This is a genomic window from Pseudomonas onubensis (assembly GCF_965653655.1).
Taxonomy (GTDB): Bacteria; Pseudomonadota; Gammaproteobacteria; order Pseudomonadales; family Pseudomonadaceae; genus Aquipseudomonas.
Window position 1 is genome coordinate 1 of record NZ_CBFHAZ010000053.1, and the last position, 41,301, is coordinate 41,301.

General features: G+C 60.6%; 34 protein-coding genes. 13 read left to right on the forward strand and 21 right to left on the reverse strand.

The window, feature by feature from the left end:
- Window positions 1-333: 333 nt before the first annotated feature.
- The gene (locus ACTD9P_RS17620) at window positions 334-1,644 is read left to right on the forward strand and encodes an MFS transporter (RefSeq protein ID WP_065930390.1); all 1,311 of its coding nucleotides are present in this window, start codon (window positions 334-336) and stop codon (window positions 1,642-1,644) included.
- An 87-nt stretch (window positions 1,645-1,731) separates the two neighbouring features.
- Here ACTD9P_RS17620 and purT read toward each other — a convergent pair whose 3' ends face one another.
- The 5 genes from purT to ACTD9P_RS17645 form a co-directional block, all read right to left on the reverse strand.
- Window positions 1,732-2,913: a formate-dependent phosphoribosylglycinamide formyltransferase gene (purT, locus tag ACTD9P_RS17625; RefSeq protein ID WP_138813972.1), complete on the reverse strand. Its 1,182-nt coding sequence runs from the start codon at window positions 2,911-2,913 to the stop codon at window positions 1,732-1,734.
- 69 nt (window positions 2,914-2,982) lie between these two features.
- Window positions 2,983-3,450 (reverse strand): preQ0 transporter, encoded by a 468-nt coding sequence (locus ACTD9P_RS17630; protein WP_438868696.1) that lies wholly within the window; start codon window positions 3,448-3,450, stop codon window positions 2,983-2,985.
- 204 nt (window positions 3,451-3,654) lie between these two features.
- Window positions 3,655-3,870 carry a DUF1289 domain-containing protein gene (locus ACTD9P_RS17635; RefSeq protein WP_138449462.1) on the reverse strand — a complete coding sequence of 72 codons (216 nt, stop codon included), beginning with the start codon at window positions 3,868-3,870 and terminating at the stop codon, window positions 3,655-3,657.
- On the reverse strand, window positions 3,867-4,391 hold the full coding sequence (locus ACTD9P_RS17640) for a gamma carbonic anhydrase family protein (protein ID WP_438868697.1): 525 nt from the start codon (window positions 4,389-4,391) through the stop codon (window positions 3,867-3,869). The genes ACTD9P_RS17635 and ACTD9P_RS17640 overlap by 4 nt, the downstream gene beginning before the upstream one ends.
- Window positions 4,392-4,426: 35 nt before the next feature.
- Window positions 4,427-5,029 (reverse strand): CoA pyrophosphatase, encoded by a 603-nt coding sequence (locus ACTD9P_RS17645; RefSeq protein ID WP_438868698.1) that lies wholly within the window; start codon window positions 5,027-5,029, stop codon window positions 4,427-4,429.
- A 146-nt stretch (window positions 5,030-5,175) separates the two neighbouring features.
- Here ACTD9P_RS17645 and ACTD9P_RS17650 point away from each other — a divergent pair, with 146 nt between their 5' ends.
- The 7 genes from ACTD9P_RS17650 to nagE all read left to right on the forward strand — a co-directional run bounded on the left by ACTD9P_RS17650 (window position 5,176) and on the right by nagE (window position 13,671).
- Entirely contained in the window at window positions 5,176-5,724 is a 549-nt protein-coding gene (locus tag ACTD9P_RS17650; RefSeq protein ID WP_438868699.1) for an NUDIX hydrolase, read from the forward strand.
- A gap of 39 nt (window positions 5,725-5,763) precedes the next feature.
- A complete protein-coding gene (locus ACTD9P_RS17655; RefSeq protein ID WP_438868700.1) occupies window positions 5,764-6,267 on the forward strand; it encodes a L,D-transpeptidase family protein in 504 nt (167 codons plus the stop codon).
- A 261-nt stretch (window positions 6,268-6,528) separates the two neighbouring features.
- Complete coding sequence (locus ACTD9P_RS17660) at window positions 6,529-7,287, forward strand: GntR family transcriptional regulator (RefSeq protein WP_138813967.1); 759 nt, start codon at window positions 6,529-6,531, stop codon at window positions 7,285-7,287.
- Window positions 7,288-7,297: 10 nt separating this feature from the next.
- Entirely contained in the window at window positions 7,298-8,404 is a 1,107-nt protein-coding gene (gene nagA, locus ACTD9P_RS17665; protein ID WP_438868701.1) for an N-acetylglucosamine-6-phosphate deacetylase, read from the forward strand.
- Window positions 8,397-9,407: an SIS domain-containing protein gene (locus tag ACTD9P_RS17670; protein ID WP_438868721.1), complete on the forward strand. Its 1,011-nt coding sequence runs from the start codon at window positions 8,397-8,399 to the stop codon at window positions 9,405-9,407. Before nagA ends, ACTD9P_RS17670 begins: the two co-directional genes overlap by 8 nt.
- Window positions 9,408-9,436: 29 nt before the next feature.
- Window positions 9,437-11,947 carry a phosphoenolpyruvate--protein phosphotransferase gene (ptsP, locus tag ACTD9P_RS17675; protein WP_438868702.1) on the forward strand — a complete coding sequence of 837 codons (2,511 nt, stop codon included), beginning with the start codon at window positions 9,437-9,439 and terminating at the stop codon, window positions 11,945-11,947.
- Window positions 11,948-11,973: 26 nt separating this feature from the next.
- Window positions 11,974-13,671: an N-acetylglucosamine-specific PTS transporter subunit IIBC gene (gene nagE, locus ACTD9P_RS17680; RefSeq protein ID WP_438868703.1), complete on the forward strand. Its 1,698-nt coding sequence runs from the start codon at window positions 11,974-11,976 to the stop codon at window positions 13,669-13,671.
- 152 nt (window positions 13,672-13,823) lie between these two features.
- Here the strand turns inward: nagE and ACTD9P_RS17685 are convergent, their stop codons facing one another.
- From ACTD9P_RS17685 to purL, 5 genes are all read right to left on the reverse strand, one after another.
- Window positions 13,824-14,084 (reverse strand): DUF6124 family protein, encoded by a 261-nt coding sequence (locus ACTD9P_RS17685; RefSeq protein ID WP_438868722.1) that lies wholly within the window; start codon window positions 14,082-14,084, stop codon window positions 13,824-13,826.
- A gap of 236 nt (window positions 14,085-14,320) precedes the next feature.
- On the reverse strand, window positions 14,321-14,773 hold the full coding sequence (locus ACTD9P_RS17690) for a hypothetical protein (RefSeq protein ID WP_069551691.1): 453 nt from the start codon (window positions 14,771-14,773) through the stop codon (window positions 14,321-14,323).
- Complete coding sequence (locus ACTD9P_RS17695) at window positions 14,757-15,395, reverse strand: DUF6036 family nucleotidyltransferase (RefSeq protein ID WP_438868704.1); 639 nt, start codon at window positions 15,393-15,395, stop codon at window positions 14,757-14,759. Before ACTD9P_RS17695 ends, ACTD9P_RS17690 begins: the two co-directional genes overlap by 17 nt.
- A gap of 300 nt (window positions 15,396-15,695) precedes the next feature.
- Window positions 15,696-16,007, reverse strand: a complete 312-nt coding sequence (locus ACTD9P_RS17700; RefSeq protein WP_438868705.1) for a YqfO family protein — start codon at window positions 16,005-16,007, stop codon at window positions 15,696-15,698.
- A gap of 4 nt (window positions 16,008-16,011) precedes the next feature.
- Window positions 16,012-19,908: a phosphoribosylformylglycinamidine synthase gene (purL, locus tag ACTD9P_RS17705; RefSeq protein ID WP_438868706.1), complete on the reverse strand. Its 3,897-nt coding sequence runs from the start codon at window positions 19,906-19,908 to the stop codon at window positions 16,012-16,014.
- A 287-nt stretch (window positions 19,909-20,195) separates the two neighbouring features.
- On the opposite strand from purL, the gene mltF reads away from it, so the two are divergent.
- Entirely contained in the window at window positions 20,196-21,656 is a 1,461-nt protein-coding gene (gene mltF / locus ACTD9P_RS17710) for a membrane-bound lytic murein transglycosylase MltF (RefSeq protein ID WP_017139703.1), read from the forward strand.
- A gap of 151 nt (window positions 21,657-21,807) precedes the next feature.
- Here the strand turns inward: mltF and ACTD9P_RS17715 are convergent, their stop codons facing one another.
- The 5 genes from ACTD9P_RS17715 to treP all read right to left on the reverse strand — a co-directional run bounded on the left by ACTD9P_RS17715 (window position 21,808) and on the right by treP (window position 29,278).
- Window positions 21,808-22,086 carry a PTS sugar transporter subunit IIB gene (locus ACTD9P_RS17715; RefSeq protein WP_438868707.1) on the reverse strand — a complete coding sequence of 93 codons (279 nt, stop codon included), beginning with the start codon at window positions 22,084-22,086 and terminating at the stop codon, window positions 21,808-21,810.
- A gap of 2 nt (window positions 22,087-22,088) precedes the next feature.
- Entirely contained in the window at window positions 22,089-24,620 is a 2,532-nt protein-coding gene (ptsP, locus tag ACTD9P_RS17720) for a phosphoenolpyruvate--protein phosphotransferase (protein WP_438868708.1), read from the reverse strand.
- A gap of 203 nt (window positions 24,621-24,823) precedes the next feature.
- Window positions 24,824-26,044, reverse strand: coding sequence for a maltoporin (locus ACTD9P_RS17725; protein WP_438868709.1), 1,221 nt, complete (start codon window positions 26,042-26,044; stop codon window positions 24,824-24,826).
- Between the two features lie 74 nt (window positions 26,045-26,118).
- Entirely contained in the window at window positions 26,119-27,765 is a 1,647-nt protein-coding gene (treC, locus tag ACTD9P_RS17730; RefSeq protein WP_438868710.1) for an alpha,alpha-phosphotrehalase, read from the reverse strand.
- Between the two features lie 70 nt (window positions 27,766-27,835).
- Window positions 27,836-29,278 carry a PTS system trehalose-specific EIIBC component gene (treP, locus tag ACTD9P_RS17735; RefSeq protein ID WP_438868711.1) on the reverse strand — a complete coding sequence of 481 codons (1,443 nt, stop codon included), beginning with the start codon at window positions 29,276-29,278 and terminating at the stop codon, window positions 27,836-27,838.
- Between the two features lie 252 nt (window positions 29,279-29,530).
- Here treP and treR point away from each other — a divergent pair, with 252 nt between their 5' ends.
- Complete coding sequence (treR, locus tag ACTD9P_RS17740) at window positions 29,531-30,235, forward strand: trehalose operon repressor (RefSeq protein ID WP_438868713.1); 705 nt, start codon at window positions 29,531-29,533, stop codon at window positions 30,233-30,235.
- Window positions 30,236-30,367: 132 nt separating this feature from the next.
- Here treR and ACTD9P_RS17745 read toward each other — a convergent pair whose 3' ends face one another.
- From ACTD9P_RS17745 to ACTD9P_RS17770, 6 genes are all read right to left on the reverse strand, one after another.
- Window positions 30,368-31,807 carry an RNA/DNA-binding domain-containing protein gene (locus ACTD9P_RS17745; protein ID WP_438868714.1) on the reverse strand — a complete coding sequence of 480 codons (1,440 nt, stop codon included), beginning with the start codon at window positions 31,805-31,807 and terminating at the stop codon, window positions 30,368-30,370.
- A complete protein-coding gene (locus tag ACTD9P_RS17750) occupies window positions 31,804-32,448 on the reverse strand; it encodes a DUF4062 domain-containing protein (protein WP_438868715.1) in 645 nt (214 codons plus the stop codon). Before ACTD9P_RS17750 ends, ACTD9P_RS17745 begins: the two co-directional genes overlap by 4 nt.
- 223 nt (window positions 32,449-32,671) lie before the next feature.
- Window positions 32,672-34,249: a glutamine-hydrolyzing GMP synthase gene (gene guaA, locus ACTD9P_RS17755; protein ID WP_438868716.1), complete on the reverse strand. Its 1,578-nt coding sequence runs from the start codon at window positions 34,247-34,249 to the stop codon at window positions 32,672-32,674.
- An 81-nt stretch (window positions 34,250-34,330) separates the two neighbouring features.
- Complete coding sequence (gene guaB / locus ACTD9P_RS17760) at window positions 34,331-35,800, reverse strand: IMP dehydrogenase (RefSeq protein ID WP_016977684.1); 1,470 nt, start codon at window positions 35,798-35,800, stop codon at window positions 34,331-34,333.
- 258 nt (window positions 35,801-36,058) lie between these two features.
- Window positions 36,059-36,607 carry a hypothetical protein gene (locus ACTD9P_RS17765; protein ID WP_058422675.1) on the reverse strand — a complete coding sequence of 183 codons (549 nt, stop codon included), beginning with the start codon at window positions 36,605-36,607 and terminating at the stop codon, window positions 36,059-36,061.
- A gap of 144 nt (window positions 36,608-36,751) precedes the next feature.
- Window positions 36,752-37,519, reverse strand: coding sequence for a sulfite exporter TauE/SafE family protein (locus ACTD9P_RS17770; RefSeq protein ID WP_438868717.1), 768 nt, complete (start codon window positions 37,517-37,519; stop codon window positions 36,752-36,754).
- 99 nt (window positions 37,520-37,618) lie between these two features.
- Here ACTD9P_RS17770 and ACTD9P_RS17775 point away from each other — a divergent pair, with 99 nt between their 5' ends.
- The 3 genes from ACTD9P_RS17775 to ACTD9P_RS17785 are packed head-to-tail and all read left to right on the forward strand — an operon-like array spanning window position 37,619 to window position 40,744.
- Window positions 37,619-38,509 (forward strand): LysR family transcriptional regulator, encoded by an 891-nt coding sequence (locus ACTD9P_RS17775; RefSeq protein WP_438868718.1) that lies wholly within the window; start codon window positions 37,619-37,621, stop codon window positions 38,507-38,509.
- A 30-nt stretch (window positions 38,510-38,539) separates the two neighbouring features.
- Complete coding sequence (gene xseA, locus ACTD9P_RS17780; protein WP_438868719.1) at window positions 38,540-39,919, forward strand: exodeoxyribonuclease VII large subunit; 1,380 nt, start codon at window positions 38,540-38,542, stop codon at window positions 39,917-39,919.
- 3 nt (window positions 39,920-39,922) lie between these two features.
- A complete protein-coding gene (locus tag ACTD9P_RS17785) occupies window positions 39,923-40,744 on the forward strand; it encodes a peptidoglycan DD-metalloendopeptidase family protein (protein ID WP_438868720.1) in 822 nt (273 codons plus the stop codon).
- Window positions 40,745-41,301 lie beyond the last annotated feature (557 nt).

The following is a 41,301-nucleotide window of genomic DNA, read 5'->3' on the forward strand; positions in this document are numbered from 1 at the left end:
GGCTTGCTCGCGAATGCGGTGTCTCAGTGCCCCATCTTTAACTGACCCACCGCTTTCGCGAGCAAGCCCGCTCCCACAGTTGATCTGCAGCGTTTGATAGATCGTGAGTGAGCCCCTTGTTGGATCCGCAAACCCCTTCCTATAATCGGCTCGGCTTACCCAAGCCCCGCCCGACCGCGTGCTACCCGCACTCAGCGCGTCCTGGCAGCGCTTTACCGTGTCTGACCGGAGTTTGCTCCCATCCCGAGCCGCCCCGCTTACAACCCTGATCCATGGGTGTTCGACCAATAAAAATCCGCGTAAAAACGCGCAATGACCGCCAGGGATACCTCAATGAGCACCACCTACAACGAGGCCGCCACCGCCGCCCCGCTCAACTCGACCGCACGGGTCGCCACGGCGAGCATCGTCGGCACCGCCATCGAGTTCTACGATTTCTATATCTACGCCACCGCTGCGGCACTGGTGATTGGCCCGGTGTTCTTCCCGCAGACCTCCGGCACCGCGCAGATGCTGGCGTCGTTCCTGACCTTCGGTATCGCCTTTATTGCCCGCCCGCTGGGTTCGGCACTGTTCGGCCACTTTGGCGACCGCATCGGGCGCAAATCCACGCTGGTGGCCTCGCTGCTGCTGATGGGCGTGTGTACCACGCTGATCGGCTTGCTGCCGGGCTATGACAGCATCGGTGCCTGGGCGCCGATCCTGCTGTGTGTGCTGCGCTTCGGCCAGGGCCTGGGCCTTGGCGGCGAATGGGGCGGCGCGGCGTTGCTGGCCACCGAAAACGCACCCAAGGGCAAGCGCGCCTGGTTTGGCATGTTCCCGCAACTGGGCCCATCGATCGGCTTTTTGGCGGCCAACGGCCTGTTCCTGATCCTGGCCATGAGCCTCAACGACGAGCAGTTCCGCAGCTGGGGCTGGCGCATCCCGTTCATCCTCAGCGCAGCGCTGGTGATGGTCGGCCTGTATGCGCGGCTTAAGCTGCATGAAACCCCGGTATTCGCCAACGCCGTGGCCAAAGAGGCGCCGGTGAAAGTGCCGTTGGTAGAGCTGTTCAGCCAGCATTGGCTGCCGGTACTGCTGGGCGCCGCCTCAATGGTGGTGTGCTATGCGCTGTTTTACATCACTACCGCATTTTCACTGAGCTACGGGGTTTCGACCCTGGGCTACAGCCGTGAGATGTTCCTCGGCTTGCTGTGCTTTGCGGTGCTGTTCATGGGCCTGGCCACGCCGCTGGCCGCCTTGGCCAGCGATCGTTACGGGCGCAAGCCGGTGCTGATCGTCGGCGCGGTGCTGGCGATTTTGTCGGGTTTCACCATGGAGCCCTTGCTGACCCACGGTTCAACCTGGGCCGTGGCGCTGTTCCTGGCGCTGGAGCTGTTCCTGATGGGCATCACGTTTGCCCCGATGGGCGCCATGCTGCCGGAGCTGTTCCCAACCCGCGTGCGTTATACCGGTGCTTCGGCGGCGTATAACCTCGGTGGGATTGTCGGCGCATCGGCCGCACCGTTTTTCGCAACCAAGCTGGTGGCGATGGGTGGGCTGAGTTATGTCGGCGGGTATGTGTCGGCGGCAGCGTTGCTCAGCTTGATTGCTGTGCTGTGCCTGAAAGAGACGCGGGATAATGATTTGAACAAGGTCGCCTGAAAGACCGCTTTCGCGAGCAAGCCCGCTCCCACATGGAAATGCATTCCAAATGTGGGAGCGGGCTTGCTCGCGAAGGGCGCGACTCGGTTACAGCTCTACAACAACAGCCTTGGAAGCACGGGTCGCTTTAGCCCGAGCCGCTTCAATCGACTCATCCCGCGCCAACGCCACGCCCATGCGGCGCTGGCCATTCACTTGCGGCTTGCCAAACAAACGCAGCGCCGTGTCCGGCTCGCTCAAGGCCGCGCCAAGATTGGCGAACGCCGTCTGAGTCGACTGCCCTTCCACCAGAATTACCGCTGAAGCCGAAGGCCCGAACTGGCGAATCAACGGAATCGGCAGGCCCAGGATGGCGCGCGCGTGCAGCGCGAACTGCGACAGGTCCTGAGAAATCAGGGTCACCAGACCGGTGTCATGCGGGCGCGGCGACACTTCGCTGAACCACACCTGATCGCCCTTGATGAACAACTCCACGCCAAACAGGCCACGGCCACCCAACGCCTCAGTCACGGCTTTGGCAACGCGCTCGGATTCGGCCAGGGCAATCGGGCTCATGGCTTGCGGCTGCCAGGATTCCTGATAGTCGCCCTTCTCCTGACGGTGGCCGACTGGCGCGCAGAAGGTGGTGCCGCCGATGTGGCGCACGGTCAGCAGGGTGATTTCGTAGTCGAAGTCGATAAAACCTTCGATGATCACGCGGCCTTTGCCGGCACGCCCGCCTTCCTGGGCGTAATCCCAGGCTTTTTGAACATCGTCGGTGCTGCGCAGCAGGCTCTGGCCCTTGCCCGACGAACTCATCACCGGCTTGACCACACACGGGAAGCCCAGGTCTTGCACGGCCTTGCTGTAGTCTTCGAAGGTGTCGGCGAAGTGGTACGGAGAGGTCGGCAGGTCCAGCTCTTCGGCGGCCAGGCGACGGATGCCTTCGCGGTTCATGGTCAGCGAGGTAGCACGCGCGGTCGGGATCACGGTGAAGCCTTCGGCTTCCAGTTCCACCAGCGTTGCAGTGGCGATGGCTTCGATTTCCGGCACGATGAAGTGCGGCTTTTCGGCCTCGATCACGGCACGCAGGGCGGCGCCGTCGAGCATGTTGATCACGTGGCTACGGTGCGCCACCTGCATGGCCGGCGCGTTGGCGTAGCGATCCACGGCAATCACTTCAACGCCCAGGCGTTGCAGTTCGATTACCACTTCCTTGCCCAGCTCACCGCAGCCACACAGCAAAACGCGGGTCGCGGTTGGCGACAATGGAGTTCCGATTCGGGTCATCTCAGGTCCTCAGGGGAGCGGATCATGGGGAGAAAGGCCGGCATTTTACATGAACTGTAAAAATTGGCCTCAGTTGACGACAGCTCGTTTGCGCATGCGCCAGGCCATGATCAGCCACACCACCGTGACCCCGGCAAATTTCGACACCAGCGCGGTGCCGGCCACTGCCGGGGTGAGCGCGCCGATCAAACCGAAGAAGATAAAGGTATCGAGGGGAATGCTCAGCGCCGAACTTATCCACAGGCGGTCATGCAGCGGGCGCTTGGTGATGCTGAACACCAGCCAGTCGATGCACTCGGACACCACAAACGCCGTGGCGCTGGCCAGGGCGATGGAGGGGTCGGAAGTGATATACGACAGCACCAGCGCCGCCAGCATGGCGATGATCGCGCCATGGCCGAAACGGGTTTGCACCATGTCGCGCAGGATAAAAACCAGGCCACCCCAGGCGGACCAGATCACATCCAGGTGCGGGGCGGTGGAGAAAGCGAAGTTGATCAGCACGACGCTGCTGATGTAGGCGATCAGGAAGAGCATGGGGGATGGACCTATGGGTAATGCCGCACAGGTTAATGCACAAACAATCACTGTGGCGAGGGAGCTTGCTCCCGCTGGGGCGCGAAGCGGCCCTTATACAGGTGATTGCGGCGTACCTGAAGAAATGCAGTCGCCTGATGTGGGGCTGCTTCGCAGCCCAGCGGGAGCAAGCTCCCTCGCCACAAAAAGAAGCATTCCAACGGTTCAGGCGCCAGATTTGCCGGGCATCATCCACACCAACCCACTCGCCATCGCCCGTTCATGGCACAACCCCAACACCACCCGGCGTTCGGCGTTATCCATGCGGCTCCAGCGCGTAATTTCATCCACCGTACGCTGGCAGCCGGTACAAATGTCGTCATCGTCCAGCGCACAAATGCTCACGCAGGGCGAGGCGACGGGGCGTTCAACCGGGTTCATTGTTCCTGCTCAAACAGGTCACGCGCATAGCGCTGCGCGTTATGCACATAGTGCGCGGCGCTGGCTTCGAGCATGCGCTTCTGCGACTCGGTCAGCTCACGTACCACCTTGCCTGGCGAACCCATCACCAGCGAGCCATCGGGGATTTCCTTGCCTTCGCCAATCAGCGAATTGGCGCCGATGATGCAATGTTTACCGATCCTGGCGCCGTTGAGGATCACCGCGTTGATGCCGATCAGGCTGAAGTCGTCGACGGTGCAGCCGTGCAACATGGCGTTATGGCCAATAGTCACGCCGGTGCCCAGGGTCAGCGGGTAGCCCATGTCGGTGTGCATCACGCTGCCGTCCTGCACATTGCTGTTCTTGCCGATCAGGATCAGTTCGTTGTCGCCACGCAACACCGCGTTGAACCAGACGTTGGCGCCCTCTTCCAGCTTGACCTTGCCGACCAGCGTGGCATTCGGTGCCACCCAGCTTTGTGGATGCGTCTCGACGCGGGCGTCGCCCAGGCGGTATTTCATGGTTTGTCCTCACGGCTGGCCATTCAAGCGATGGCTTAGATATTGATAAAGCTTTTAGGCGGCTGGTGCAGGCTGATCCTGGCGTCGTCATAGAGCAGGTTAATCAGCTCCACGATCATGATTGCCGTCAGCCCCCAGATCTTGTATTCGCCAAATCGGTAGCTGGGCACATACCAACTGCGGCCCTGGTAATCAATGCGGTGGGTGTGTTCGCGTGGGTCCTGGCGGAAAAACTCCAGCGGTACGCTGAACACGGCGGCGATCTCGGCATCGTTGGCCAGGTATTCGACGTAATCGGGGATCACACCGACATAGGGCGTTACACGAATACCATGCAGGGAAATCAGCGGGCTTAACGGGCCGATCACTTCCACCAGACCGGGCGGCAGGCCGATTTCTTCTTGGGCTTCGCGCAGCGCAGTGAAGATCAGGTCCGGGTCTTCGGGGTCACGTCGCCCGCCGGGAAACGCCACTTCGCCGCCGTGGGTCGACAGGCCGCTGGCGCGCAGGGTCAGGATCAGCTCGGGTTCGTCGCTGCGGGTAATCGGCACCAACACCGCGGCCTCGGGGAAACGCCCGTCAGTTTCCAAGGTGTGGGGTGTGTGATTGCTTACCCGGCGAAGTAGCTCGTCCAGCATGAGTCATCTCGATCTGTTGGCTACCTTGCATCATGCACCAAAGCTGGCAGGCGCCCAACCCCAAAACCACCGGCGTGTCGCTAAACGACAACTTGCAGCGCCCTGCCCGCCACGCCAAGATAGACGTACTTTCCAGGAACCCCAGCATGAATTTCTGCAGCCAGTGCGGTAAACCGGTTACCCAACGTATTCCCGAAGGCGACGGCCGCCTGCGCTACGTGTGTGATCACTGCTCAACCATTCACTACCAGAACCCCAATATCGTTGCCGGCACCGTGCCGGTGTGGGGCGACAAAGTGCTGCTGTGCCGCCGCGCCATCGAACCGCGCCTGGGTTACTGGACCCTGCCCGCAGGCTTTATGGAAAACGGCGAAACCGTGGAGCAGGCCGCTGCCCGCGAAACCCTCGAAGAAGCCTGCGCCCGCGTGCGCAACTTGAACATCTACACCCTGATCGATGTGCCGCACATCAGCCAGGTGCATATCTTCTACCGCGCCGAGCTGGTCGACCTGGACTTCGCCGCAGGCCCCGAAAGCCTTGAAGTGAAGCTGTTTGATGAAGCCGACATCCCTTGGTCCGAGCTGGCTTTCCGCACGGTCGGGCGTACCTTAGAATGCTTCTTCGCTGACCGCAGGCAACAGCTGTTCCCGGTGCGCAGCGAGTCGGTGCCGCCGATGACGCGGCCAGCCAAATAACAATTCCAGGCAGCACCTTCTACAAGGGAAACCGTTTTAATGCGTTGGTTGCTCGCTCTGATCTGCCTGTCGTTCGCTAGCCTTTCCTGGGCCTCCACTCTGGAAACCCTCGGTGGCAAACCGGTCGAGAAAATCCTGGTGCTCAAGTCCGCCCATCAGTTGCAACTGATCAACGACGGCAAACCGCTGAAAACCTATCGCATCTCGCTCGGTAAAAACCCCAAGGGTACCAAAGTGATGGAAGGCGACCGTCGCACGCCAGAGGGCTTCTACTGGATCGACTGGCGCAAGACCAGCGACCGCTTCAACCTGGCCATGCACATCTCCTACCCCAATATCAGTGACTCGGCCCGCGCGCGCCGCGAAGGCGTGAAACCCGGCAGCATGATCATGATCCACGGCACCCCCGACACCGAGGAATACCCGGAACAGTGGTTTCACACCCTGGACTGGACCGACGGTTGCATCGGCATGCGCAACGTGGACATGCGCGAAGTCTGGAACCTGGTCAAAGACGGCACCATGATCGAGATTCGTCCGTAATCGCGTACCGCTTGTAAAATAATTCAAAAATAATTCCAGCCCAAGACAGCGCCTGCCGGTGAATACCAGTTCACTGCGCGGGCTGCGCAATTCTGCGCGCACTAAAGACCTCTCTAATACCACTTGATACCAGGCACCATTACTGCGCGTTAAAACAGGCGCCGGCACTGTTTTGGCTGCATTGACATGGTATTTAAGTGGTATTAATTTCCGCTCAATACCGGGCGACAACATTCCAATAACGCATCGGAAACCTGACAGATGAATCCCATACTGGCGCTGCGCCCCGACGACAAACAGTCCACGCCGCTGTACCTGCAATTGGCCCGCAAGCTCGAAGCGGCGATCCATGCTGGCGAGTGGAAATCCGAGCAGGCCTTGCCGTCGGAACGGGTCCTTAGTGAGCAACTGAGTATTTCCCGGGTCACCGCGCGTAAAGCCCTGGAAGTGCTGTTTGCCCAAGGCTTGATTCGCCGCAGCCAGGGTTCCGGGACCTTTATCACCCCGCGTCTGGAACAGCCGCTGTCGCGCCTGTCGGGGTTCAGCGAGATGTTGCGCCTCAAGGGCTTTGTGCCCACGTCCCAGTGGCTGGAGCGCGACATCACCCCGCCGACCCACGAAGAACTGATCCGCCTGGCGCTGTCGCCGACCGACAAAGTGGCGCGGCTCAAACGCCTGCGTAAAGCCGATGACACCGTAATGGCGATTGAAATGACCGCCATGCCCGCCTCGGTGCTGCCAAACCCGCAAGCCATCGGCAATTCGCTGTACGAATACCTGGAGAGCATCGGCAAACCGGTGGTACGCGCGCTGCAACATATCCAGGCGATCAATGCCTCCGATGAGTTTGCCAAGTTGGTGGGCATCGCCCCCGGCACCGCCATGCTGCTGATGACCCGAGTCGGCTACACCGCCGACAACACCCCGATTGAAATCACCGACACCTACTGCCGCAACGACTACTACGACTTCGTCGCAGAGCTGCGCCGCAATGACTACTCCGCTGAACTGCGAGTTTAGAGAACTGCCCATGTCCGAAGACAACATCCTCACGCCCCACGGCTGGATTCGCGGTCGCCTGGTGCACGAACACGGCAAGGTGGTCGCTATCGACGGCACGCCGTGCGACCCGGCTGACAATGACCTGCCCTACCTGCTGCCGGGCTTTATCGACCTGCATGTGCACGGCGGTGGCGGCAAAGACATCATGGAAGGCACCGACGCTTTCGAAACGATTACCCGCACCCACGTGCGCTTTGGCACGACCTCGCTGCTGGCCACCACCATGACGGCACCGGTGGATGAAATCTCCCGCGTGCTCGGCGAGCTCGGCACGTTCTGCGAACAGCGTCCTACAGGCAGCGCCCGGGTTCTCGGCGTGCACCTGGAAGGCCCCTACATCAATCCGGGAAAACTCGGTGCGCAGCCCAATTTCGCCCACACCGCGTTGATGGCAGAAGTGGAAGCCTACCTGCGCCTGGCGCCGATCCGGGTGATCACCATTGCCCCGGAAATCGCCGGCCACGATGCCTTGATTCGCGCCCTCAGCGAACGCGGCGTGCGCATGCAGATCGGCCACACCCTGGGCAGCTACGAAGAAGGCGTCGCCGCCCTCGCCGCCGGGGCCACCAGCTTCACGCATTTGTATAACGCCATGAGCCCGCTGCATCACCGCGAGCCGGGCATTGTTGGCGCCGCGTTGGCCCACGCCCAGTACGCCGAATTGATCCCGGATTTGCTGCACGTGCACCCCGGCGCCATGCGCGTGGCGCTGCGCTCGATCCCGTGCCTGTATTGCGTCACCGATTCCACCGCCGCCGCCGGCATGCCCGACGGCGAGTACAAGCTGGGCAGCCACACCGTGACCAAATGCCTGGGCGGCGTGCGCCTGGCCGACGGCACCCTGGCCGGCAGCACCCTGACCATGGATCAGGCGCTGCGCAACCTGGTGAAAATCGGCCTGCCGATCAGCGAAGCCTCACAACGCCTGTCGCAATTTCCTGCGGACTACCTGGGCCTGGAAGAACGCGGGCGCCTGCAACCCGGCAGCTTTGCCGACTGCGTGCGCCTGGACCGCTCCCTGACACTCACCGACGTAATGGTCGAAGGAGAAACCATTGACTTCAAAAATGCTTGAAGAGGCCCTGGCCTCCTGTGACGCCGTCGAGGCCCAACTGCAGCGCCTCAACCCGATGCTGGAGGAAGTGGCCGGGCGCCTGCGCCGTCAACCGCCGCAAGTGGCAATGACCATCGCCCGTGGCAGTTCGGACCACGCCGCCAGCTACTTCGCCTACCTGGCCATGCAGCATGTGGGCATACCGGTGGCGTCGTTGCCGATGTCGGTGGTGACCTTGCTGCAAGCACCGTTGAAGGTCAGCGGCCAAGTGGCGTTCGGTTTCTCCCAGTCTGGGCAAAGCCCGGATTTGGTCAACAGCCTGCGCCTGCTGCGTAAACGCGGGGCCTTGAGCATTTCGATGGTCAACGCCGAAGACTCACCGCTGGAAGCCGCGTGTGAATTCCATGTGCCACTGTGCGCAGGGCCGGAGCAGAGTGTCGCCGCGACCAAAAGCTTTATCGCCACCTTAAGCGCCAGCGCGCAGTTGATCGGCCACTGGAACCAGGACCTGTTGCTGCTGCAAGCCTGCCAGGCCTTGCCCGACGGTTTGCGCGAAGCCGCCACCCAGGATTGGACGCCCGCCATCGAAGCCCTGCGCAGCAGCCAACGCCTGATTGTGATAGGCCGTGGCGCCGGTTTTGCCATCGCCCAGGAAGCTGCGCTCAAGCTCAAGGAAACCTCGGCGATCCAGGCCGAAGCCTTCAGCAGCGCCGAAGTGCGCCACGGGCCGATGGCCTTGATCGATGAGAACTACCCATTGCTGGTGTTCGCCCCACGCGGCGCCGAGCAGGCCGGCCTGCTGAGCCTGGCCGCCGATATGCGTCAACGCGGCGCCCGCGTCTTGCTGGCCGCGCCGGACGATATCGTTGAGCGCGACCTGACCCTGAGCCGCGCCGAACACCCGAGCCTGGACCCGATCCTGGCGATCCAAAGCTTCTACGTGATGGCCGCAGGCCTGGCGGAGGCCCGCGGCATGGACCCGGACCAGCCGCGCCACCTGAGCAAAGTTACCCGCACTCACTGAGTCGCGTTTTCCTGATGAGTACCGTGCCCATGTCCTACAACAATAATGAATTGACCCTAAGCGCCCCACTCAGTGGCCCGGTGCTGAGCCTGGGCAACGTTCCCGATGAAGTGTTCGCCAGTGGCGCCATGGGCGACGGTATTGCCATCGACCCGTTGAATGACTGCCTGCACGCGCCGTGTGATGGCGTGATCATCCACGTCGCACGCACTGGGCATGCACTGACGATTCGTGCCGACAACGGCGCCGAAGTGTTGATGCACGTAGGCATCGACACCGTGGAATTGAACGGCGAAGGCTTTGCCCTGCTGGTCAAGGATGGCGCACGGGTGAGTCAGGGCCAGGCGCTGGTGCAGTTTGATCTGGACCGCATTGCGCGCCAGTGCAAAAGCCTGGTCAGCCTGATCATCCTGACCAATGGCGAGGGTTTTGAGCTACGGCCGGTGGCAGGAAAAACCGTCAAGGTGGGTGAGCCGTTGCTGCACATTGCTGCGCGTTCGGCAGCGCCGTTGCAGACGGCTGTGGATAACTCGGTCACCGAAGTGCGCGCCAGCGTGCGCATTACCCACCGTGGCGGTTTGCATGCCCGCCCCGCCGCACTGGTGCGCAAGACCGCGCAAGGGTTCAGCAGCCATGCGGAGCTGCACTTCGCCGGTAAGTCGGCGCCGTGCGACAGCCTGATTGGCTTGATGGGGTTGGGCATTGGTGAAGGTGATGAAGTGCGCATCACCTGTCGCGGCAAGGATTGCGAGGCGGCGTTGCAGGCACTGGTGGCCGCACTCTCGATTGCTGTGAATGAAGAACACCACGCGCCGGTAGCCGTGACACCGCGTCGGGCGAATACCGAGGCCGGTGTGTTGCAAGGCGTGTGCGCCGCGCCCGGTCTGGTCTGTGGGCCGCTGTTTCGCCTCACCGGCATCGAACTGCCGCAGGACACGGGCAAGCATGTCGCCGACGAACAACTGCAGCGCCTGGACACCGCGTTGGAGCAAGTGCGCGGCGAAATCCGCAGTACTTTGGAACATGCACGCCAACGCAAAAACATCGAAGAAGAAGACATCTTCGCCGCCCACCTTGCGCTGTTGGAAGACCCCACGCTGCTGGACGCCGCCACCGGTGCCATCGAGCAAGGCAGCGCCGCCACCCACGCCTGGCGCGATGCGATCCAGGCGCAATGCGCGGTGTTGCTGGCCTTGGGCAAACCGCTATTTGCCGAGCGTGCCAACGACCTGCGCGACCTGCAACAACGGGTGCTGCGTGCGCTGTTGGGCGAAACCTGGCACTTCGAATTGCCCGCCGGTTCGATTGTCAGCGCCCATGAACTGACCCCCTCCGACCTGCTGCAACTGAGCGCACAAAATGCCGTGGGCATTTGCATGGCCGAAGGCGGCGCTACCTCCCACGTCGCGATTCTGGCCCGCGGTAAAGGCTTGCCCTGTGTGGTCGCGCTGGGCGCCGAAGTGCTCGACGTGCCCCAAGGCCAACGCGTGGTGCTGGACGCGGCCAACGGTCGCCTGGAACTGGCGCCCAGCGACGCGCGCCACGCCGAAGTGCACCAGATTCGCGATGCGCAGAAACTGCGCCGTCAACAACAACAGGCCCAAGCCCAGCAAGCGGCGCACACCCGCGATGGCGTGAGCATTGAAGTGGCGGCCAACGTTGCCTCCAGTGCCGAGGCCCAAGTGGCGTTTGAAAACGGCGCCGATGGCGTGGGCTTGCTGCGTACCGAATTCCTGTTTGTCGACCGTCGCACCGCGCCGGATGAGCAAGAGCAGCGCCAGGCCTACCAGGCCGTGCTGGATGCCATGGGCGACAAGTCGGTGATCATCCGCACCATCGACGTAGGCGGCGACAAACAACTCGACTACCTGCCGTTGCCGGTTGAGGCCAACCCGGTGCTGGGCCTGCGCGGCATTCGCCTGGCCCAGGTGCGCCCGGACGTGCTCGACCAGCAACTGCGCGCGCTGCTGCAAGTGTCGCCGCTGGCGCGTTGCCGTATCCTGCTGCCGATGGTCAGCGAGGTGGATGAATTGCTGCAGATCCGCCAGCGCCTGGATGAACTGTGTGCCGAGCTGGAACTGACCCAGCGCCCGGAACTGGGCGTGATGATCGAAGTGCCCGCCGCTGCGCTGATGGCCGAGCAACTTGCGCGGCATGCAGACTTTTTATCCATCGGCACCAATGACCTGTCCCAGTACACCCTGGCCATGGACCGCGACCACGCGGGCCTCGCCGCACGGGTGGATGCCTTGCACCCGGCGCTGCTGCGCTTGATCGCGCAAACCTGCGCCGGCGCCGCCAAGCATGGGCGTTGGGTGGGTGTGTGCGGCGCCCTGGCGTCCGACCCGCTGGCCACGCCGGTGCTGGTGGGCCTGGGTGTGAGTGAGCTGTCGGTCAGCCCGCCGCAAATCGGAGAAATCAAGGACCGCGTCCGCCACCTGGACGCGGCGCAATGCCGGCAATTGAGCCAAGGCCTGCTCGACCTGAGCAGCGCCAAGGCCGTTCGCCAAGCCTGTCAACACCACTGGCCGCTGAGCTGAAAACAACAAGAATAGGGAGACACGCCATGTACCAACATTTTATCGAAGGCTTGCAACGCCTTGGCCGCGCACTGATGCTGCCGATCGCGATTCTGCCGATCGCCGGCCTGTTGCTGCGCCTGGGCGACACCGACCTTTTGAACATTGCGGTGATGCACGATGCCGGGCAGGCAATCTTCGCCAACTTGGCGCTGATCTTCGCCATCGGTATCGCCGTGGGTTTTGCCCGCGACAATAACGGCACGGCGGGTTTGGCCGGGGCGATTGGTTACCTGGTGATGATCTCCACGCTCAAGGTGATGGACACCACCATCAACATGGGCATGCTCGCCGGTATCGCCAGCGGCTTGATGGCCGGTGGGCTGTATAACCGCTTCAAGGACATCAAGCTGCCGGAGTATTTGGCCTTCTTCGGTGGGCGACGGTTTGTGCCGATTGTCACCGGGTTTTCGGCGGTCGCTCTAGGGGTGATCTTTGGCTTGATCTGGCCGCCGATCCAGCACGGCATCAACAGTTTTGGCGTGCTGCTGATGGAAAGCGGTAGCTTTGGCGCATTCGTGTTTGGCGTGTTCAACCGCCTGCTGATCGTCACCGGCCTGCACCATATCCTCAACAACATGGCGTGGTTTGTATTCGGCAGTTTTACCGACCCGACCACCGGCGCCATCGTCACCGGCGACCTGACCCGTTATTTTGCCGGCGACCCGAAAGGCGGCCAGTTCATGACCGGCATGTTCCCGGTGATGCTGTTCGGCCTGCCCGCCGCGTGCCTGGCGATGTACCGCAATGCACTGCCGGAACGGCGCAAGGTCATGGGCGGGATTTTCCTGTCGATGGCGCTGACTTCGTTTTTGACCGGTGTGACTGAGCCGATTGAATTTGCGTTCATGTTCCTCGCGCCATTTTTATACCTGATCCACGCGGTGCTCACCGGCCTGTCGATGGCCGTGACCAACATGTTGAATATCCACCTGGGCTTTACCTTCTCCGGTGGCTTTATCGACATGGTGCTCGGTTGGGGCAAGTCCACCAACGGCTGGCTGGTGTTCCCGGTGGGGTTGGCTTACGCGGTGATCTACTACAGCGTGTTCAACTACTGCATTCGCCGGTTCAATCTGAAAACGCCGGGGCGCGAAGATATTCAAGTGGTGCAGGCTGAGGTGATGACCGATAACCAGCGGGCCACGGCTTATATCCAGGCGCTGGGTGGTGCGGCGAATCTGTTGAGCGTGGGTGCGTGCACTACACGTCTGCGCCTGGACATGGTTGATCGCAACAAAGCGGTGGATGCCGAGTTGAAAGCGCTGGGCGCCATGGCCGTGGTTCGGCCGGGTAACGGCGGGAGTTTGCAGGTGGTGGTGGGGCCGATGGCCGACAGCATTGCCGATGAGATTCGCCTGGCGATGCCATCGTTTGTTGCCGGTGCGCCAGTGGCCGCCCAGCCTGTGGATAAACCGATTGCAGTGAATGTGCAGGAAGCCGAGAAGTGGCTGAGTGCCTTGGGTGGCCGCGCGAATGTGCGCCAGCTGGAAGCCGTGGCGATGACCCGGTTGCGGGTGGAGTTGGGCGATGATTCGGTGCTGTCTGAAGCGGACCTGACTGCGCTGGGTTGCCAGGGTGTGAGCCAGCTGGACAGCGGGGTTTGGCATTTGTTGATCGGTGACAAGGCCACTGGATTGGGTGAGGCACTGGAGCGGTTGGTTACCCGCCCAATCAACGCCTGACCACCACTGTGGCGAGGGAGCTTGCTCCCGCTGGGCTGCGTAGCAGCCCCTTGCCCAGCCTACACATTCTTTCAGAAAGAACTCTGTGGCAGGTTTTGGGGGCGCTTCGCACCCCAGCGGGAGCAAGCTCCCTCGCCACAGAGTGGGTGTCTTCAGTTGCTGATGGGGATTTCTTGTAGATCCAACACCCTATCCACCATCAACTGAATACCTTCCAGCATCCGATGAATCCCCAGCACCGCATCACGCTGCGGGCCGTCGATATCAAAAGCCAAGTTGCCCGCCAGTGCTTGAAGTGATGCCAGGTCTTGGGAGGCATTGGCGAGCAGGGTTTCGCTGTTCAGGTTGGGGAGTACGGAGAAGATTTGATCGGTTGGTTGATCGCCTGCTAGGTGGGACGCAGCTTTAGGCATGGTTAAATCAGGTCGTAAGTGGTCGCTGATCATCGTAAAACTCCATACAGAAATAGGCTCCTACAGAAATTTCAGGCTTGCAGTCCCGGTCGCCACATTGGCGGCGACCCGAGAAGACTAGTGCCGTCAGTTCCGAGGGACAACCTGAAAGCCCTGTGGGAAATCTCCGAGACTTGAAGACATCGCAGACAATAAAAAACCCGGTCCAAGCCGGGTTCTTTTTTCGCAATCTACACCTAAGCAGATGCCGCACGCTGCTCGGCTTCGTAATGGCGAGTCTGGAAAGGCATCAGCGCTTGAGCCTTCAACCCCAGCCCCTCACTCAGCCCCCAAGACACTGCCAGTTCATCACGACGGCTGCGCAGCGCAACAGCGCCTTGTGGTTGCACGTTTTGCTTGGCTGCAGAAGCCGAAAACAATTCAAGCGCCTTTAACGCTTCCATTACCCGGGAATCCGTCGCGCATGAAAAGCGCGTGAAGCGCTCAAGCAAGTAACCTGCGCGGCGAAGCTCCACCTCACTGGAATGTGCCTTCAGAAAAGCCCTCACCTCGCCCACAAGGTTCGCGTCCGAGTACCAAACCGCTTTTGCTGCACAGACAAGCGCCGCATCATCAGCCTGATTCAAAGGGCTTTTGACCAGCGTATCCAAGGCGGATGAGAGGACGGGCGCGTTAAAAGGCTTCGTCAACTTCAGTCTCCAGGTAGTCGTGCAGAATATTGTTCAGAATGGTTCTAGGTGATTCTTTGTTGCCAACATACATATCAATCGCCTGCAATGCCAATCGACGGAGCTCAGTGGTAAGGATGAAGCCTGCCCTGAGCAACGCCATGATGTCGCTTACATCCTGATCCGTAGCCCTGCCCAATTTGGAGATCGCAATATCGATAGGCGCAGCTATGTGCAGATGCAGTGCAGACTCGTGAGGAAATTCCTCGAGGGGAATACTTCGTTCCCAGTAGTCTTCGTGAAGCGGGCCAAATGCAGTGTTGTATTGAAGATCGTAGTTCAGCTCCATGATGCGGCCGGAATGCTCATCGAAAAATGCTTCTGGAAACTCCGCCAGCAATGTCCTTAGACGCAATGTGTCTCGAGTATTGGCGCAGTAAATCTCTGCATCCACATCAGTGGAAACTCGATGGTGCGTATACAAATGGACGGCACAGCCACCAAAGACAATAACCTTTACCGCGCCGGGCTTGGCGCCCTCAACCATCAACTCCACCTCGATGGACTTGAACATTGAAATCAAAGCCTGGCCCAGTGGCGTACTCGTATTGAGGCGAGGAGCGACGGTATCTGGAAAATCCATTGTTAATCTCAAACCGGTGCAGCATTGCCGAACGGGTCTTGAGTTCAAATCCCGATCACTGATTGGTCAGTGACCAAGCAAGGCTATTGAGCCGGGTTCCTAGGGACAACCTGAAAAGCCTGTGGGAAAGATCTGAGGCGCCTGTCCCGACGCCATCGCAGGCAAGCCAGCTCCCACAGTTTGAGCTGTGAACACCTTCAAAATGTGGGAGCTGGCTTGCCTGCGATTGGCCCTTACAAACAACAAAAAACCCGCTGACCAAACTGGCCCAGCGGGTTTCTCGTTTCTGCAATCCGCGAATCAAAAATCCGCCAACTGCCACACTTCATAAGCCGGTGTTTCGTACGGATGGCTCAGTTTCAACGCAGCCACAACAGCCACGATCAATTCATCGGCCACCACCAGCTCAACCTTCCACTCTTCAACCACTTCAACCTGGCCCGCCTGCCCGATAAACGGCTGGCTGCCGTCCAACGCGCGGAATTGGCCCTGGCCCAGCACTTGCCAGGCGCAGCTGTCGTAGTCGCCGATGCGCCCGCCACCGGCTGCGAAGACGGCGGTTTTCACCGTCTCCACATGGCTGGCGGGTACAAAGAAGGCGAGCTTGTACACCTCCTTAGTTCACCCACACACGGGCGTTGCGGAACATGCGCATCCAGGCGCCGTCTTCGTTCCACTCTTCCGGGCGCCACGAGTTCTGCACGGCGCGGAATACACGCTCCGGGTGCGGCATCATGATGGTCACGCGGCCGTCGCGGCTGGTAAGGCCGGTGATCCCGCGCGGCGAGCCGTTCGGGTTGGCCGGGTAGCTTTCGGTGACTTTGCCGTGGTTGTCGACGAAACGCATCGCCACGCAACCGGACAGATCGGCTTCGAGCAAGGCTTCTTCGCTGGAGAATTCCGCATGGCCTTCACCGTGGGCGATGGCGATTGGCATGCGTGAACCGGCCATGCCTTGCAGGAAGATCGAGTTGGATTCCTGCACCTGCACCATGGCAACACGGGCTTCGAACTGCTCGGAACGGTTGCGCACAAAGTGCGGCCAGAACTCGCTGCCCGGGATCAGTTCGCTGAGGTTGGACATCATCTGGCAACCGTTGCACACACCCAGGGTGAAGCTGTCGTTGCGCTCGAAGAAGCCCTGGAACGCATCGCGGGCACGGCTGTTGAACAGGGCCGATTTGGCCCAGCCTTCACCGGCACCCAGCACGTCACCGTAGGAGAAACCGCCGCAAGCGACCAGGCCTTTGAACTCGTTGAGGTCAACACGACCGGCGAGGATATCGCTCATGTGCACGTCGATCGCATTAAAGCCGGCGCGGTCGAACGCGGCCGCCATTTCCACCTGGCCGTTGACGCCCTGCTCACGCAGTACGGCAACTTGTGGGCGAATGCCTTTCTTGATGTAAGGCGCGGCAATGTCCTGGTTGACGTCGAAGCTGAGCTTGGTGCTCAGGCCCGGGTTGTCTTCTTCCAGGATCACGTCGAATTCCTGCTCGGCGCAGTCGGCGTTATCACGCAGGCGTTGGATCTGGTAGCTGGTCTCGGCCCACTGGCGTTGCAGCAGACGGCGCTGGCCGGCAAACACGGTATCGCCATTGAAGGAGATATTGATTTCACCATTGTTGATCGGCTGGCCGATGACGGCTACGCAGTCGTCCAGGCCAGCGGCGCTGAATTGGGCGAGCACGTCCGGGGTGGCGTCCTGGCGAACCTGGATCACGGCGCCCAACTCTTCGTTGAACAGGATGCCGTTGATTTCGGCAGCATCCTCGGCAACGCTGTCGAGCACAATGTTCAGGCCGCAGTGACCGGCAAACGCCATCTCGACAACGCTGGTCAGCAAACCGCCGTCGGAACGGTCGTGGTAAGCCAGCAGGTGGCCGTCGGCGTTCAGGCCCTGGATCACGGCGAAGAAGGCTTTGAGGTCTTCGGCGTCATCCACGTCCGGCGCGTGCTTGCCGAGTTTGCCGTGGGTTTGCGCGAGGATCGAGGCGCCCATGCGGTTCTGGCCACGGCCCAGGTCGATCAGGATCAGATCGGTGGTGCCCTTGTCCATGCGCAGTTGCGGGGTCAGGGTCTGGCGGATGTCGGTGACCGGGGCAAAACCGGTCACGATCAGCGACAGCGGCGAGGTGACGCTCTTGTCGGTGCCGTCTTCGTTCCAACGGGTGGCCATGGACATGGAGTCCTTGCCCACCGGAATGGTGATACCCAGTTCCGGGCACAGCTCCATGCCGACAGCCTTGACGGTGTCGTACAGGCGCGCATCTTCACCCGGGTGGCCGGCGGCGGACATCCAGTTGGCCGACAGCTTAATGTCAGACAGCTTGCCAATGCGCGAAGCGGCGATGTTGGTGAGGGTTTCACCAATGGCCATGCGGCCCGACGCCGGGGCGTCCAGCAGGGCCAGCGGCGTACGCTCGCCCATGGCCATGGCTTCACCGGTGTACACGTCGAAGCTGGTGGCAGTGACGGCAACGTCGGCCACCGGAACCTGCCATGGGCCAACCATTTGGTCACGGGCAACCAGGCCGGTGATGGTGCGGTCGCCGATGGTGATCAGGAAGCTTTTGCTCGCCACGGCTGGGTGGTGCAGCACGCGCTCGATGCTGTCAGTCAGTTCCAGCGTGCTTGGGTCGAAGTCATCGCCCAGCTCGGTTTCGCGCACGGCGGAGCGGTGCATACGCGGGGCTTTGCCCAGCAGCACTTCCAGTGGCATGTCGACCGGGCTGTTGCCGAAATGGCTGTCGGTGACCGTCAGCTGCGGTTCGGCAGTGGCCTCGCCGACCACGGCAAACGGGCAACGCTCACGTTCGCAGATGGCCTGGAAGCGCGGGAAGTCTTCAGGGCCAACGGCCAGTACGTAGCGTTCCTGGGATTCGTTACTCCAGATTTCGTGCGGGGCCATGCCCGGCTCGTCGTTTGGAATGTTGCGCAGTTCGAAACGGCCACCACGGTCGCCATCGTTGACCAGTTCCGGGAAGGCGTTGGACAAACCGCCGGCGCCGACGTCGTGGATGAAGCTGATCGGGTTCTTGTCACCCAGCTGCCAGCAACGGTCGATGACTTCCTGGCAGCGGCGTTCCATTTCTGGGTTTTCGCGCTGTACCGAAGCGAAGTCCAGGTCTGCCGAGCTGGTGCCGGTGGCCATGGAGGAAGCTGCGCCGCCGCCCAGGCCGATCAACATCGCCGGGCCGCCGAGTACGATCAGCTTGGAGCCGACCAGAATCTCGCCTTTCTTGACGTGTTCTTCGCGGATGTTGCCCATGCCGCCAGCCAACATGATTGGCTTGTGGTAGCCGCGCACTTCATCGCCACGCGGGGTGGTGATGGATTGTTCAAACGTACGGAAGTAGCCGGTAAGTGCCGGGCGCCCGAATTCGTTGTTGAACGCGGCGCCGCCGAGCGGGCCTTCGATCATGATGTCGAGCGCGGTAACGATGCGCTCAGGCTTGCCGTATGGCACTTCCCACGGTTGTTCAAACCCTGGGATCTGCAGGTTGGACACAGTGAAACCGGTGAGGCCAGCCTTGGGCTTGGCGCCACGGCCGGTGGCGCCTTCGTCACGGATTTCGCCGCCCGAACCTGTGGCTGCGCCCGGGAACGGGGCAATCGCGGTCGGGTGGTTATGGGTCTCAACCTTCATAAGGATGTGCACCGGTTCCTGCACCGCGCCGTACTGGCGGGTTTCAGGGTCCGGGAAGAAACGGCCGGCAACGGAGCCGACGATCACCGAGGCGTTGTCCTTATAAGCCGACAGAACGCCTTCGCTGTGCATCACGTAGGTGTTCTTGATCATGCCGAACAGGCTTTTTTCCTGGCTTTCGCCGTCGATGTCCCAACTGGCATTGAAGATTTTGTGACGGCAATGCTCGGAGTTGGCCTGCGCAAACATCATCAGCTCGATGTCATGCGGGTTGCGCTTCAAGCCATTGAAGGCGTCGACCAGGTAGTCGATCTCGTCTTCGGCGAGCGCCAGGCCCAGTTCGGTGTTGGCCTTCTCGAGAGCGGCGCGGCCACCGCCGAGCACGTCAATCGCGGTGAGCGGCTTGGGCTCGGCGTGGCTGAACAGGCCGGCAGCCTGTTCCAGCTGGCTGACGATGATCTGGGTCATGCGGTCGTGCAGGCTGCTGGCGATCAGCTCGGCTTCGGCGTCGCTGAACTGGCCAGCCACGTAGAAGGCGATGCCACGCTCAAGGCGCTGGATGCTCGACAGGCCGCAGTTACGGGCGATGTCGCTGGCCTTGCTCGACCAGGGCGAGATGGTGCCGAACCGCGGCAGAACCAGGAACAAGCGGCCGGTCGGCTCTTGAACGGGAACGCTGGGGCCGTACTTCAGAAGGCGTGCGAGCACTTGCTGTTCGTCGGCGGTCAAGACGCCGGTTACGTCGGCGAAGTGAGCAAATTCAGCATACAAGCCTGTAACAGCTGGAACCTTTTGGCTCAGTTGCTCAAGGAGTTTGCTGTGGCGAAAGGCAGAAAGGGCAGGAGCGCCGCGCAGGATCAACATCTTCGGGACAGCCTCGGGAAGGGGGTGTGCTTTGAGGCCGTGCATTCTAGCGTAAACCTGCGCCAACGGCACCCGAAACGGCACGGCTGGCCGCTGCCGAACGTCAGTTGGCAGGGATTGCACGCTTTCGGGGCGAAATCCTGGAGTTGGCGCGCAGTTATTTTAACCGTCACAAACCCTCGCCAACCCACGTTTCTGCGGGCTGCAGCCCGGTTTTGCGGGTGCTAGCAGACAAGTCTGCTGCTGTCGAGATATGGCGCCGAGGGTCGTTTGCGTATACTGCGCAGATGTTCTCCCCTACTGCTTTACGCCCGCGATGCGCCAAATGGCTGATCGCAACCGGACTCTTCCTGATGCTCAGCGCCTGTGTTGATAAGCCCAGCACGCTCGAGCGAATCAAGGAGGATGGCGTATTGCGGGTGATTACCCGGAACAGCCCGGCCACGTATTTCCAGGACCGCAACGGTGAAACCGGTTTCGAGTACGAACTGGTCAAGCGCTTTGCCGATGACCTGGGCGTGAAGCTGGAAATCGAGACTGCCGATAACCTCGATGATCTGTTTGGCCAGCTGGGCAAACCCAACGGTCCGGTTCTGGCGGCCGCCGGGTTGGTCAGCAGCGAGCAGCGCGCCCAGCAGGTGCGTTTCTCCCATCCATACCTGGAAGTCACGCCGCAGATCATCTACCGCAACGGCCAATCGCGCCCGACCGGCCCGGCAGACCTGGTGGGCAAGAAGATCATGGTGCTCAAGGGCAGCACCCACGCCGAGCAATTGGCGGCGCTTAAAAAGCAGAACCCGGCGATTGAATACGAAGAGTCCGACGCCGTTGAGGTTGTGGACCTGCTGCGCATGGTGGACGAGGGCCAGATCGACCTGACCCTGGTGGACTCCAACGAAGTCGCGATGAACCAGGTGTATTTCCCCAACGTGCGCGTGGCCTTCGACCTCGGCAATGCCAGCAACCAGAGCTGGGCCGTGGCGCCGGGGGAAGACAACAGCCTGCTCAACGAGATCAACAGCTACCTGGACAAGGTCGAGAAAAACGGCACCCTGCAGCGGCTTAAAGACCGTTATTACGGGCATGTCGATGTTCTCGGCTATGTGGGCGCCTACACCTTCGCCCAGCATTTGCAGCAGCGCCTGCCCAAGTACGAGAAACACTTTCGCGCCTACGCCAAGGAAGAGAAGGTCGACTGGCGCCTACTGGCGGCCATCGGCTATCAGGAATCGCTGTGGCAACCGGCCGTCACCTCCAAGACCGGCGTGCGCGGCCTGATGATGTTGACCCAGAACACCGCGCAAGCGATGGGTGTGTCCAACCGCCTGGATGCCAAGCAAAGCATCATGGGCGGTGCCAAGTACCTGGCCAAGATCAAGGATGAGCTGGACGACAGCATTGCCGAGCCGGACCGCACCTGGTTCGCCCTCGCCGCCTATAACGTCGGCACCGGCCATCTGGAAGACGCGCGCACGCTGGCCAAGAAAGACGGCCTGAACCCGAACAAGTGGCTGGACGTGAAGAAGATGCTGCCACGTCTGTCGCAGAAGCAGTGGTACAGCAAGACCCGCTACGGCTATGCCCGCGGTGGTGAACCGGTGCACTTTGTCGCGAACATCCGGCGGTATTACGACATTCTCACCTGGGTGACCCAGCCGCAGTTGGAAGGCAACCAAGTGGTGGAAGGCAACTTGCACGTGCCGGGTATCGACAAGACCAAGCCGCCGGAAGATAACCCGCAGTTGTAAACCCAACCTCCCAAACACCCTAAGACTCCTGTGGGAGCGGGCTTGCTCGCGAATGCGCTGGGTCAGGCTATACATCTGTCACTGATACACCGCTTTCGCGAGCAAGTCGAATCGTCGCACCGCCGCTCCCACATTTCGATCTGCACTTGGCTTACAGGCCGGTGAGCAGATGCACGACCCCGCCCGTCAACACCATCACACCCGGTACACCCGCCGCCTTCAGCGCCTGCGCATCCAACCGTCCCGCATCCTGCAACTGCACCCGCACCCGCGTCAGCGCCACGCGCTGTTGCGACTTGAGGTTATCCACACCGCCCAATGCGCTCAGCACCTCGGTCGACAACAGGCCCTGCGCAGGCGCCACCACGGATTCGGCAATCAAATCCGGGGTCAGGGCTTTCCAGAACGCCCTTTGCAATTTCTCGAACATGCTCAGTGCTCCACGACAGGTGAGGTTTCAACGGTGGCCGCGTGGTACAGGCGCAGGGCCTCGCGGACTTGGGCGGCTTCTTCCAGGCCGAGCACCTGGCGGGCGATGATCTGGCAGTCGGCCAGGTCCAGCTCGCGCACGGTGGCTTTGATGGTCGGGATCAGCGGTACGCTGACCGACAGTTCATCCACCCCCAGCCCGATCAACACCGGCACCGCCAGTGCTTCAGACGCCAACGCGCCGCACACGCCGACCCACTTGCCATGGGCATGGGCGGCCTTGACGGTGGTGGCAATCAGGCGCAGCACCGACGGGTGAAAGCTGTCGGCCTGGCTGGCCAGTCGCGGGTGGTCGCGGTCCATGGCCAGGGTGTATTGGGTAAGATCATTGGTGCCGATGGAGAAGAAATCCACGTGCGGCGCAAACACATCCGCCATCAAGGCCGCAGACGGCACCTCGATCATGATGCCCAGCTTTGGCAGCTCGGTCAGGCCCAGTGCCAGCGCTTCCTCTGTAAGGATCTTGCGCGCCAGGTGCAGCTCCGACAGCAGGCTGACCATCGGCAGCATGATATGCAGCCGTGCAAAGCCGGCACTCGCCAGGATCGCGCGGAACTGCTCGCGCAGCAATTCAGGGCGTTCCAGGCACAGGCGAATACCGCGCAGGCCTAGGAAAGGGTTGGTCTCACGCTCCATTGGCACATAGGCCAAGGGTTTGTCGCCGCCCACATCCAAGGTGCGCACCACCAGATTGCGTTCGCTACCCAAGGCTCGAGCGATGGCGCTGTAGGTGCCGGCTTGCTCCTCTGGGCTGGGCGCGCGATTGCGGTCCAGGTAGAGGAACTCCGAACGCAACAGGCCGACGCCTTCACCGCCCAGGGCCAGGGCTTGTTCGACCTCCTGCAACGAGGCGACATTGGCCGTGACTTCGACGTGATGGCCATCGCGCGTGATGCCGGGCAAGGCGGCTTGCGCCACTTCACGTTCACGTCGCAGTATGTGTTGCTTGCGCGTAGCGGCCAGTTGCTCGACAGCCGCCAGGTCGGGCTCCAGGTGCAGTTCGCCTTTGTCGGCATCGAGCAGCACCTGCTTGCCGTTGGCCAGCGCCAGCGCCTGTGCCGGTACACCACACAGCGAGGGCAAACCAAGGGCGCGCGCCAGGATCGCCACATGGCTGGTGGCGCCGCCGCCAACGGTGACGAACCCCAGCACTTTGCGCGTATCCAGGCCTGCGGTTTGCGAGGGCGTCAGCTGCTCGGCAATCACGATCGCACGATCCGGCAATTCCCAGGCGCTGTCCTCAATACCAAGGATCAACTTCAGCACACGCTGGCCAACATCGGCCAAATCCGCTGCGCGCTCAGCCAGCAACGCACTGCCCAGGCCGAGAAACAGCTTGGCGGTCGCGGCCGTGGCGCTGTTCCAGGCAAAGGCAGCGCTCTTGCCTTCGGTGAGCAGGCGGTGGGCTTGCTCTAACAGGGTCGGGTCTTCAAGCAGTTCCTGATGGGCACGGAAGATCTCCGCCTGGGCGCTGCCAACCGCTTTGTCTTGCAACACTTGCAGCGCTTCGGTGGCGGCCAGTAAGGCGCGGGTCAGCGCGGCGTGTTCAACGGATTCACCCGCACCCTGTTCCTCGATGTGCAACTCGGGTTCCGCCACTTGGAACACCTGGCCAAACGCGGAGCCGGGCGAGGCACACACGCCGCGCAACAAGGCCGCCGATGACTCGGGGGCTGGTGTTTCAGCCGGCGCAACAGACTCGTCGACCGTCTCCCCACAGCCTTGCGCCAGCAGGGTTACCAACGCCTTGATGGCCGCATCGGCATCCTCTCCCGCCGCACTCACTTGCAAGGTATCGCCCTGCACGGTTTGCAGCGCCATGATCGCCACCAATGACTTGGCGTTGGCGCTCTGGGTTTGTTTGTGCAGGTAAATGCTGGCGTTGAAACCTTTGGCCGTCTGGGCCAGCACGGCGGCCGGGCGGGCGTGCAAACCGTTGGCATTGGGCAGCGTCAGCGGCTTGGAGAACAGTGCATCGCCCTCCTCCTCGCCCAGGGCGTCAGTGGCCTCGCCGGGTGAGACTCGCACAAGAGGCTCGCCCACTTCCACCGCGCCGCTGCCCGGTGTCAGCAACACAAACGGCTCGCCGCTGACCACCAACATCAAGGTCAGCAAGCTGCGCGCATGGAGCGCCACGTAGTCGGCATCGAACTCGATCAACGGCTGCCCGACTTCGACGCGCTGACCTTCCTCGACCAAGCGGGTGAAGCCCTTGCCTGCCAGGTGAACCGTGTCCAGGCCGATATGCATCAGCACCTGCACGCCGTTGTCAGCAGTGACGCTGACCGCATGCCCGGTGTCCTGGATATTGCTGATCACCCCGGCCAATGGCGCGCACAGGGTCTGCGAGGTGGGATCGATGCACAGGCCGTCGCCGATCATGCGGCTGGCAAACACCGGGTCAGGTACCTGGTCCAGCGCCAGCAGCACCCCGGACAAGGGCGCCAGCAGTTCCAGGGGTTGAGTTGTGGTCATGACTTCACCTGCTGTTTTGTTCTGTAAAAATCATAGGGCGAACGACGGTCCAGTGTGGGAGCTGGCTTGCTGTGGCGAGGGAGCTTGCTCCCGTTGACCGCGCAGCAGTCTCCGACTCTTGGGGGCGCTTCGCACCCCAGCGCAAGCAAGCTTGCTCGCCACAAAAGCCCGCTCCCACATTTGGGTCATGTACACCCAAAGTTTTATTTCCACCAGTATTCGACTTGCACACCCACGTTCGAGCCATGCCGCGCCGTACCGTAGGCGCCGGTGTCGGACAACGCCGAGCCCGCCGCCAGTTCATTCGCCGCACGCTTGGCCGCTTCGTTCCATGTTGCATAGGTGTAGTACAAGCGCACTTCCGGCCGCGCCCAGAAATCCGGGCCGTTGGGCGACCAGGTCGGGGCGAAGGTGAATTTGCTCAGCTTGCGTGTACCGCCGGCAGCCTCGACTTGATCATGCCCAAGCTCGGTGACCAGTTTGAACTGTTCGCTGATGGCATATGCCGGGCGCACGCCGATGGACATCCAGGTCTGGTCCTGGCTGCCAGGGCGAATATCCTTTTGATACACGGCCTCGACCTGCCCGCCGAAACGCGGCGTTACCTGCCAGTCGAAAAACTCCACGGCGCGGTAGCTTTTGCTGCTCTTGTCCAAGGCGGTATTGCCGGTATAGCCCAAGCCCGTGCCGGGGCCTTCGCCGTACTGCAAGGCGAATTTGTTCTTGCCGCCAAGAAACGGTTTTTGCACATGCTGCGCGGTGATCGCCCAACCGCTGTTGGCCTCACGCCCGCCGGCTTTTTCGATGTAGCTCAAGCCAAATTCCAGCTCACCGCCGGGGTTGGTCTTGAAGCCCGCCACGTTGAAGTCGTGACGGGTGGCGTACTCCTTCTGGTACAGGTTGTCCTTGCGCGACAAGGCGTAGCTGTATTTGAGGTCGCCGATCTTGACGTCTTCGACACCGCCGCCCGTGGCGCTCTGGTTCCAGTAGTAGAAGTCGGAGATATGGATGTCGTTACGCTTGTAGTAACGGCGCCCCGCCCACACCGAGCCGCCATTGAGGCTGGGCAGGTTGGACCACTGCGCATACATCTGCGGCATGCGCGCCGAGCCGTTGTCTTCACCCTGGAACTTCAGGGCGCGGTCGTATTTGTTGTACAGCGATGCCATGGCATCGACGCTCAGCACCGAGCCGTCGTCGAGGGACAGCAGGTCCTGGCGCAACTCAAATTCGGCGTACTGCTCGCATTCGTTACCCAAACGGTATTTGGATTGCGCCCCCGGCAGTTGGAAACACTGTTGCTTGCCACTGCCTGTTGAAGTCCCCGCGCCGCTGCGCAAGTAGCCGGCAAACTCCAGAGCCTGAGCGGCAAAAGGAGCGGTGAAACATGACGCAATGAGGCCCAGCTTTATTGTTGTTTTCATGAAGCACTCCGATATTTTTATTATGTTTTTGGGTGAAGCGCCCCCGCACTCCCATACGGGGGTTGCAGCGGGTCTCAGTCCTTGAGGTGCAGCACAAACGATTCATACGGGCGCAACAGCAGCGTGCTCGCACGCACAGGGCAGTCGGGGTAGTTGCTGATCAGCAAGCGTTGCTCGCTCGCCGCGCTGATGACGCCTTCGGGCAGTTGGATTTCGCAGGGCTTGCCATAGAAGTTGTTCAGCACCAGCAAGCGCTCGCCCTGGCCTTCGCGCAGGTACGCCCAGACTTGCAGGTGGTCTTGCAGCAACTCGCGATAAACGCCGTTCTGGATCAGCGGTTCGCTGCGGCGCATGGCGATCAGGGCGCGGTAGTGATGCAGCACCGAATCGGGGTCTTCCAGCTGGCTCTCGACGTTGATCTGCGCCGCGTTGGCCGGAATGCCGATCCACGGTTCACCACTGCTGAAACCGGCATTGGCTTCGGCGTTCCACTGCATCGGCGTGCGGCTGTTGTCGCGCGACTTCTGCATGATCGCCGCCATGCTCGACGCTTCGGACTCACCGGCATCACGCTTGAGGCGGTAGATGTTCAGGGTCTCGACATCGCGGTACTGCTCAATCTTGTTGAAACCCGGGTTGGTCATGCCCAGCTCTTCGCCCTGGTACACATACGGCGTGCCCTGCAGGAAGTGCAGCGCAGTGGCGAGCATCTTGGCCGAGACCACGCGGTACTCGCCGTCGTTACCAAAACGCGAGACCACCCGCGGCTGGTCATGGTTACACCAGAACAGCGCGTTCCAGCCGCCACCGGCCTGCATGCCCAATTGCCAGTCGGAGAAAATCTGCTTGAGTTGCAGGAAGTCGAAGTCGGCCTTCACCCACTTTTGCAGGTTCGGGTAATCGACTTTCAGGTGATGAAAGTTGAAGGTCATCGACAGCTCTTTGGACGCCGGATTCGAATAACGAATGCAGTGCTCAAGGCTGGTGGACGACATCTCGCCGACATTGATCAGGTCGTGCCCTTCGAACACTTCGCGGTGCATTTGCTGCAGGTATTCATGCACGTTCGGGCCGTCGGTGTAGAAGCGCCGGCCGTCGCTGTTGTCTTCGGGGAAATCGGCGGGTTTGGAAATCAGGTTGATCACGTCCAGGCGGAAACCACCCACGCCTTTGTCACGCCAGAAGCGCATCAACTTGAACACCTCGGCGCGCACCTTGGGGTTGTCCCAATTGAGGTCAGCCTGGGTGTGGTCGAACAGGTGCAGGAAGTACTGGCCGGTTTGTGCCTCGTATTCCCAGGCCGAACCGCCGAACTTGGATTCCCAGTTGTTCGGCTGGTCGCGCCAGATATAGAAGTCGCGGTACGGGTTGTCGAGGCTGCTGCGCGCCTGCTGGAACCACTCATGCTCGATGGAGGTGTGGTTGACCACAATGTCGAGCATCAGCTTGATGCCGCGCTTGGCCGCTTCGCTGATCAGCAGGTCGCAGTCGGCCATGGTCCCGTAGCTGGGGTCGATGGCGTAGTAGTCGCTGATGTCGTAGCCGTTGTCGCGTTGCGGCGAGCGCAGGAACGGGGTGATCCACAGGCAATCCACACCCAGCCACTTGAGGTAATCGAGCTTGTCCACGATGCCCAGCAGGTCACCGGTGGCGTTACCCGCGTGGCTGTGGAAGCTTTTGGGGTAGATCTGGTAGATCACCGAGTGTTGCCAGTCTTGCATGGTGGGTTCCTTCAATTGGTTTTTGTGCTGGCCTTGAAGGCCTCTTCGACTTGCTCGCGATAGCGGTCGATCAGGCGACCCGGTATCCAGGCCGCACGATCTTCATGCTCAACGCACAGGTCAGAACAAACGGCACGACCATGGCGATGACCATCCCGATCACAAAACTGGGGATGAACTGCGGAATGATCGAAATAAACCCAGGCAACCCACCGACACCAATGGCCGAGGCCGTCACCTTGTTAAGTGAGAGGAAAATGCTGCCCAGCGCCGAGCCCAGCAGCGCGGCATAGAACGGAAACTTGAAGCGCAGGTTCACACCGAACATCGCCGGTTCCGTAATGCCGAAGTAAGCGGAAATCGCTGAGGTTGAGGCCATGCTTTTGTCCCGCGCGTTACGGGTCATGTAGAACACGCCCAGTGCGGCGCTGCCCTGGGCCAGGTTGGACATCACGATCATCGGCCAGATAAAGGTGCCGCCCTGGGTGCTGATCAACTGCAGGTCGACGGCGAGGAACATGTGGTGCATGCCGGTGATCACCAGCGGCGCATACAACAGGCCGAAGATCGCCCCGCCAAGCATCGGCGCCAGGTCAAACAGGGTGACCACGCCTTCGGTAATCAGGATGCCGAGGTGACGAGTCACCGGGCCGATGATGGCCAGCGCCAGCACGCCGGTGACGACGATGGTGGTGATCGGCACCACGAGCAGTTGAATGGCGTTAGGCACCCGCGCCCGCAGCCATTTCTCGATCACGCTCATCACATAGGCCGCCATCAGGATCGGCAGGATCTGCCCCTGATAACCCACCTTCTCAATCTTGAACCAACCGAAAATATCGAAGTACGGCAGGCTCTGGCCATCAAGGCCCGCCACCGCTTTGCCGTAGTTCCAGGCGTTGAGCAGGTCGGGGTGCACCAGCATCAGGCCAAGCACGATGCCGAGGATTTCACTGCCGCCAAAACGCTTGGCCGCCGACCAGCCCACCAGCGCCGGCAGGAACACGAATGAGGTGTTGGCCATCAGGTTGATCAGGCTCCACAGGCCATCCAGGTTCGGATACGCCTCCAGCAGCGTCTGGCCCTCGATGAACATGCCCTTGGCGCCCATCAGGTTGTTCACGCCCATCAGCAGGCCGGCGATGATCAGTGCGGGCAGGATCGGCATGAACACATCGGAAAATACCCGCACCAGACGCTGCATGGCGTTGGTCTTGTCGGCGCCCTTCTGTTTGACGTCGGCAATGGTCGAAGCCGCAAGCCCCGTCTGCTCACGCAGGGCGGCATAGACCTTTTCCACTTCGCCGGGGCCGATCACCACCTGGAACAGGCCGCCGGTGAAGAACGAGCCCTTGACCAGATCGACCTGGTTCAACGCGCTGTTGTTGACCAGACTCGGGTCCTTGAGCGCCAGGCGCAGGCGGGTCACGCAGTGGGCAGCTTGCTCAAGGTTGTCGCTGCCCCCGAGGTTCTCAAGAATCTCGCGGGCAATATTCGAATAGTCGTGGCTCATGCTTGGTTTCCACTTTGGTTTTTTTATTTGAGGGCAGTCATTGGCAGCACGCCGTGGCCAAAAGTACTCGTATGTACGAGTTAAATCAATAACTCGTCTGTACGAGTTACGCAAAGTTTAAATTTCTGAATTTGAAGTCAGACATTTCCCTAATTCCACGCAGGTCTAATGGACAAAGCCCACCTCTGCCACTAAGGTTCCTGCCTTGAACGCGCCGTTCACCTTCATCAAGCCGGGCACAGAGCCATCCCCATGAGCAAATACAACCAGATCTATACGGATCTGCTTGCCAGCATCACCACTGAACGCCTGCAACGCGGTACGCGCCTTCCCTCCGAAACCGAACTGATGGACGCCTACCAGGCCAGCCGTGGCACGGTGCGCCGCGCCATCGAGCAGTTGCAGGAGCGTGGGTTTGCGCAAAAAATCCACGGCAAGGGCACCTTTGTGTTGTCGCCCAACCCCATCGAGTTCCAACTGGGCGGCATCGTCAGCTTCCACGAAACCCACGCCGACCTGGGCGATGACATACACACCGAAGTCGTCGAGTTCACCCAACTGCCGCTGGAAGGCTCACTGCTGCAACATATCGAGGCCGAGCCCGGCACGCTGATCACCCGTATCAAACGGGTACGGCGCATCGGCGGCAAACGAGTGATCCTCGACATCAACCATTTTGTCGCCGAGCTGATCCCGGGGCTGGATCGCGACATCGCCCAACAGTCGATCTATGCGTTTATCGAAGGGACATTGCAGCTGCAGATCAGCTACGCCCAACGCACCATCGAAGCCCTGCCCCGCAGTAAAGACGACCAGGCACACCTGGACCTCGATGGGCAAAGTCATGTGATCGTGGTGAGTAACCAGACGTTTTTGCAGGATGGAAGGCAGTTCGAGTACACCGAGTCGCGACATACGCTGGATAAGTTTTACTTTTCGGATATTGCGCGGCGGTGAAATCTGCGCAGATAGTTGAGGGGCAACGGCATGACGACCGACCTTCAAACGGTCGGTGGCACGCCCTTCGCCCCAAGTCGATTACAGTTCAGCAAGCCCTGCCAATTTGGGCGCTCTAGCCTTGAAGCCTGCTCAGGGCTTTCGATTCAAGTTTTGCAAACCCCGGCCCATAATTGTCAGCCGGTAGCGCTGCTTGCTACTGCTGGGCTTGTCAGGCTGTGTCATTTCGACCACGCCGGCAGCTAACGCAGGTCGCAAGTAGCTTTTGCGAAAATGTTCGGCATCCTTAAGCTCGAGAACTTGCTGAAGTTCCTTACGTGACAGATCACCTACCAAGGCATCGAGCAGCCTGATGACCTCAGGGGTGACCTCCGGGGTAACCTCCGGGGCGACCTCAGGGGTAACCTCCGGGGTGCGCAGTGTCAAGGTTACGCCTTGAGCATCACTTTGCCATTCCGGCGGCGGCAAACCTTGTTCCGCAAAGGCATGGCTGATCAGCAACCCTCCGCGCCCGAGTTTCTCCATAAGCCCTTGAAGATAAAGCACATGGGCTATGTCCGGATTACGCAGAATGGAAATCTGGCCGTTAATAAGGCCGTCCGGCGTAACCCCTTCGGGCAAGGAACCTGAATTCCAGATTTCTACCCGATGAGGAAATACCTGCACTCTGATACCACCCCGGAAGTCAGCATAATCGCGATGTGCAAAAGCGTTCACAAGCGCCTCACGCAAAGCACCATCGGGGTAGGTTCCCTGGTCGTCTCTTTTTAGAGGGTCGACTCCGAAGTGGCTGCGACTAGGTGTATTACGGCGGATGAAAGCAAACACCTTGTCCAGCACTGTAACCAACGGCCCCTCGAAATTTTTGAAGTCACCGTAAGTGTCGTCAGTCTTATCGGTGGAAAAAGCCGCACAGCGCACCCGTATTTGAGGATAACGCCGGGCCGGATTACTTGCGAAAAGGACATCGCCACCATTGGTCAGCCGGCCGTATTTCGCCAATCCCAAATACTCCAGCGTTCGCACCGGAGCCTGTCCCCACAAGTCGACGTGACGGACACTCTCACCCTGCTGGGCAGCGCGCCTGATTTCGTTTTCGTCGAGATCATCGTGTAGGTCTGCATTTGAGAAGCGACGCTCCCAGCGCTCCGGCTCGACCTCACGGCGCATGATCATGTCACGCAGGGTTGCAACATCAGCCCGACGCGTCATTTCACCTTCGCGGATAAAAGCTTCATCGCGGAAACTGTAGGGGATGTCTTGTCCCGCTGGTACTTCAACCACCCATAAGGTCTTGCCAGCAATGAACTGGGTCTCGAACGACACCAATGCCTTGGGTACCAAACCTTGGGCAATTTGTTGCTCAAGCTTGCGTAAAGCGCTTTCGTCCGGGTCCTTAGTAATTCCGACCGGCTCGTTTTTGGCATCAACGCCCAGTACCAAATAACCACCGCCGGAGTTCAGAAAGGCACATACCTGTTGCCCTACAGTCTTGGCATCTGCCTTGGCCTTGAACTCCACTGAACTACCTTCGCCCAAGGCCAGTATACGGGCCAGTTCTTCGGGTTTCATGGCTGCTCTCCACCTGCCAACTGAGTCCTGGCCTTTACCGCTTCAGGGTCACTGAGGTTCTCTTTCAGAAAGAGTTCAACCTCTTGAACACGTGAAAACTGGGCCGAGGCAAACAGCAAAGCCTCTTCGTCCGTGCCAAACTCCTGTACCCAGTTACCATGCCGATCGACCAGCGGCTTGGTATCGAGGATAGCTTCCTCATACATATCGATGACACGCAAATCAGACAGGGTGTTCGCCCCTTTTTTCATGCGTAGGCCTTTGCGTTCCTCTGAGTTCTTATGGCCCAGGTCTCGCAGGAAGCGTCGCGCAAACACTACGTTTTGATGCGCCAACACCCAGCGTGGTTTTTTGCATGCAATAGCCCGCTGCAACTCTTGATGGGTGATAGAAAGGTCTTCGCCATCGCGCCCTGAACCGTAATTTGGCGTAATCAAGCCCAGGAAAAAATCGCAGTCTTCAACCGCAGCGAGGCAATTTTCGAAGGCGGTGCGATTCGACCGAACAGGCAGCGTGCCCCGGTGCGACATCCACACTTCATAGCCAAAGACTGTGAGTTCCATATAAATACGGTTCAACAGGTCTTCAATGCCATAGACGGTAGATGAAACAAGGATGGTGGGGCGCTTAGACACGATCATTCACCTTGTGTAGTTTTCCTCTTTGCCTGAAGTTGCAGGGCTTGATATCAGTAAGCATGACACGGCGTCAGAATAAAGCCCCCGCTACCATGCCATGGATAAGAGGGCTTGGCGATGCCAACACCAGCCAAATAATGTTAAGCAAAAAAACCAAAAAGCCCGCTATTACGCGGGCTTCAGGATATTTCATGCTAGAGAGCGCCGGTCAATGCCTGGCCTTCTATCATTCCCACTCAATCGTCGCCGGCGGCTTGCTCGAAACGTCATAAGTAACGCGCGAAATGCCTTCGATTTCATTGATGATACGGCCGCTGACAGTCTCCAGCAGCTCGTACGGCAGGTGTGCCCAACGCGCGGTCATGAAGTCGATAGTCTCGACGGCACGCAGTGCAACAACCCACGCGTAACGACGGCCATCACCGACAACGCCCACCGACTTGACCGGCTGGAACACCACGAAGGCCTGGCTGACTTTGTGGTACCAGTCGGCTTTGCGCAGTTCTTCGATGAAGATATGGTCGGCGCGACGCAGCAGGTCGGCGTATTCCTTTTTCACTTCACCGAGGATGCGCACGCCCAGGCCCGGGCCCGGGAATGGGTGGCGGTAGACCATGTCGTACGGCAGGCCGAGTTCCAGACCCAGACGGCGGACTTCGTCCTTGAACAGTTCGCGCAGCGGTTCTACCAGCTTGAGGTTCATCTCTTCCGGCAAGCCACCCACGTTGTGGTGGGACTTGATCACGTGGGCCTTGCCGCTCTTGGCGCCGGCCGACTCGATCACGTCAGGGTAGATGGTGCCTTGGGCGAGGTACTTGATGTTGTTCAGGTGTTTGGCCTGTGCATCGAATACGTCGATGAAGGTGCGGCCGATGATCTTGCGTTTCTTCTCTGGGTCGGACTCGCCGGCCAGGTTGTTGAGGAACTGGTCCTCGGCGTTGGCGCGGATCACCTTGACGCCCATGTTCTCGGCGAACATGGCCATCACTTGCTCGCCTTCGTGCAGGCGCAGCAGGCCGTTGTCGACGAACACGCAGGTCAGCTGGTCGCCAATGGCTTTGTGCAGCAGCGCGGCAACCACGGAGGAGTCAACGCCGCCGGACAAGCCGAGCAATACGTTGTCGGTGCCGACCTGGGCGCGCACGTTGGCGATGGCATCTTCAGCGATTTTCGACGGGGTCCACAGGGCTTCGCACTGGCAGATGTCGAGGATGAAGCGAGACAGGATGCGCCCGCCTTGCTTGGTGTGAGTCACCTCCGGGTGGAACTGCACGCCGTAGTAGCCGCGCTCGTCGTTGAACATGCCTGCGATCGGGCAGCTCGGGGTGCTGGCCAGGATGTGGAAGTCTTCCGGCATCTTGGTGACCTTGTCACCGTGACTCATCCACACGTCGAGGCCGAACAGGCCGTCGGCGTCGATGTGGTCTTCGATACCGTCCAGCAGGCGGCTCTTGCCGACCACGTCGACACGGGCATAACCGAATTCACGCAGTTCGGAACCTTCAACCTTGCCGCCCAGTTGCTCGGCCATGGTCTGCATGCCGTAGCAGATGCCGAACACCGGCACGCCCAGATCGAATACGGCTTGCGGGCAACGCGGGCTGTTGGCTTCGTGCACGGACTCGGGGCCACCGGCGAGGATGACGCCTTTAGGTGCGAATTCGCGGATCGCTTCGTCATCCATGTCGAACGGATGCAGTTCGCAATACACGCCGATTTCACGCACGCGGCGGGCGATCAGCTGGGTGTACTGGGAACCGAAGTCGAGGATCAGGATGCGGTGGGCGTGAATGTCGAGGGCCATGAAGTCAGTCTCGTCTAATGAATCAGAAACAACTCGGGGCTGAAAGAACAGCCCCGGTTACTTAACGTTTTGCTGGAAGCCTCAACCTACGCGGTAGTTCGGCGCTTCCTTGGTGATCTGCACGTCGTGGACATGGGATTCAGCCATGCCGGCGCCGGTGATCCGTACGAACTCTGGCTTGGTGCGCATTTCTTCGATGTCGGCGCTGCCGGTGTAACCCATCGAGGAACGCAGGCCGCCCATCAATTGATGGATGATCGCGCTCAGGGTGCCTTTGTACGGCACACGGCCTTCGATGCCTTCCGGTACGAGCTTCTCGGCGCCTGCCGAGGAGTCCTGGAAGTAGCGGTCGGAAGAGCCTTGCGCCTGGGACATGGCGCCCAGCGAACCCATGCCACGGTAAGCCTTGTACGAACGGCCCTGGAACAGTTCGATCTCGCCCGGCGCTTCTTCGGTACCGGCAAACATCGAGCCCATCATCACGCAGGAAGCACCGGCTACGATGGCCTTGGACAGGTCACCGGAGAAACGGATGCCGCCGTCGGCGATCAACGGAACACCAGTGCCTTCAAGGGCAGCAGCGACGTTGGCGATGGCGCTGATTTGCGGCACGCCCACACCGGCGACGATACGCGTGGTGCAGATGGAGCCAGGGCCGATACCGACCTTGACCGCATCGGCGCCGGCTTCGGCCAGGGCCTTGGCGGCTGCGCCGGTGGCGATGTTGCCGCCGATCACTTGTACGTCAGGGAAATTCTGTTTGACCCAGCGAACGCGGTCGATCACACCTTTGGAGTGGCCGTGGGCCGTGTCGACCACCACCACGTCAACACCGGCAGCCACGAGGGCCGAAACGCGGTCACCGGTGTCTTTACCGGTGCCGACCGCAGCGCCGACGCGCAGACGACCTTGATCGTCCTTGCTGGCCAGCGGGTATGCCTTGGCTTTTTCGATGTCGTTGACGGTCATCATGCCTTTGAGGGCGAATTTGTCGTCGACGATCAGCACGCGCTCGATGCGGTGCTTGTGCAGCAGTTCGCGCACATCGTTCTTGTCGGCGCCTTCCTTGACCGTGACGAGGCGCTCTTTAGGCGTCATCACTTCACGGACAGTGACTTCAAGACGGTTCTCGAAACGCACGTCACGGGAAGTGACGATGCCGACCAGGTCGCCATCGTGCAGTACCGGAACGCCGGAGATGTTGTGCAGGCGGGTCAGGTCGAACAGGTCACGCACGGTGGCGTCGGCTTCGATGGTGATTGGATCTTTCACCACACCGGCTTCGTAACGCTTGACCTTGCGCACTTCGGCAGCTTGCTGCTCGATGGTCATGTTCTTGTGGATGATGCCAATGCCGCCTTCCTGAGCCATGGCGATTGCCAAACGGGCTTCAGTGACGGTGTCCATGGCAGCGGAAACCAGAGGAATATTCAGCTCGATGCCACGGGTTAGGCGGGTCTTGAGACTGACTTCGTTAGGAAGCACCTCGGAATAACCGGGCACTAGGAGAATGTCGTCGAATGTCAGAGCTTCTTGGCTGATACGCAGCATCGCGGGGGCTCCCGAGCGGGAAAATGGAAGCGCGCCATTATATACATGCACCCTGTCGGGCTCAATGTAAAACTCTGACAAACTTGGTAATACTGATAGATGGATAAAACTCACGGCTTGATCGTTCCTACGCTCCGCGTGGGAATGCCTCGTTGGACGCTCCGCGTCCGGGGTCAGCGCAAGGCTTCAACCATTGCGCAATGGTGGCGAGGAGCGTCACGGGATGCATTCCCACGCAGGAGCGTGGGAACGATCGGATTAAAGCTCGACTTTGACCCAACTCATCTTCTGGTCCAGCCAGTCGGCAAATTCGTCGATAAAGCTCTGCTTGAACCCCGCCTCCGCCCAGTTGTTGAAGATGAAACCCAGGTTGGAAAACCCGCATTCCTGCAGGAATAGAAACCCATTGATGTCATCTTCATGCCCACACAACGGGCAAGTGAAGTTGTCGGTGTGGCCGGGCATCCAGTCTTCCAGGCTTTCGAACAGTGCTTCGCCGACCTCTTTAAGGCATTCCGGGCAGCCGGCTTCTTCGAGAAAGCCCTTGGCGGGTGTGTAGATGCAGCGCTTGTAGATGATCTCCAGGCCATTGACCGGCTCGTTGAACGGCAGCGCTTCGGGGTGCAGCACCACGGCACGGGCGCCATCGGCCAGGGCGTAGGCCATGCGGTTGCCGGTGCGCCCGCAGGTGGTCAGCTCTTCCTTGATGATGTTCTTGCGCACCAGCCAGCGCACGATCGCCCGAGCGCGGGGTTCGTGGACGGGCAAGGTGGAGATTTTGGGGACAAGGATGCTTTGGGAGTTCATGGGAGTCCTGCGGTGTGGCGTCTGACGCCTTCGCGAGCAAGCCCGCTCCCACATTTTGAAAGTGTTCACAATGCCAAATGTGGGAGCGGGCTTGCTCGCGAAGAGGCCCTGAAGGCTGGCAGCTTAATCCCTGAAGAAATCAGGTCAAGTACTCAAATACCGCCCAATCAACGCAATGCCGCTTGCCAGCACCAACCACGTCACCAAGCGCACAAAGGCTTCGCGGGACATGCGCATCGTCAGCCTGCGCCCACACCACAGCCCCAGGGCCATCGCCGGCAGCAGGCACAACGCCAACATCAACAGCGGCAAATCCGCATACACCCCGGCGATCAGGAACAGGCTCAGGCGCACCACCGTGCTGCAACTGATCAACGCACTTTGCGTGGCCCGCGCCGCGTCCTTGGGCAAACGGCTGTTGAGGTAGATCGCATATAAAAAGCCGCCACTGCCGAACAACGCGCCAAACAGCCCGCCGACGGTGCCCATGGGAATCGACCAGCCTTTGGAAAGTTGCCTGGGCCGCGCCTTCACCGACAAGCTGTAGATCGCATAGGCGCTGATAAACACACCCATCAGCAGCAACAACAGATCCGAATGCAGGTTGAGCAGAAAGATCACACCGAGCGTGCAACCAATGGCCATGCACGGCAGCAACCGCAGCAGTTCGGGCTTGTTTACGTCTCGCCGCGATTGCAGCAGATTGCCAAAAGCCGCGACAAAATCCAGCAGCACCAGCAGCGGGATGATCTTTGACAGCGGCATAAACACAATCAGGATCGGCCCCGCCACCAGCGCCGTGCCAAAGCCTGCGATGCCGAAAACGATGTAGGCCACCGCCACACCCAGGCCGATGACCAGCCAATCGACACCACTAAACGACCACTGGCTCATCAGCTCAACCGGGTTCATGACGTATTCCTTAAAAGAGACAGGCATCACTTTAGCCATCGCCGAGCGTTGCGACTAATATCATCAAAGCCCTCTACTCATCTCGAAAAGGCATGACGCGTGATTTCCACTCGCCAACTGCGTTACTTCGTCGAAATCGCCGACAGCGGCAGCTTCAGCGCCGCCGCCGAGCGTTTGTTCGTGGCGCAATCGGCCCTGAGCCGACAGATCAAGGAGCTGGAAACCCAGCTGCAAACCCCATTGTTCGAGCGCACCGCGCGCCAACCCCGGCTGACGGCGGCGGGCGAAGCCTTTTACCCAAGGGCGCGCAACCTGCTGAACGAACTGCTCAAGGCCAGTGAGATGGCCACTCAGGTTGGCAAGGGTCAGCTTGGCACCCTGCGCCTGAGCCATTCAAGCACCGTGCCGATGAGCGGGCCATTGCTGCACGGCATCAGTGCCTGGCTGGAGCGCTGCCCCGGCGTGACGATGGATATCGTCAAGCTGTCTTCCGAGGCGCAGCTTGAAGAAATTGCTGACGGGCGCCTGGAAGTCGGCCTCTTACGTTTACCCGTGCTGCGCCAGCGTGAAGGCGTGCGCGTGGTGCCTTTATATAGCGAACAACTGGTGTTGGCGGTGCCGCCCAATCACCCTCTGGCACGCAGTGATACACCTGTGGAACTGGCACAGCTCAAGGACGAAGCGTTTATTTCAATCCCTCATCCCCAGCGGGGTGGCCTGAGTTATCTGTCAGCTGAACTGTGCATGCGCGCCGGATTTTTCCCCAAGGCGGCGCGGGTGATGTCGCGCAAGACCACGCAGTTGCAGCTGATCCAGGCCGGGTTCGGTATTGCCCTGTTACCAAAATCCATGCAGGACATAGCGCCGGCCAACCTGCACTTTTTGTCCCTGGCGGACCCGGACTGCTTGAGTACCGTGGCCCTTGCCTGCGCGCAGGCGCCGAGCGCACTGGTGGAGCAATTCTGCCAAACCTTGCACGAATCCCTATAAACTGCCGCCCATGATTAAAGATCGCTCCTCATGATTAAAGATCCGTTTGCCCGCTTGGGCCTGGACCGCGAAGTCCTGACTGTCAGCCAGCTCAACGGCCGCGCGCGGGTGTTGCTGGAAGACGTGTTCACCAATATCTGGGTCGAAGGCGAGATCTCCAACCTTGCCCGCCCGGCTTCCGGCCATGTGTATTTCACCCTCAAGGACAGCGGCGCCCAGGTGCGTTGCGCGCTGTTTCGCAACAATGCCGCGCGTGTACGCCAGGCGTTGAAGGACGGCTTGGCGGTGAAGGTGCGCGGCAAGGTCTCGCTGTTCGAAGGCCGTGGCGACTACCAGTTGATCCTCGATACCGTGGAACCTGCCGGCGACGGCGCGCTGCGCCTGGCCTTTGATGCGCTGAAGGAAAAGCTCAGCGCCGAAGGCTTGTTCAGTGCTGAGCGCAAGGTGCCGCTGCCGGCCCATCCCAGGCGCATTGGGATTATCAGCTCGCCGACGGGCGCGGTGATCCGCGACATCATCAGCGTATTCCGCCGTCGCGCACCGAACGTTGAACTGACACTGATTCCCACCGCTGTGCAAGGCCGCGAAGCCATTGCACAGATCGTGCGTGCGCTGAAGCTGGCTGACGCTCGCGGCTTCGATGCGTTGATCCTGGCCCGTGGCGGCGGTTCGCTGGAAGACCTCTGGTGCTTCAACGAAGAAGCCGTGGCCCGTGCGGTAGATGCCTGCGTAACGCCCATCGTCAGCGCTGTCGGCCATGAAACCGATGTGTCTATCTGCGACTTTGTGGCGGACGTGCGTGCCCCTACGCCCTCCGCCGCCGCTGAATTGCTCGCGCCGGACGCCAGCCACCTGGTGCGACAGGTCGAAAACCTGCACCGCCGCCTGCAGATGCTGATGCGCAACCGCCTCAGCCACGACCGTCTGCGCCTTGAGGGCATGGCCCGCCGCCTGCGCCACCCTGGCGAACGTCTGCGCCAACAGGCCCAGCGCCTGGATGACCTGGACATGCGCCTGCGTCGCGCCTTCGAGCGCAGCCTCAATACCCGTCGCGAACGCTTGATCCGCCTGGAAACCCGCCTCGCCGGCCAACACCCCGGCCGCCAGTTGGCCTTGTTGCGCCAACGCCTGAATAGCCTTGCCGAACGCCTGCCCCGCGCCATGCGCGAAGGCCTTAAGGCGCGCCGCCTGCAACTGCAAAGCCAGGTGCAGACGCTGCAGGTGGTCAGCCCGCTTGCCACCCTGGGCCGTGGCTACAGCATCCTGCTGGACGAGCGTGGCCAGGCGATCCGCAACGCCGCGCAAACCCACACTGGCCAGCGCCTGACCGCACGCCTGGGCGAAGGCCAATTGCAGGTGCGGGTGGAAGATAACCACCTGACGCCCGTCACCCTGTCGTTACTGGATTGATCGATGCCACGTTTATTTAGCCTGCTGATGTTGTTGTGCCTCACCCTCAACGCCCACGCCGACAGCTACATCACTCGGCTGCTGAACAAGCCAGTGCCGGGTGGCGTCGCGGTGGTTGACCTGGGCGCCTCGGCCAGCGCGCCGAAAGCCAGCTACCTGAATCGGCCGGTGCTGGTGGTCAAGGAACAGAACAACTGGCTGGCAATTGTCGGGATCCCGCTGACCGTCAAACCCGGCACCGAGCGCATCACCAGCGGCGGGCAGAACTTGCCGTTTGTGGTGGGCTTCAAGAAATACCCCGAACAGCACATCACCTTGAAGAACAAAAGCCAGGTGAACCCAGCCCCGGCGCAACTCAAGCGCATCGAAGGCGAACTGGCCGTACAGCTCAAGGCTTACCGCAGCTTCAGCCCGAGCACGCCGAGCAACCTGCTGCTGGACAAACCGGTCAACGGGCCACTGTCGAGCAAATTCGGCGTGCGCCGGTTCTTTAATGGTGAGGAACGCAACCCGCATTCGGGGCTGGACTTCGCGGTGGGTGCAGGCACGCCGATCAAGACGCCGGCGGCGGGCAAGGTGATCCTCACCGGCAACTACTTCTTCAACGGCAACACTGTGTTCGTCGACCATGGCCAGGGCTTTATCAGCATGTTCTGCCATATGTCGAAGATCGACGTAAAAGTTGGCGACCAGCTGGCACGCGGCGCGGTGGTGGGCAAGGTCGGTTCCACAGGCCGTGCGACCGGGCCGCATATGCATTGGAACATCAGCCTTAACGATGCGCGGGTTGACCCGGCGATCTTTATTGGCGCGTTCCAGCCCTGATATAAATATTGAACACACCGGCCTCATCGCGGCATAGGTATCTACACAAATATTGGCGTCTGTGGTGTTTTATCGTCGCAGTGGGGGTGTATATCCGTTGCTGCGGTAACGGCTACTTAGGGTTCCGCCCTTACGGCGGGTCACTTTTGGCAAACGCCCGGAATGCCGGCCCAGCCAAAAGTAACCAAAAGGTCTGTGCCCCACCACTCGGTGCCTCGCTTAGGCTCGGCATGCCCTAACTCCGGCTTGAATCCATGGGCCGCCGCGATGGGCCATCCTTGGCCCAGCGCGGCTAACCCGGCGTCCTGCCGGGTTACCCACGGATTCAAGCCTGCGTTCGGCCATCGTGGTTAACGGGGCGCCTCAGATCAAAATCAAGATCAAGATCTACAGCACGGCGGCCTGAAAGCCGACCTGAGTGGTTGAAGCAAAAGCCAGATCAAGTGCAAGGCAAAAGCCTATCTACCTGATGCAACGCGGTCTAAATGTGGGAGCGGGCTTGCTCGCGAATGCGGTGGGTCAGTCAATTCATCTGTCACTGATACACCGCATTCGCG

What these genes read in the sequence shown, in the direction of transcription:
- ACTD9P_RS17620 (WP_065930390.1), top strand. Translation starts at nt 334, where the DNA reads ATGAGCACCACCTACAACGAGGCCGCCACCGCCGCCCCGCTCAACTCG.
- purT (WP_138813972.1), bottom strand. Translation starts at nt 2,913, where the DNA reads ATGACCCGAATCGGAACTCCATTGTCGCCAACCGCGACCCGCGTTTTG.
- ACTD9P_RS17630 (WP_438868696.1), bottom strand. Translation starts at nt 3,450, where the DNA reads ATGCTCTTCCTGATCGCCTACATCAGCAGCGTCGTGCTGATCAACTTC.
- ACTD9P_RS17635 (WP_138449462.1), bottom strand. Translation starts at nt 3,870, where the DNA reads ATGAACCCGGTTGAACGCCCCGTCGCCTCGCCCTGCGTGAGCATTTGT.
- ACTD9P_RS17640 (WP_438868697.1), bottom strand. Translation starts at nt 4,391, where the DNA reads ATGAAATACCGCCTGGGCGACGCCCGCGTCGAGACGCATCCACAAAGC.
- ACTD9P_RS17645 (WP_438868698.1), bottom strand. Translation starts at nt 5,029, where the DNA reads ATGCTGGACGAGCTACTTCGCCGGGTAAGCAATCACACACCCCACACC.
- ACTD9P_RS17650 (WP_438868699.1), top strand. Translation starts at nt 5,176, where the DNA reads ATGAATTTCTGCAGCCAGTGCGGTAAACCGGTTACCCAACGTATTCCC.
- ACTD9P_RS17655 (WP_438868700.1), top strand. Translation starts at nt 5,764, where the DNA reads ATGCGTTGGTTGCTCGCTCTGATCTGCCTGTCGTTCGCTAGCCTTTCC.
- ACTD9P_RS17660 (WP_138813967.1), top strand. Translation starts at nt 6,529, where the DNA reads ATGAATCCCATACTGGCGCTGCGCCCCGACGACAAACAGTCCACGCCG.
- nagA (WP_438868701.1), top strand. Translation starts at nt 7,298, where the DNA reads ATGTCCGAAGACAACATCCTCACGCCCCACGGCTGGATTCGCGGTCGC.
- ACTD9P_RS17670 (WP_438868721.1), top strand. Translation starts at nt 8,397, where the DNA reads ATGCTTGAAGAGGCCCTGGCCTCCTGTGACGCCGTCGAGGCCCAACTG.
- ptsP (WP_438868702.1), top strand. Translation starts at nt 9,437, where the DNA reads ATGTCCTACAACAATAATGAATTGACCCTAAGCGCCCCACTCAGTGGC.
- nagE (WP_438868703.1), top strand. Translation starts at nt 11,974, where the DNA reads ATGTACCAACATTTTATCGAAGGCTTGCAACGCCTTGGCCGCGCACTG.
- ACTD9P_RS17685 (WP_438868722.1), bottom strand. Translation starts at nt 14,084, where the DNA reads ATGCCTAAAGCTGCGTCCCACCTAGCAGGCGATCAACCAACCGATCAA.
- ACTD9P_RS17695 (WP_438868704.1), bottom strand. Translation starts at nt 15,395, where the DNA reads ATGGATTTTCCAGATACCGTCGCTCCTCGCCTCAATACGAGTACGCCA.
- purL (WP_438868706.1), bottom strand. Translation starts at nt 19,908, where the DNA reads ATGTTGATCCTGCGCGGCGCTCCTGCCCTTTCTGCCTTTCGCCACAGC.
- mltF (WP_017139703.1), top strand. Translation starts at nt 20,196, where the DNA reads ATGTTCTCCCCTACTGCTTTACGCCCGCGATGCGCCAAATGGCTGATC.
- ACTD9P_RS17715 (WP_438868707.1), bottom strand. Translation starts at nt 22,086, where the DNA reads ATGTTCGAGAAATTGCAAAGGGCGTTCTGGAAAGCCCTGACCCCGGAT.
- ptsP (WP_438868708.1), bottom strand. Translation starts at nt 24,620, where the DNA reads ATGACCACAACTCAACCCCTGGAACTGCTGGCGCCCTTGTCCGGGGTG.
- ACTD9P_RS17725 (WP_438868709.1), bottom strand. Translation starts at nt 26,044, where the DNA reads ATGAAAACAACAATAAAGCTGGGCCTCATTGCGTCATGTTTCACCGCT.
- treC (WP_438868710.1), bottom strand. Translation starts at nt 27,765, where the DNA reads ATGCAAGACTGGCAACACTCGGTGATCTACCAGATCTACCCCAAAAGC.
- treP (WP_438868711.1), bottom strand. Translation starts at nt 29,278, where the DNA reads ATGAGCCACGACTATTCGAATATTGCCCGCGAGATTCTTGAGAACCTC.
- treR (WP_438868713.1), top strand. Translation starts at nt 29,531, where the DNA reads ATGAGCAAATACAACCAGATCTATACGGATCTGCTTGCCAGCATCACC.
- ACTD9P_RS17745 (WP_438868714.1), bottom strand. Translation starts at nt 31,807, where the DNA reads ATGAAACCCGAAGAACTGGCCCGTATACTGGCCTTGGGCGAAGGTAGT.
- ACTD9P_RS17750 (WP_438868715.1), bottom strand. Translation starts at nt 32,448, where the DNA reads ATGATCGTGTCTAAGCGCCCCACCATCCTTGTTTCATCTACCGTCTAT.
- guaA (WP_438868716.1), bottom strand. Translation starts at nt 34,249, where the DNA reads ATGGCCCTCGACATTCACGCCCACCGCATCCTGATCCTCGACTTCGGT.
- guaB (WP_016977684.1), bottom strand. Translation starts at nt 35,800, where the DNA reads ATGCTGCGTATCAGCCAAGAAGCTCTGACATTCGACGACATTCTCCTA.
- ACTD9P_RS17765 (WP_058422675.1), bottom strand. Translation starts at nt 36,607, where the DNA reads ATGAACTCCCAAAGCATCCTTGTCCCCAAAATCTCCACCTTGCCCGTC.
- ACTD9P_RS17770 (WP_438868717.1), bottom strand. Translation starts at nt 37,519, where the DNA reads ATGAACCCGGTTGAGCTGATGAGCCAGTGGTCGTTTAGTGGTGTCGAT.
- xseA (WP_438868719.1), top strand. Translation starts at nt 38,540, where the DNA reads ATGATTAAAGATCCGTTTGCCCGCTTGGGCCTGGACCGCGAAGTCCTG.
- ACTD9P_RS17785 (WP_438868720.1), top strand. Translation starts at nt 39,923, where the DNA reads ATGCCACGTTTATTTAGCCTGCTGATGTTGTTGTGCCTCACCCTCAAC.